Source organism: Streptomyces sp. NPDC021020, assembly GCF_044333285.1.
Classification (GTDB): domain Bacteria; phylum Actinomycetota; class Actinomycetes; order Streptomycetales; family Streptomycetaceae; genus Actinacidiphila.
This window is the reverse complement of sequence record NZ_JBIRQQ010000013.1, coordinates 57197-111885: the sequence shown is the minus strand read 5'-3', so window position 1 is coordinate 111885 and position 54689 is coordinate 57197. Positions and strand designations below refer to the sequence as shown.

At 75.4% G+C, this 54689-nt stretch carries 53 protein-coding genes (2 of these 53 running past the window's edge); 33 read left to right on the top strand and 20 right to left on the bottom strand.

Annotation, left to right across the window (positions count from 1 at the left end; translation table 11 throughout):
• Window positions 1-4, bottom strand: the 5' end (the start) of a protein-coding gene (locus ACH4SL_RS32220) for a DUF5134 domain-containing protein (RefSeq protein WP_398452323.1). Its footprint begins 545 nt before the window's first position; the window shows 4 of its 549 coding nt (coding positions 1-4); the start codon lies at window positions 2-4; the stop codon falls past the left edge of the window.
• Between the two features lie 227 nt (window positions 5-231).
• Here ACH4SL_RS32220 and ACH4SL_RS32215 point away from each other — a divergent pair, with 227 nt between their 5' ends.
• Window positions 232-765, top strand: coding sequence for a GNAT family N-acetyltransferase (locus tag ACH4SL_RS32215; RefSeq protein ID WP_398452319.1), 534 nt, complete (start codon window positions 232-234; stop codon window positions 763-765).
• Between the two features lie 28 nt (window positions 766-793).
• On the opposite strand, the gene ACH4SL_RS32210 is transcribed toward ACH4SL_RS32215, so the two are convergent.
• The gene (locus tag ACH4SL_RS32210; protein WP_398452316.1) at window positions 794-1471 is read right to left on the bottom strand and encodes a glycerophosphodiester phosphodiesterase; all 678 of its coding nucleotides are present in this window, start codon (window positions 1469-1471) and stop codon (window positions 794-796) included.
• Between the two features lie 224 nt (window positions 1472-1695).
• On the opposite strand from ACH4SL_RS32210, the gene ACH4SL_RS32205 reads away from it, so the two are divergent.
• The 8 genes from ACH4SL_RS32205 (at window position 1696) to ACH4SL_RS32170 (ending at window position 9476) form a co-directional block, all read left to right on the top strand.
• On the top strand, window positions 1696-3093 hold the full coding sequence (locus tag ACH4SL_RS32205; RefSeq protein WP_398452313.1) for a DUF6421 family protein: 1398 nt from the start codon (window positions 1696-1698) through the stop codon (window positions 3091-3093).
• Between the two features lie 23 nt (window positions 3094-3116).
• A complete protein-coding gene (locus ACH4SL_RS32200; RefSeq protein WP_398452310.1) occupies window positions 3117-3875 on the top strand; it encodes an SDR family NAD(P)-dependent oxidoreductase in 759 nt (252 codons plus the stop codon).
• Complete coding sequence (locus ACH4SL_RS32195; protein WP_398452307.1) at window positions 3854-4972, top strand: threonine aldolase family protein; 1119 nt, start codon at window positions 3854-3856, stop codon at window positions 4970-4972. The genes ACH4SL_RS32200 and ACH4SL_RS32195 overlap by 22 nt, the downstream gene beginning before the upstream one ends.
• 62 nt (window positions 4973-5034) lie before the next feature.
• A complete protein-coding gene (locus ACH4SL_RS32190; RefSeq protein ID WP_398452304.1) occupies window positions 5035-5631 on the top strand; it encodes a transglutaminase family protein in 597 nt (198 codons plus the stop codon).
• Between the two features lie 26 nt (window positions 5632-5657).
• Window positions 5658-5984 (top strand): thioredoxin family protein, encoded by a 327-nt coding sequence (locus tag ACH4SL_RS32185; RefSeq protein ID WP_398452301.1) that lies wholly within the window; start codon window positions 5658-5660, stop codon window positions 5982-5984.
• A 244-nt stretch (window positions 5985-6228) separates the two neighbouring features.
• Entirely contained in the window at window positions 6229-7014 is a 786-nt protein-coding gene (locus ACH4SL_RS32180; protein ID WP_398452299.1) for an electron transfer flavoprotein subunit beta/FixA family protein, read from the top strand.
• Window positions 7015-7083: 69 nt separating this feature from the next.
• Complete coding sequence (locus tag ACH4SL_RS32175; RefSeq protein WP_398452296.1) at window positions 7084-8046, top strand: electron transfer flavoprotein subunit alpha/FixB family protein; 963 nt, start codon at window positions 7084-7086, stop codon at window positions 8044-8046.
• Between the two features lie 161 nt (window positions 8047-8207).
• Window positions 8208-9476 carry a DUF6986 family protein gene (locus tag ACH4SL_RS32170; protein ID WP_398452293.1) on the top strand — a complete coding sequence of 423 codons (1269 nt, stop codon included), beginning with the start codon at window positions 8208-8210 and terminating at the stop codon, window positions 9474-9476.
• 13 nt (window positions 9477-9489) lie between these two features.
• Here ACH4SL_RS32170 and ACH4SL_RS32165 read toward each other — a convergent pair whose 3' ends face one another.
• Entirely contained in the window at window positions 9490-10476 is a 987-nt protein-coding gene (locus ACH4SL_RS32165) for a LacI family DNA-binding transcriptional regulator (RefSeq protein WP_398452290.1), read from the bottom strand.
• 249 nt (window positions 10477-10725) lie between these two features.
• Between ACH4SL_RS32165 and ACH4SL_RS32160 the strand changes: the two genes are divergently transcribed.
• On the top strand, window positions 10726-11694 hold the full coding sequence (locus tag ACH4SL_RS32160; RefSeq protein ID WP_398452288.1) for an ROK family protein: 969 nt from the start codon (window positions 10726-10728) through the stop codon (window positions 11692-11694).
• 81 nt (window positions 11695-11775) lie between these two features.
• Here ACH4SL_RS32160 and ACH4SL_RS32155 read toward each other — a convergent pair whose 3' ends face one another.
• A complete protein-coding gene (locus ACH4SL_RS32155) occupies window positions 11776-13215 on the bottom strand; it encodes an MFS transporter (RefSeq protein WP_398452286.1) in 1440 nt (479 codons plus the stop codon).
• Between the two features lie 140 nt (window positions 13216-13355).
• Here ACH4SL_RS32155 and ACH4SL_RS32150 point away from each other — a divergent pair, with 140 nt between their 5' ends.
• Window positions 13356-13931, top strand: a complete 576-nt coding sequence (locus tag ACH4SL_RS32150; RefSeq protein WP_398452284.1) for a winged helix-turn-helix transcriptional regulator — start codon at window positions 13356-13358, stop codon at window positions 13929-13931.
• Between the two features lie 23 nt (window positions 13932-13954).
• Entirely contained in the window at window positions 13955-15052 is a 1098-nt protein-coding gene (locus tag ACH4SL_RS32145) for an NUDIX domain-containing protein (RefSeq protein ID WP_398452281.1), read from the top strand.
• Window positions 15053-15120: 68 nt separating this feature from the next.
• Here the strand turns inward: ACH4SL_RS32145 and ACH4SL_RS32140 are convergent, their stop codons facing one another.
• Window positions 15121-16482 (bottom strand): dipeptidase, encoded by a 1362-nt coding sequence (locus ACH4SL_RS32140; protein ID WP_398452278.1) that lies wholly within the window; start codon window positions 16480-16482, stop codon window positions 15121-15123.
• A gap of 154 nt (window positions 16483-16636) precedes the next feature.
• Between ACH4SL_RS32140 and ACH4SL_RS32135 the strand changes: the two genes are divergently transcribed.
• Complete coding sequence (locus ACH4SL_RS32135; RefSeq protein ID WP_398452275.1) at window positions 16637-17896, top strand: geranylgeranyl reductase family protein; 1260 nt, start codon at window positions 16637-16639, stop codon at window positions 17894-17896.
• A gap of 100 nt (window positions 17897-17996) precedes the next feature.
• On the opposite strand, the gene ACH4SL_RS32130 is transcribed toward ACH4SL_RS32135, so the two are convergent.
• On the bottom strand, window positions 17997-18488 hold the full coding sequence (locus tag ACH4SL_RS32130) for a nitroreductase/quinone reductase family protein (protein WP_398452270.1): 492 nt from the start codon (window positions 18486-18488) through the stop codon (window positions 17997-17999).
• A gap of 175 nt (window positions 18489-18663) precedes the next feature.
• Between ACH4SL_RS32130 and ACH4SL_RS32125 the strand changes: the two genes are divergently transcribed.
• The 3 genes from ACH4SL_RS32125 to ACH4SL_RS32115 are packed head-to-tail and all read left to right on the top strand — an operon-like array spanning window position 18664 to window position 21513.
• Window positions 18664-19476, top strand: coding sequence for a TetR/AcrR family transcriptional regulator (locus tag ACH4SL_RS32125; RefSeq protein ID WP_398452266.1), 813 nt, complete (start codon window positions 18664-18666; stop codon window positions 19474-19476).
• Window positions 19477-19534: 58 nt separating this feature from the next.
• Window positions 19535-20851, top strand: coding sequence for a sensor histidine kinase (locus ACH4SL_RS32120; protein WP_398452262.1), 1317 nt, complete (start codon window positions 19535-19537; stop codon window positions 20849-20851).
• On the top strand, window positions 20848-21513 hold the full coding sequence (locus tag ACH4SL_RS32115; protein ID WP_398452259.1) for a response regulator: 666 nt from the start codon (window positions 20848-20850) through the stop codon (window positions 21511-21513). Before ACH4SL_RS32120 ends, ACH4SL_RS32115 begins: the two co-directional genes overlap by 4 nt.
• A gap of 278 nt (window positions 21514-21791) precedes the next feature.
• Here ACH4SL_RS32115 and ACH4SL_RS32110 read toward each other — a convergent pair whose 3' ends face one another.
• Window positions 21792-23369, bottom strand: a complete 1578-nt coding sequence (locus tag ACH4SL_RS32110; RefSeq protein WP_398452256.1) for an MFS transporter — start codon at window positions 23367-23369, stop codon at window positions 21792-21794.
• An 85-nt stretch (window positions 23370-23454) separates the two neighbouring features.
• Between ACH4SL_RS32110 and ACH4SL_RS32105 the strand changes: the two genes are divergently transcribed.
• Window positions 23455-23856 carry a MarR family winged helix-turn-helix transcriptional regulator gene (locus tag ACH4SL_RS32105; protein ID WP_398452254.1) on the top strand — a complete coding sequence of 134 codons (402 nt, stop codon included), beginning with the start codon at window positions 23455-23457 and terminating at the stop codon, window positions 23854-23856.
• 84 nt (window positions 23857-23940) lie between these two features.
• On the opposite strand, the gene ACH4SL_RS32100 is transcribed toward ACH4SL_RS32105, so the two are convergent.
• Entirely contained in the window at window positions 23941-25299 is a 1359-nt protein-coding gene (locus tag ACH4SL_RS32100) for an MFS transporter (RefSeq protein WP_398452251.1), read from the bottom strand.
• Between the two features lie 17 nt (window positions 25300-25316).
• Here ACH4SL_RS32100 and ACH4SL_RS32095 point away from each other — a divergent pair, with 17 nt between their 5' ends.
• Window positions 25317-26540: an ROK family protein gene (locus ACH4SL_RS32095; RefSeq protein WP_398452248.1), complete on the top strand. Its 1224-nt coding sequence runs from the start codon at window positions 25317-25319 to the stop codon at window positions 26538-26540.
• Window positions 26541-26714: 174 nt separating this feature from the next.
• Window positions 26715-27029: an SHOCT domain-containing protein gene (locus tag ACH4SL_RS32090; RefSeq protein ID WP_398452245.1), complete on the top strand. Its 315-nt coding sequence runs from the start codon at window positions 26715-26717 to the stop codon at window positions 27027-27029.
• A 234-nt stretch (window positions 27030-27263) separates the two neighbouring features.
• Here ACH4SL_RS32090 and ACH4SL_RS32085 read toward each other — a convergent pair whose 3' ends face one another.
• Window positions 27264-27839: an ATP-binding protein gene (locus tag ACH4SL_RS32085; protein WP_398452632.1), complete on the bottom strand. Its 576-nt coding sequence runs from the start codon at window positions 27837-27839 to the stop codon at window positions 27264-27266.
• A 251-nt stretch (window positions 27840-28090) separates the two neighbouring features.
• Window positions 28091-29434, bottom strand: a complete 1344-nt coding sequence (locus tag ACH4SL_RS32080; protein ID WP_398452241.1) for a PLP-dependent aminotransferase family protein — start codon at window positions 29432-29434, stop codon at window positions 28091-28093.
• 133 nt (window positions 29435-29567) lie between these two features.
• On the opposite strand from ACH4SL_RS32080, the gene ACH4SL_RS32075 reads away from it, so the two are divergent.
• The 5 genes from ACH4SL_RS32075 (at window position 29568) to ACH4SL_RS32055 (ending at window position 33957) form a co-directional block, all read left to right on the top strand.
• On the top strand, window positions 29568-30386 hold the full coding sequence (locus tag ACH4SL_RS32075; RefSeq protein ID WP_398452239.1) for an alpha/beta fold hydrolase: 819 nt from the start codon (window positions 29568-29570) through the stop codon (window positions 30384-30386).
• 63 nt (window positions 30387-30449) lie between these two features.
• Window positions 30450-31208 (top strand): molybdopterin-dependent oxidoreductase, encoded by a 759-nt coding sequence (locus ACH4SL_RS32070; RefSeq protein ID WP_398452237.1) that lies wholly within the window; start codon window positions 30450-30452, stop codon window positions 31206-31208.
• Window positions 31205-31876 (top strand): cytochrome b/b6 domain-containing protein, encoded by a 672-nt coding sequence (locus tag ACH4SL_RS32065; RefSeq protein ID WP_398452234.1) that lies wholly within the window; start codon window positions 31205-31207, stop codon window positions 31874-31876. Before ACH4SL_RS32070 ends, ACH4SL_RS32065 begins: the two co-directional genes overlap by 4 nt.
• A gap of 126 nt (window positions 31877-32002) precedes the next feature.
• The gene (locus ACH4SL_RS32060; RefSeq protein WP_398452231.1) at window positions 32003-33421 is read left to right on the top strand and encodes a hypothetical protein; all 1419 of its coding nucleotides are present in this window, start codon (window positions 32003-32005) and stop codon (window positions 33419-33421) included.
• 152 nt (window positions 33422-33573) lie between these two features.
• Window positions 33574-33957: a hypothetical protein gene (locus tag ACH4SL_RS32055; protein WP_398452223.1), complete on the top strand. Its 384-nt coding sequence runs from the start codon at window positions 33574-33576 to the stop codon at window positions 33955-33957.
• Between the two features lie 30 nt (window positions 33958-33987).
• On the opposite strand, the gene ACH4SL_RS32050 is transcribed toward ACH4SL_RS32055, so the two are convergent.
• From ACH4SL_RS32050 to ACH4SL_RS32030, 5 genes are all read right to left on the bottom strand, one after another.
• Window positions 33988-34815, bottom strand: a complete 828-nt coding sequence (locus ACH4SL_RS32050; protein WP_398452221.1) for a DeoR/GlpR family DNA-binding transcription regulator — start codon at window positions 34813-34815, stop codon at window positions 33988-33990.
• Window positions 34816-34990: 175 nt separating this feature from the next.
• Window positions 34991-37405: a right-handed parallel beta-helix repeat-containing protein gene (locus ACH4SL_RS32045; protein WP_398452218.1), complete on the bottom strand. Its 2415-nt coding sequence runs from the start codon at window positions 37403-37405 to the stop codon at window positions 34991-34993.
• Between the two features lie 160 nt (window positions 37406-37565).
• Window positions 37566-38189 carry a hypothetical protein gene (locus tag ACH4SL_RS32040; protein WP_398452215.1) on the bottom strand — a complete coding sequence of 208 codons (624 nt, stop codon included), beginning with the start codon at window positions 38187-38189 and terminating at the stop codon, window positions 37566-37568.
• 102 nt (window positions 38190-38291) lie between these two features.
• On the bottom strand, window positions 38292-39119 hold the full coding sequence (locus tag ACH4SL_RS32035; protein ID WP_398452212.1) for an MOSC domain-containing protein: 828 nt from the start codon (window positions 39117-39119) through the stop codon (window positions 38292-38294).
• A gap of 32 nt (window positions 39120-39151) precedes the next feature.
• Complete coding sequence (locus ACH4SL_RS32030; RefSeq protein WP_398452209.1) at window positions 39152-39787, bottom strand: DUF6643 family protein; 636 nt, start codon at window positions 39785-39787, stop codon at window positions 39152-39154.
• Window positions 39788-39875: 88 nt separating this feature from the next.
• Here ACH4SL_RS32030 and ACH4SL_RS32025 point away from each other — a divergent pair, with 88 nt between their 5' ends.
• Window positions 39876-41066: a TerD family protein gene (locus tag ACH4SL_RS32025; protein ID WP_398452206.1), complete on the top strand. Its 1191-nt coding sequence runs from the start codon at window positions 39876-39878 to the stop codon at window positions 41064-41066.
• A 393-nt stretch (window positions 41067-41459) separates the two neighbouring features.
• Here the strand turns inward: ACH4SL_RS32025 and ACH4SL_RS32020 are convergent, their stop codons facing one another.
• Window positions 41460-42647: a glycosyltransferase gene (locus ACH4SL_RS32020; protein ID WP_398452203.1), complete on the bottom strand. Its 1188-nt coding sequence runs from the start codon at window positions 42645-42647 to the stop codon at window positions 41460-41462.
• 49 nt (window positions 42648-42696) lie between these two features.
• Between ACH4SL_RS32020 and ACH4SL_RS32015 the strand changes: the two genes are divergently transcribed.
• Together ACH4SL_RS32015 and ACH4SL_RS32010 are read left to right on the top strand one after the other, a co-directional pair.
• Window positions 42697-43464: a glutamate racemase gene (locus ACH4SL_RS32015; protein WP_398452200.1), complete on the top strand. Its 768-nt coding sequence runs from the start codon at window positions 42697-42699 to the stop codon at window positions 43462-43464.
• 45 nt (window positions 43465-43509) lie between these two features.
• Window positions 43510-44055 (top strand): hypothetical protein, encoded by a 546-nt coding sequence (locus ACH4SL_RS32010; protein ID WP_398452197.1) that lies wholly within the window; start codon window positions 43510-43512, stop codon window positions 44053-44055.
• A gap of 263 nt (window positions 44056-44318) precedes the next feature.
• Here ACH4SL_RS32010 and ACH4SL_RS32005 read toward each other — a convergent pair whose 3' ends face one another.
• On the bottom strand, window positions 44319-45437 hold the full coding sequence (locus tag ACH4SL_RS32005) for an O-antigen ligase family protein (RefSeq protein ID WP_398452194.1): 1119 nt from the start codon (window positions 45435-45437) through the stop codon (window positions 44319-44321).
• 190 nt (window positions 45438-45627) lie between these two features.
• Here ACH4SL_RS32005 and ACH4SL_RS32000 point away from each other — a divergent pair, with 190 nt between their 5' ends.
• The 3 genes from ACH4SL_RS32000 (at window position 45628) to ACH4SL_RS31990 (ending at window position 48440) form a co-directional block, all read left to right on the top strand.
• The gene (locus tag ACH4SL_RS32000) at window positions 45628-46128 is read left to right on the top strand and encodes an NUDIX hydrolase (RefSeq protein WP_398452190.1); all 501 of its coding nucleotides are present in this window, start codon (window positions 45628-45630) and stop codon (window positions 46126-46128) included.
• A 242-nt stretch (window positions 46129-46370) separates the two neighbouring features.
• Window positions 46371-48002: a DHA2 family efflux MFS transporter permease subunit gene (locus ACH4SL_RS31995; protein ID WP_398452629.1), complete on the top strand. Its 1632-nt coding sequence runs from the start codon at window positions 46371-46373 to the stop codon at window positions 48000-48002.
• Between the two features lie 159 nt (window positions 48003-48161).
• Window positions 48162-48440, top strand: coding sequence for a hypothetical protein (locus ACH4SL_RS31990; RefSeq protein ID WP_398452187.1), 279 nt, complete (start codon window positions 48162-48164; stop codon window positions 48438-48440).
• Window positions 48441-48513: 73 nt separating this feature from the next.
• On the opposite strand, the gene ACH4SL_RS31985 is transcribed toward ACH4SL_RS31990, so the two are convergent.
• The 3 genes from ACH4SL_RS31985 to dhaK form a co-directional block, all read right to left on the bottom strand.
• Entirely contained in the window at window positions 48514-48918 is a 405-nt protein-coding gene (locus ACH4SL_RS31985; protein WP_398452184.1) for a PTS-dependent dihydroxyacetone kinase phosphotransferase subunit DhaM, read from the bottom strand.
• A complete protein-coding gene (gene dhaL, locus ACH4SL_RS31980) occupies window positions 48915-49577 on the bottom strand; it encodes a dihydroxyacetone kinase subunit DhaL (protein WP_398452181.1) in 663 nt (220 codons plus the stop codon). The genes ACH4SL_RS31985 and dhaL overlap by 4 nt, the downstream gene beginning before the upstream one ends.
• A gap of 89 nt (window positions 49578-49666) precedes the next feature.
• Window positions 49667-50659 carry a dihydroxyacetone kinase subunit DhaK gene (gene dhaK / locus ACH4SL_RS31975; protein WP_398452178.1) on the bottom strand — a complete coding sequence of 331 codons (993 nt, stop codon included), beginning with the start codon at window positions 50657-50659 and terminating at the stop codon, window positions 49667-49669.
• Window positions 50660-50818: 159 nt separating this feature from the next.
• Here dhaK and ACH4SL_RS31970 point away from each other — a divergent pair, with 159 nt between their 5' ends.
• The 3 genes from ACH4SL_RS31970 to ACH4SL_RS31960 form a co-directional block, all read left to right on the top strand.
• Window positions 50819-51694 carry an oxygenase MpaB family protein gene (locus tag ACH4SL_RS31970; protein ID WP_398452176.1) on the top strand — a complete coding sequence of 292 codons (876 nt, stop codon included), beginning with the start codon at window positions 50819-50821 and terminating at the stop codon, window positions 51692-51694.
• A gap of 92 nt (window positions 51695-51786) precedes the next feature.
• Window positions 51787-54030 carry a tetratricopeptide repeat protein gene (locus ACH4SL_RS31965; protein ID WP_398452173.1) on the top strand — a complete coding sequence of 748 codons (2244 nt, stop codon included), beginning with the start codon at window positions 51787-51789 and terminating at the stop codon, window positions 54028-54030.
• A 154-nt stretch (window positions 54031-54184) separates the two neighbouring features.
• Window positions 54185-54689: the 5' portion of an alpha/beta fold hydrolase gene (locus tag ACH4SL_RS31960; protein ID WP_398452170.1), read on the top strand. The gene runs 200 nt beyond the window's last position; only the first 505 of its 705 coding nucleotides appear in the window; its start codon is at window positions 54185-54187; the stop codon falls past the right edge of the window.

Here is a 54689-nt window from a genome sequence, read left to right as displayed (position 1 = left end):
GCACCGCGTCCACCCCCCTCGGGCTCCCGCTCCCGCCCGACCCGGCGGCCCACCACGAGCCTGCCCGCGCCCGGCAGCGCACACCCGAGCGCACGGAGGCGTCCGACGGCGTGCGCCCACCTCCTTCGCGCCGGAGCGCGAGCCCTCCGCGGAGGGGCCGCGCCCCGGCGGTCGCCTGCGGACAGAGGCCGCTCCCCGCACGGGGGGAGCGGCCGGATAGGCTGCGGGGTCATGGACACCGCCGCTTCGCCGACATTTCGCGCCGCGACCGCGGCAGACGTTCCCGCGCTGGTCGCGCTGATCGAGTCCGCCTACCGCGGCGATGCCAGCCGGGCGGGGTGGACGACCGAGGCGGACATCCTCGGCGGCCGGCGCACCGACCCCGAGGGCGTGCTCGCGGTGGTCGAGAACACGAGCAGCCGGCTGGTCGCGGTGGAGCGCGACGGGGAGCTGGTGGCCTGCTGCCAGCTGGAGCACCGCGGGGCGCACGCGTACTTCGGGATGTTCGCCGTGCGGCCGACGCTGCAGGGCGGCGGGCTCGGCAAGGTCGTCATCGCGGAGGCGGAACGGTTCGCCCGCGACGAGTGGGGCGTCGCCGAGATGCACATGACGGTGATCTCGGTCCGGGAGGACCTGATCGCCTGGTACGAGCGGCGCGGCTACGAGCGCACCGGGCAGACGAGCCCGTTCCCGTACGGCGACGAGCGGTTCGGCCTGCCCAGGCGCGACGACCTCGAGTTCGAGCTGCTCACCAAGAAGCTCTGAGCATTCCCTGAAGCCCCGGGTCCGGCCGTCAGGGCGCGGACCCGGCGGGCTCGGCCGGGAGGTCGGTCACGGCGCCGTCCAGGCCCAGGGCGCGGGCGAGCGCCCAGTCCTGCGCGGTGTTCACCGTCCAGGCGATGACCTGGATGCCCGCGGCGTGGCAGCGGCGGACGGTGTCCAGGGCCAGCAGCGTGAGGTCCAGGCTGACCAGGCGCGCCCCGACCGCCTGGGCGCGGGGCACGATGTCCGGCCCCGACCCGCCGGCCACCAGCACCGTCGCCACCTCGGGCAGCAGCGTGCGGATCTCGGCGAGGGCCTCGTCGTGGAAGGACAGCACGCTGACCCGGCCGGTGGCGCCGCGCTCGCGCAGGGCGCCGGCGAGCGCCCGCGCCGCCGCCGCGTCCTTGATCTCGGCCTGGATCGGGCCGCGCACCGCGTCGAGCACCTCCTCGAAGACCGGCACCCGCTCGCCGAGCCCGGCGTCCAGTGCGCGGATCTCGTCGAGGGTGAGGTCCCGGACGAGCCCGCTGCCGTCCGTGGTGCGGTCCACCTCGGCGTCGTGCATCACCACCAGCGCGCCGTCCTTGCTCAGGTGCAGGTCGAGTTCGACCTGGTCCAGCCCGGCCTGCTCGGCACGGCGGAAGGACCGCAGCGTGTTCTCCGGCTCGACGCCCATGACCCCGCGGTGACCGACGGTGAGGAAGCTCATGCCCGCAGCCTAGGGCGCCCGGACGACGGGGGGTCGAACACGCCGTGACGACTCGGCGGTGCCGGAGGGAATCCGGACGGTTCGGGGACGAATAGGGTCATCGGCCGCAGGAAAGGCGATCCAGTAGCCGTATCACCGGAGGATCTCCTCCTCGCCCGCTTGAAGCGGGAACATGGTCGCGGATACGGTGTCGGTACGGCAATTTTTCCTGTGAAGGAGCGGTCATGGCAGACATTCTTTCGTCGAGGGCGGCACCTGCTCAGGGGATATCCGGCGACGACGTCGTCGGACACCCGGTGTGGACCGAGCTCAAGGAAGCCGTCGAGGCCGTCCGGCCCTGGCAGCTGAAGGACGGGTCGATCGACTTCGAGGCCGAGGACGCGCCCTCGCGCGCGGACGCGGCGCAGGCCGTGGACCGGGTCGTCGCGGCCGTGGACCGGCTCCCCGACCTGCTCCCGCACGACGCGGCCTACCACCGGGCGCTCGCCGCCGATCTGCGCCGCTGGGCCGGCGAGGGCTTCGGCGTGCCGGACTTCCTGGACTCGCTGCTGGCCTTCCAGCCCGCCGCCGACCGCACCGACGGCCGCCGCCATGTCGTCGTCTTCCCGATGTACACCCAGAACGGCAACCCGGACCGCAACCTGGAGGCCGTCGCCCTGCGCGTGATGTGGCCGGAGTGGATCGCCGAGCTGGAGCGCACCCGCTTCGACAACCCGCAGTTCGTACCGATCGTCTTCGAGGACTTCACGCCCGGCTACGACACCAACTCCGCGGTGCTCTTCCCGGAGACCGTCGCCGTGCGCAAGCCCCCGGCCCGCTGGAGCTGGGGCGCGATCTTCTGCGACCGCGAGGCCGCGCGCTTCCGGGTGGTGACCGAGGCCGCCGTGGACATCCTGGGCCTGGACCTGCCGCCCGAGGCGGCCCGGCTGGTGTCCGACCAGGAGCTGGCGCAGCAGACGTACATGCTCTGGGACATGATCCACGACCGCACCCACAGCCATGGCGACCTGCCCTTCGACCCGTTCATGATCAAGCAGCGGGCGCCGTTCTGGATGTACGGCCTGGAGGAGCTGCGCTGCGACCTGACCACCTTCCGGGCCGCCGTCGAGCTGCAGGCCGAGGGGCACCCGATGGGCCTCGGCGTGCAGTACGCGATCCTCTTCGACCGGCTCTTCCGCTTCCCGGTCACCGGCGCGCGGGTCCGCAACTACGACGGACTCGGCGGACAGCTGCTGTTCTCCTACCTGCACAAGCACGACGCCGTACGCTGGACGGACAACACCCTGCACATCGACTGGGAGCGTGCACCGCAGGTCACCAACCAGCTCTGCGAGGAGATCGAGACGCTGTACCGGGACGGCATCGACCGCCCCAAGCTCGTGCACTGGTTCGCCGCGTACGACCTGGTCGCGAGCTACCTCTCGCCGCACCCCGGCTCGGTCTGGGCCAAGGGACCCGACGCCCTCGACCTGTCTCTTCCTCCGCGCAAGCTGGTGGACGACGTGCTGGCGGACGAATTTCCGCTCAGCATGTTCTACGAGGCCCTGTCCAGGAAGCTCCGTGACACGATCTCCTCGACCAAGGGGATCACCGGTGCCGCCCTGGTGCGGAGCGCCGCGTGACCGGTGCGGCCGAGGAGGCGGAGATGACGACGGACACGTATTCCGGTGGTCTTGACGGAGCGGTGATCGCCGTGGCGGGCGCCGGCGGGCCCGCGGGCCGCGCCGTGCTGCAGCGGCTCGCCCGCGCGGGCGGCCACGTCGTCGCGGTGGACCACGACCCCGAGCGGCTCGCCGAGGCCGTCGACGCGGCGCGCTACGACGCGGGCGGCGCCGACATCACCGGCGAGATCGTCGACCTGCTCGACCTGGAGGCCACCCAGGACTGGGCGGCCCGGATCGAGAAGGACCACGGCAGGGTCGACGGCCTGGTGCACCTGGTGGGCGGCTGGCGCGGTTCGGCGTCCTTCCCGGAGACCGAGCTGGCCGACTGGGACGTGCTGCACCAGCTGCTCATCCGCACCGTCCAGAACACCTCGCTGGGCTTCCACGACGGGCTCATGCGCAGCCCCGGCGGCCGCTACGTGCTGATCAGCGCGGCGGGCGCGAGCCGCCCGACCGCGGGCAACGCCGCCTACGCCGCGGCGAAGGCCGCCGCGGAGGCCTGGACGCTCGCGCTCGGCGACTCCTTCCGCCGGCTCGGCGGCGACGGCGGGCCCACCGCGGCGGCCACCGTCCTGGTGATCAAGGCGCTGGTGCACGACGGCCTGCGGGCCGAGCGCCCGCAGTCGACCTTCCCCGGCTTCACCGACGTGACCGACCTCGCCGAGGCGATCGCGACCCAGTGGAACCGCAACGCAGCAGAAGTGAACGGGACCCGCCAGTGGCTGACGCCTCAACCGTGACCGACCCCGCCGACGACACGCACGGCCTCGGCCGCACCGACGCCGTACGGCGGCACGACCCGGCCGTCCGCGGCTTCGCCAGCGACAACTACGCCGGCGTCCACCCCGAGGTGCTCGCCGCCCTCGCGCTCGCCAACGGCGGCCACCAGGTCGCCTACGGCGAGGACGCCTACACCGCCGCGCTCCAGGAGGTCTTCCGGCGGCACTTCGGCCCGGCCGCCGAGGTCTTCCCGGTCTTCAACGGCACGGGCGCCAACGTGACGGCCCTGCAGGCGGTGACCGAGCGCTGGGGCGCGGTGATCTGCGCCGAGAGCGCGCACATCCACGTCGACGAGTGCGGCGCGCCCGAGCGCGTGGGCGGCCTGAAACTGCTCACCGTGCCCACCCCGGACGGCAAGCTCACCCCCGAGCTGATCGACCGGCAGGCGTACGGCCTCGACGACGAGCACCGCGCGCAGCCGCAGGTCGTGTCGATCACCCAGACCACCGAGCTGGGCACCTGCTACACCCCGCAGGAGGTCGCGGCGATCTGCGACCACGCCCACCAGTTGGGCCTCACGGTGCACATGGACGGCGCGCGGCTCGCCAACGCCGCCGCGACCCTCGGGGTGCCGCTCGCCCGCTTCACCACCGAGGCGGGCGTCGACATCCTGTCCTTCGGCGGTACCAAGAACGGACTGCTGCTCGGCGAGTGCGTCGTCGTCCTGGACCCGCAGCGGGTGCGCGGGCTGCGGTATCTGCGCAAGCTGTCGATGCAGCTGGCGTCCAAGATGCGCTTCGTGTCCGTGCAGTTCGAGGCGCTGCTGGCCGGCGACCTGTGGCTGCGCAGCGCCGGGCACGCCAACGCGATGGCCCGCCGGCTGGAGGCGGCCGTGCGCGGTATCGAGGGTGTCCGGGTGACCCAGCCCGTACAGTCCAACGCGATCTTCGCGGTCCTGCCGCGCGAGGTCGGCGAGCGGTTGCAGAAGCGCTTCCGCTTCTACTTCTGGGACGAGTCGACCGGCGAGGTGCGCTGGATGTGCGCCTTCGACACCACGGAGGCGGACGTGGACGCCTTCGCCGCGGCCGTCGCGGAGGAGCTCGCGGACGCCGTCTGAATAGATATACGACAGTTGGTAAATTGATTGATCTGCGGTCGGCAGCTCTCTAGGGTCTGCCCATGGAACCGATCCCGGAGACCGCCGACCTTTCTGCCTTCCTCGCGGCCGACGACGTTCTCGACCACCACGACCCGGTGGTGGTCGAGACGGCCGCGCTGCTCGCCGAGGACGCCGACAATCTGCATGAGTATGCGCACACGGCCTACGAATACGTCCGCGACATGATCCCGCACTCCTTCGACTCGGGAGACCCGCGCGTCACCTGGCGGGCCTCCGACGTGCTGGCCCAGCGCAACGGCATCTGCTACGCCAAGTCGCACGCCCTCGCCGCCCTGCTGCGCGCCCGCGGCATCCCGGCGGGCCTGTGCTACCAGCGGCTGACGGAGGACGACGGGTCCGACCCCGTCGTGCACGGCCTGGTCGCTCTGCGGCTGCCGGGTACGGACCGCTGGTGCCGGGTGGACGCGCGCGGGAACAAACCCGGGGTGGACGCCGCTTTCACCCTCGATGTGGAGCAGCTCGCCTTCCCCGTCCGGCCGGAGCTGGGGGAGTGCGACTATCCGACGGTGTACGCGGCGCCGCCGCGGCAGGTGGTGGACTGCCTGCGGGCGGCGCCGAGCAGCACGCGGATCGTGCTGCCGACCGAACTGCCCTGAACCGAACTGCCTTGAGGAGGACGTGCATGGGTGCCGCGGACGGGTCCGGGCGGCTGACCGCCGCCGAGCTCGGCGGGCCGCTGGGGGAGCGGGCCACCCTCGTGCAGTTCTCCAGCGCGTTCTGCGCGCCCTGCCGGGCGACCCGGCGCGTGCTGGCCGAGGTGTCCGGGATGATCGAGGGGGTAGGGCATCTGGAGATCGACGCCGAGGCGCACCTCGGCCTGGTCCGGCGGCTGCGGATCGAGCAGACGCCGACCGTGCTGGTGCTGGACGCCGGCGGCGCGGTGGTGCGCCGCGCGGTCGGACAGCCGCGCAAGGCCGACGTGATCGCGGCGCTCGGAGCCGCGGTCTGAGCGGCCGTCCCCGGTCGGCCGGGCCGCGGACGTCGGGCAGGTCACAGCCGCGGACCTTGCGAAGGGGCGGCGCGGTCTGTGTACTGGCGAGTAATATAACCGCAGGGGACTCGCCGCGACGCGTGCCGCCCGCGGCGGGGAGCCGATGCCACTGGCGCCTATGCTGCCAGTTCCGGGGCACTTGCCAGGGCGCTGCCGGGGCAGTTGACGAAGACGTGCAGGACGAAGCAGTAGGAGAGCAGGCGTGAGCTTGAGGATCGTAGTCGCTGTGAAGTACGTGCCCGACGCCACCGGCGACCGTCACTTCGCCGATGACCTGACCACCGACCGCGACGCGGTCGACGGACTGCTGTCGGAGCTGGACGAATACGCCGTCGAGCAGGCGCTGCAGATCGCGGACGCCGCGGACGACGCCGAGATCACCGTGCTGACCGTGGGCCCCGAGGACGCCAAGGACGCGCTGCGCAAGGCGCTGTCGATGGGCGCCGACAAGGCCGTCCACGTCGAGGACGACGAGCTGCACGGCACGGACGTCATCGGCACCTCGCTGGTGCTGGCCAAGGCCGTCGAGCACATCGGCTACGACCTGGTCGTGACGGGCATGGCCTCCACCGACGGCACCGCGGGCGTGGTGCCCGCGCTGCTCGCCGAGCGGCTCGGGATCCCGCAGGTCACGCTGCTGTCCGAGGTCGCGGTGGCCGACGGCAAGGTGACCGGGCGGCGCGACGGGGACGCGGCGAGCGAGCAGCTGGAGGCGTCGCTGCCCGCGCTGGTGTCGGTGACCGACCAGTCCGGCGAGGCCCGCTACCCGTCCTTCAAGGGCATCATGGCCGCCAAGAAGAAGCCGGTGGAGTCGCTGGACCTGTCGGACCTGGGCATCGACGCGGCCGAGGTCGGCCTGGCCGGCGCCTGGACCGCGGTGCAGGACGCGGCCAAGCGCCCGGAGCGCACCGCCGGCACCATCGTCAAGGACGAGGGCGAGGGCGGCAAGCAGCTCGCCGCCTACCTCGCGGAGCAGAAGTTCATCTGACGGACGGCCCCGCCCGGCCGCCGGCTCCCGCCCGCCCCCGACTCCCTTCTTCCGCAGGAGAACGTACCCATGGCTGAAGTCCTCGTCCTCGTCGACCACGTGGACGGCGCCGTCCGCAAGCCCACCCTCGAACTGCTCACCCTGGCCCGCCGGATCGGCGACCCGGTCGCCGTCCACCTCGGCGCCGGCGCCGACTCCGCCGCCCCGGTGCTCGCCGAGCACGGCGCCGTCAAGGTGCTGGCCGCCGACGCCCCGGAATTCGCCGACTACCTCGTCGTGCCCAAGGTGGACGCGCTGCAGGCCGCCGCCGCTGCCGTCTCGCCGGTCGCCGTCCTCGTCCCGTCCTCGGCCGAGGGCAAGGAGATCGCCGCGCGGCTCGCACTGCGGCTCGGCTCCGGCATCATCACCGACGCCGTCGACGTGGCGGCGGGCGACGAGGGCCCGGTCGCGACCCAGTCGGTCTTCGCCGCCGCCTTCACGACCCGCTCGCGCGTCACCCGCGGCATCCCGGTCATCACCGTCAAGCCCAACTCCGCGCCCGTCGAGGCCGCCCCCGCGGCCGGCACCGTCGAGCCGCTGGAGGTCGCCTTCGGCGAGCTGGCCACCGGCACCAAGGTCGTCTCCCGCACCCCGCGCCAGTCCACCGGGCGGCCGGAGCTGACCGAGGCCGCGATCGTGGTCTCCGGCGGCCGCGGTGTCAACGGCGCCGAGAACTTCTCCCTCATCGAGGAGCTGGCCGACTCGCTCGGTGCCGCGGTCGGCGCCTCGCGCGCCGCCGTGGACGCCGGCTGGTACCCGCACAGCAACCAGGTCGGCCAGACCGGCAAGTCGGTCTCGCCGCAGCTCTACATCGCCAACGGCATCTCCGGCGCCATCCAGCACCGGGCCGGTATGCAGACCTCCAAGACGATCGTCGCCGTCAACAAGGACGCCGAGGCCCCGATCTTCGACCTCGTCGACTACGGCGTGGTCGGCGACCTCTTCCAGGTCGTCCCGCAGCTCACCGCGGAGGTCAAGGCCCGCAAGGGCTGAACCGCCGACACCTCTGGGCTCCGCCCGCCGGCCCCCGTACGCCCCCCGCGCACGGGGGCCGCGGTGTGCCCGGGGGAGGGTGTTGACCGGCCCGTGCACCCCGGCTAGCGTCGCTTCGTCGATCTACCGACACATCGGCCGGTACGGGGAAGGCGGCGCCTGTGACGTGGGCGGACGGCAGGACGCTCACCAGCGCGGACGTGGCCCGCGTCGGGGCCTCGCTCGCGGCCACCGACGCCGAACTCGCCCGCCGCTACCCCGGCGACCCGGGTACCCGGCAGCCCGTGCACACCGTCTATGTGCCCGCCGACACGGCGGGCCCCGGCACCCCGCGGGAGTGGGGCGACCGGGCGCTGGCCGCGCTGGACGCGCACGCCCCGGACGCCGCCGCCTTCGGCGGGCTGCTCGGGCTGCCCGCCGGGCTCGCCGCCGAGGTGCACGACCGGGTCCGCGCCAAGCTGCGCCGGGAGCCGGTGGAGGATCTGCGCATCGATTTCGAGGACGGCTACGGCCCGCGGCCCGACGCCGAGGAGGACGCGGCGGCCCGCACCGCCGCCCGTACCGTCGCGGAGATGGCCGGGCGGGAGGGGGCGCCGCCGTGGGCCGGGATCCGGATGAAGTGCCTGGAGGCCGCCGTCCGCGAGCGCGGCATCCGCACCCTGGACGTCTTCCTGACCGCGCTGCTGGACGCGGGCGGGCTGCCGGACGGGCTGGTGGTCACGCTGCCCAAGGTGACCTTCGCCGCGCAGGTGGCCGCCATGGCCGAACTGTGCGGGCAGTTCGAGCGGGCCGCGGGGCTGCCGCAGGGCCGGATCCGCTTCGAGGTCCAGATCGAGACCACCCAGGCCGTGCTGGGCCCGGACGGCACCGCGACGGTCTCCCGGCTCGTCGACGCGGCCGCGGGCCGCCTCACCGCGCTGCACTACGGCACCTTCGACTACAGCGCCGCCTGCGGTGTCGGCCCCTCCCACCAGGCCCCCGACCACCCCGCCGCCGACTACGCCAAGGCCGTCATGCAGGTCGCCGCCGCGGGCACCGGCGTACGGCTCTCCGACGGCTCCACCAACGTCCTGCCGGTCGGCTCCACGCAGGACGTGCACGCCGCCTGGCGGCTGCACTACGGGCTGGTGCGGCGCTCGCTGGCCCGCGCCTACCACCAGGGCTGGGACATGCACCCGGCGCACCTGCCCACCCGCTACGCCGCCGTCTACGCCTTCTGCCGGGAGGACCTGGACGCCGCCGCGGCCCGGCTCGCGGCCTACGCCGGCAGACGCGCGGGGGGCGGCGCGGTGCTGGACGAGCCGGCGACGGCCCGCGCGCTGTGCGGCCACCTGCTGCGCGGCCTGGACTGCGGCGCCCTCGACCCGGCCGAGGTCGCATCCCGCACCGGGCTGACCCGCGGCGAGATCGACGCGCTGGCCGGGCGCTGAGCCGTCGCCCCGGTCAGAAGGACGGCGGGATCTCGCCGGAGCCGCGCGGGACGAGCCGGGCGGGCAGCTCGACGCGGCTGGTCCCCGACACCGCGCCGTCCAGCCGCCGGAAGAGCAGCTGCGCGGCGGTCCGCCCCAGGCCCGGGGCGTCCTGGGCCACGACCGTGACCGGAGGGTCGAGCAGATCGGCCAGCTCGAAGTCGTCGAAGCCGACCAGGGCGATGCGCTCGGGGCGGCCGGACAGCACGCGGACCGCGCTCACGGTGACCCGGTTGTTTCCCGCGAAGAGCGCCGTGACCGGCTCGGGCCCGGACAGCATCACCGCCAGCGCGGCCTGCACGCGCTCGGGCGTGGTGGGACCCATCGCGTACCACTCGGGGCGGACGGTCAGCCCGGCGTCGGCCATCGCCTCGCGGTAGCCGCGCAGCCGTTCGGCGGCGGTGTGGATGCCGGGCTGGTCGCCGATGAAGCCGATCCTGCGGTGGCCGTGCGCGATGAGGTGGGCGATGCCGGTACGGGTGCCGCCCGCGTTGTCGGTGAGGACGACGTCGGCGTCTATCCGGCCGGCGGGCCGGTCGACGAACACGGTGGCCACGCCCGCGTCGATCTCCGGGCTCAGGTAGCGGTGGTCGTCACCGGCCGGGACCACGACCAGGCCGTCGACCCGGCGGGCGCAGAAGGCGAGCACCAGCTCCTGCTCGCGGCGCGGGTTCTCGGTGCTCGACCCGGTGAACAGCAGCGCCCCGTGCGCGCTCGCCACGTCCTCGACGGCCCTGCTGAGGGCGGCGTAGAAGGGGTCGGCGAGGTCTTCGAGGACCAGGCCCACGCTGGCGGTGCGGCGGGTGCGGAGCAGCCGCGCACTGTCGTTGCGCCGGAAGCCGAGGGCGTCGATGGCGGCCTGGACGCGGGCCATCGTGTCGGGCGTGACGCCCGGTTCCTCGTTCACCACCCGGGACACCGTCTTGAGCCCGACGCCCGCGCGGGCGGCGACATCCTTCATGGTGGGCCGGGGGACTCGTCCAGGAGTATGGGTCACGGTCGTAGTATTCCCTGCGGCAAGAGATGGACAACGTTGTCACGATCAGGCGAGACTACCCCCGGGGCCGCCGTTGCGGAACCCTGGCGGGCGGTCCGGCACGATCCGTCGTACCGGACCCGCGCCGCCCCGCACGGCACCCGCACAACCGCGGCGCCACCTCGCACGAGACCCTGTGCGACCCCGCACCACACCGAAGGAGACCCCGAAGCGATGCACCTGCACGGCGTGACCGGTCCACTCGTGGCCGCACTGGACATCGGCGGTACGAAAATCGCCGGGGCGCTCGTCGACACCGACGGCCGCCTGGTCACGCGGTCGCTGCGGCCGACGCCCCCCGGGGGCGACGGCGAGACGGTCATGCGGGCCGTCGCCGAGGTGGTCGGCGAGCTGCGCGCCGCCCCGCAGTGGGACGCGGCCGTCGCCGTCGGCATAGGCAGCGCGGGCCCGGTGGACGCCGTGCACGGCACCGTCAGCCCGGTCAACGTGCCCGGCTGGCGGGACTTCCCGCTCGTCCCCCGGGTCGCCGAGGCGGCCGGCGGGCTGCCGGTGGTGCTGGCCGGCGACGGGGTCGCGATGACCGCCGCCGAGCACTGGCAGGGCGCGGCACGCGGCTACGACAACGCGTTGTGCATGGTGGTGTCCACCGGGGTCGGCGGCGGGCTGGTGCTCGGCGGCACGCTGCTGCCCGGCCCGACCGGCAATGCCGGGCACATCGGGCACATCAGCGTCGACCTCGACGGCGACGCGTGCCCGTGCGGCTCGCGCGGCTGCGTCGAACGGCTGGCCAGCGGCCCCAACATCGCCCGCCGCGCGGTGGAGTCCGGCTGGACCCCGCCCGCGGGCGCCGCGCCGACGGCGGCGGCCGTCGGCGAGTCCGCGCGGGCCGGTGACCCGCTCGCGCTGGCGTCCTTCGACCGCGCCGCGCAGGCGCTCGCGGCCGGCATCGCCGCGACCGCGACGCTGGTGGAGATCCACGTCGCCGTCATCGGCGGCGGGGTGGCCGGTGCGGGCCCGGTGCTCTTCGACCCGCTGCGCGAGCACCTCGCGCGCTACGCGACGCTGTCCTTCGCCGCGGGTGTCGACGTCGTCCCGGCCAAGCTGGGCACGGACGCGGGCCTGGTCGGTGCGGCCGCCGCGGCGGCCCAGGGGCTGGGGCTGGCGGGCTTCGTCGGGGGCTGAGGCGTACGGCCGCCGCCGGGCCGGCGCCCCGCGCGGTATGCGGGGTGCCTGAGCCCGGCGCGCGCGGTGCGGCGGCCCGCCTCAGCCCGCGGCGCGGTCCGCGCGGCGGGCCAGCAGCAGGACGGCGGCGGCACCGGCCAGGCACGCGGCGGCGCTGAGCAGGAAGGCGTGGTTGCCGCCCGCGGCCAGTGCGGCGGCGGGGGAGGAGCCGTGCGCGGCGGCCACCACCGAGACGGTGAGCGCGACGCCGAGTGCGGAACCGACGTAGCGGGCCGTGTTGTTGGCGCCCGAGCCCATGGCGCTGCGGTCGGCCGGCACGCTGGAGACGGCGAGCCGGGCCAGCGCGGCGTTGAGGATGCCGCTGCCGATGCCCCCCACCGCCAGGGCCGGGAAGAGCCTGCCGTACGAGCCGCCGGTGTGCAGGCCGTACAGGCCCGCCTGGCCTGCCGCGGCGACGGTCAGCCCGAGCGCGGCCTGCGCGCCCGCGCTGAGGTACGGGGCAAGGCGGCGGGCGAGCAGGGCGGCCACCGCCGACAGGCCCGACCAGACCAGGAAGAGCATGCTGGTGGCGACCGCTCCGGTGCCGAGCACGCCCTCCACGATGGTCGGCAGATAGCTGAACACCCCGACCAGGGCGAGGCCGTTGACCAGTGCGGCGATGCCGGACGCGAGGAAGGCGGGGCTGCGCCACAGCGCCGGGTCCAGCATCGGTTCGGCCACCCGGCGCTCGACCGCGGCGAAGGCGGCGAGTGCCGCGGCGGCCACGGCGACCAGCACCAGTACCGCCGGGTGCAGCCAGCCGCCGCGGCTCTCGCCGAAGCCGGCCACGAGCGCGCCGACGCCCGCGCCGAGGGTGACCGCGCCCGCCGGGTCGAGTCGCCGGGGGCGGGCGGCGCGGGATTCGGGGACGGCGGCGGTGAGCGCCGCGACCGGCACCGACAGCAGTGCCAGGCCCCAGTAGAGCGAGCGCCATCCCCAGGCCTGCGTCAGCACCGCGGCGTAGACCGGGCCGACGGCCACCCCGGCGCCGATCATCGCGCCCCACAGGCCGAGCGCCCGTATCCGCCGGTGGCCCGCCGGGTGGGTGGCGGCGATCAGGCCGAGGCCCGAGGCCAGCACGGCGGCGCTGGCGGCGCCCTGGAGGATGCGGCCGGCCAGGAAGACGGCGGTGGTGGGTGCCGCGGCCGCCAGCACGGTGGCCAGCAGGAGCAGGACGGCCCCCGCGGCGAAGGTGCGCCGCCGGCCGCGCGCGTCGGCGGTGCTGCCCATCGTCAGCAGCAGGGCGGCGAGGCCGACGGGGGTGCCGGTGAGCATCCAGGTCTGGGCGACGGGACCGGAGTGCAGGCCCTGGGCGGTGGCGGCGAGCGTGGTGGCGGGGGCGGTGAAGGCCATCAGCGTCACGAGGGTGCCGAGGTTGACGGTCAGCAGGGTCAGCCCGGCGCCGGGGGCGTCGGCGGCGCCGTCCGGGCCGTGCGGCGCGTACGGGGAGGTGGGAGCGGCGGGTGCGGCCTGGGCGTTCATGGGGTTCCTCCGCGGGTGCGGTCGGTCCGTGGGGTGCCGTTGCAGGGTGAGTTTCGTCATTGAACTCACCGTCGGGCGGCAGCCTAGCACGTGAGTCTGTTCACTGAACCTTTGATGGCGGACGGCGGTAGGCTGGCCCCATGGCACTCGGTACGGACTACGCCAAGCAGGACTGCTCCCTCGCCCGCGCCCTGGAGATCGTCGGGGAGCGCTGGAGCCTGCTGATCCTGCGGGACGCCTTCTACGGCGTGCGGCGGTTCAACGACTTCCTGGTCCACCTGGACATCCCGCGGGCCGTGCTCACCGCGCGGCTGGCGGCGCTGACGGACGCCGGGGTGCTGCGCAAGGTCGCCTACCAGCAGGCGCCGCCGCGCTACGACTACGTCCTGACCGACGCCGGGATCCGCCTGTGGCCGCCGCTGCACGCGCTGATCCGGTGGGGCGGCGAGTACGCGACCGACGGGGCGCCGTCCCGGACCTTCCACCACGCCGCCTGCGGCACCCGGCTCGACATGACCGGCGGCTGCCCGCACTGCGGGCTCGCCCAGGTGGCCCCGGGCGACGTCGAGATGCGCACGCCCGCCCCCGACGGCCGCCCGCGCCGCTCCGACCCGGTCGCCGCCGCGATGGCCGCCCCCCACCGGCTGCTGCGCCCGCTGCGCGGGGCAGCGGGTGCGGACGCGTTTGCCGGTGCCGATGATCCGGGCAATTCGTAGGGGTCGACGGAGAAGGGGGCACCGTGATCATCTGGGTGAACGGGGCGTTCGGCGCGGGCAAGAGCGCCGCCGCGCGCGAACTGCTCGACCTCATACCGGAAAGCACCCTGTACGACCCCGACGTCCTCGCGGGCTGCCTGCGGCAACTGCTGCCCGAGAAGCGGCTCCAGGAGGTCACCGACTACCAGGAACTCACTCTCTGGCGGCGGCTGGTGACGGAGGCGGCGGCCGGGCTGCTCGCCGAGGTCGGCGGGGTGCTCGTGGTGCCGATGGCGCTGCTGAGGCAGGAGTACCGGGACGAGATCTTCGGCCGTCTGGCGGCGCGCGGGATCGAGGTCAGACATTTCGTGCTGGATCCCGGAGAAACGATCCTGCGTCATCGCATCGCCGCCCGTACCGGGCACCGGGACCCTACCGGCACCGCGGACCGCGCGGACGACCCGCACGGCCCGGACGACCCGCGTGCGGCGGACCCTTCACCGGCCGACGAGGCGGCCTGCCGCTGGGCGCTGGAACGCGTGCCCGACTACCTCGACGCGCTGCCCTGGCTCACCCGGGACGCGCACGTGCTGGCCACCGCCGGCCTGACGCCGCGGCAGACCGCGCTGCGGATCGCCGAAGCGCTCGCCCGGGGCGAGGGCGCGTGCGGGATCGTCCAGACACCCGAGCCGCGGGCCGAGACGGTCGCCGCCGGAGTGCTCCTCTTCGACGACGCCGACCGGGTGCTGCTGGTCGACCCCACCTACAAATCGGGCTGGGAATTCCCCGGCGGGATCGTCGAGCGCGGCGAGTCACCGGCCGCAGCCGGGCACCGCGAGGTCGCCGAGGAACTCGGCATCGAGCTGACCGGCAGCCTGGAACTCCTCGTCGTCGACTGGGAACCCCCGCACCCCGCCGGGCACGGCGGGCTGCGGCTGATCTTCGACGGCGGACGCATGCCCACCGCCGACATCGGCCGGCTGCTGCTGCCCCCGGCCGAGCTGCGCGACTGGCGCTTCGTCACCGAGGACGAGGCCGCGGGCCTGCTGCCGCCCGTCCGGCTCGACCGGCTGCGCTGGGCCCTGCGCGCCCGCGAACAGGGCCGCCCGCTCAACCTCGAAGCCGGCCACCCCGCGCAGTGACCCCGCGGTGTCACCGGCCCCCCTGCCCCAGCGTCCGCAGGAGGCAAGGGGGCCGGGGCCCGCTGCGGCTACGACGCCTTCGAGGCCGCGTAGCGCTGCAGGAAGACCGCCTCGGTGAGCGACAGCCGCTCCAGCTCCTGCGGCGACACGCTCTCGTTGACCGCGTGGATTTGGGCCTCCGGCTCGCTCAGCCCAATCAGCAGGATCTCCGCCTGCGGATAGAGCGTCGCGAGCGTGTTGCACAGCGGGATCGAACCGCCCTGCCCCGCAATGGCCATCTCCTGCCCGTACGCCTCGCGCATCGCCTCGGCCATCGCCGTGTACGCCGGGCTGCTCGTGTCGGCCTGGAAGGGCTGGCCGCTGCCGCAGTGCTTCACCTCGACCTGGGCTCCCCACGGGGCGGCCGCCCGCAGGTGCTCCTCCAGCGCCGTCGCGGCGTGCTCCGCCGTCATGCCGGGGGGCACCCGCACGCTCACCCGGGCACCGGCGGTGGCCTGCACCGACGGGGTCGCGCCGACGACCGCGGGGGCGTCGATGCCCATCACCGTCACCGAGGGCCGGGCCCAGAGCCGGTCGGCGACCGTGCCCGTACCGACCAGCCCGACGCCGTCGAGCACCTTGGCGTCCCGCCGGAAGTCCTCCTCCGGGTATTCCAGGCCCGCCCAGGTGCCCGAGCCGTCCAGGCCGGCGACCGTGGTCGCGCCGGACGCGTCGCGCAGCGAGTCGAGCATGCGGATCAGCGCCGCCAGCGCGTCCGGCGCCGCGCCGCCGAACTGGCCCGAGTGCAGGTTGCCTTCGAGCGTGGCCACCCGGACCTCCAGCTGCGCCATGCCGCGCAGCACCGAGGTGACCGTCGGCAGCCCGACCCGGAAGTTGCCCGCGTCGCCGATCACGATCGCGTCCGCGGTCAGCAGCTCCGGGTGCGCCTCGGCGTAGCGCTCCAGCCCGCCGGTGCCCTGCTCCTCCGAACCCTCCGCGATCACCTTGACGGTGACCGGCACCCCGCCCTGCGCGGCGAGCGCCCGCAGCGCCGTCAGATGCATGAGCACCCCGCCCTTGCAGTCGGCGGCGCCCCGGCCGTACCACCGCCCGTCGCGCTCGGTCAGCTCGAACGGCGGTGTCAGCCACGCCGATTCGTCCAGCGGCGGCTGCACGTCGTAATGCGCGTAGAGCAGCACCGTGGGGGCGCCCTCCGGGCCGGGCAGCAGGCCGTAGACCGACTGCGTGCCGTCCGGGGTGTCCAGCAGCGCCACGTCCTGGAAGCCCTCGCCGCGCAGTGCCGCCGCCACCCAGGCCGCCGCCTTCTCGCTCTCGCTGCGCGGGTACTGGCGCTCGTCGGCCACCGAGGCGAAGGACACCAGCTCCGCCAGCTCGGTACGCGCGCGGGGCATCAGCGAGGCCACGGTCTCGGACAGCGGAACGGACGGCATGGGCTGCTCCTCGTAGGAATCGGCGGGTCGCGGCGCTCGGTGGTGCACACGACGGTCGCTGCCGATGGTGCCACAGCAAGTCCGGTCCGGCGGGCGCAATAGGATGCCCTGAGCAGGGGTGACGACGGACGGGCCGAGCGGGAGCGGATCAGACGTGAGCGGTGAGCAGGCGGCGCAGGACAGCGCAGCGCAGGACGGGGAGACGCCGGGGGTCTGGGACGTCGTGGTGATCGGCGCGGGCCCCGCCGGAGCGTCGGCGGCGCACGCGGCGGCGGTCACCGGGCGGCGCGTCCTGCTGCTGGAGAAAGCCGAACTCCCCAGGTACAAGACCTGCGGCGGCGGCCTCATCGGCCCCTCGCGGGACGCACTGCCGCCCGGCTTCGATCTCCCGCTGCGCGAGCGGGTGCACGCGGTCACCTTCAGCCTCAACGGCCGCCGGACCAGGACCAAGCGCTCACGGCAGATGCTCTTCGGCCTCGTCAACCGCCCGGAGTTCGACGCCGCGCTCGTCGACGCCGCCCGCGAGGCGGGCGCCGAGGTGCGCACCGGGGTGACCGTCTCCCGGGTCGAGCAGCACGGCCCCGGGGTGCCGGACCGGCGCACGGTCGCGGTCGTCGTGAGCGCGAGCGGCAGCGGCGGTGCCTCCGGCAAGCGGGACGAGGAGATCGTCTACGCCCGCGCGGTCATCGGCGCCGACGGCAGCGCCAGCCGGATAGGAGCACACGTCGGCGTCAAGCTCGACCAGGTCGACCTCGGCCTGGAGGCGGAGATCCCCGTCCCGCCCGCCGTGGCGGAGGACTGGGCCGGCCGGGTGCTGATCGACTGGGGCCCGCTGCCCGGCAGTTACGGCTGGGTCTTCCCCAAGGGGGACTCCCTCACCGTCGGAGTGATCTCGGCCCGCGGCGACGGCGGTGCCACCAAGCGCTACCTGGACGACTTCATCGCCCGGCTCGGGCTCGCCGGATTCGAGCCCAGCGTCTCCACCGGGCACCTCACCCGCTGCCGCGCCGACGACTCACCGCTCTCCCGCGGCCGGGTGCTGGTCTGCGGTGACGCGGCCGGGCTGCTGGAGCCCTGGACGCGCGAGGGCATCTCCTACGCGCTGCGCTCCGGCCGGCTCGCGGGGGAGTGGGCCGTACGCATCGCCGAGGCGCACGACGCGGTGGACGCCCGGCGGCAGGCGCTCAACTACGCCTTCGCCGTCAAGGCGGGCCTCGGCGTCGAGATGGGCGTCGGACGCCGGCTGCTCGGCGTCTTCGAGCAGCGGCCGGGGCTCTTCCACACGGCGCTGACCACCTTCCCGCCGGCCTGGCGGGCGTTCGCGGGCATCACCAGCGGCAAGCGGTCGCTCGCCGAGATCGTCCGCACCCACCCCGTCGCCCGGCGCGCGCTGGACAGCCTCGGCCGCGCCTGACCGCCGGCCGCGGGCGGCCGCTCCCCTGGGACGGCCGCCCGGACGGCGGCGCGGGCCACCCCGCCGCACCCTTTCCGCGCGCTCCCGCACTTCCGCGCCCTCACGCGCCGGCACCCGCACCCGCGCCCGTACGCTCACCCGGTTCGGTGACGCGGAACACCGGGTGCCTGGGGGCTATCGCGCGCAGCTGCTCGTCCGTCGAATCCGGGCCGACGCCGTCGAAGAAGACCCCGACCTCCGCCTTCCAGCGCTTGAGGTAGGCGCGCAGCACCGGCACCTTCTCGTCGTCACCGATCTCCACCGCGCCGAACGCCTCCGCCTTCCTGCCGAGGCGCAGCTCGCCGCCGTCCGCCGCCCGCATGTTGTGCGTCCACTGCACATGCCCGCGCGGGGCGACCAGATAGCGCTTGCCCTCCAGCGTCAGCACGTTGACCGGGGTCGTCCGCCACTCGCCGCTCTTGCGGCCCTTGACTGCCAGGACCCGTGAGCCCCAGACGCTCAGCCCGCGGCGGGTCAGGAACGCGACCGCGCGGTTGACGACGTTCACGGTGATCCAGCCGGGCTTGCGGACGTGCAGGGCCTGCTCGGACATGTCGGCCACTCCTTCTGCTCTGTCGTTCCTGTCGCCCGCTCCCCATGTGTGAGCGGTGCTCTCGCTTGAGAACAGTGTGCTCCCCGGCCGCCCCGGAAAGCAAGAGCACCGCTCTCGTTTCTTTTCGGCGGTCGCGTTTGTGGTCATCGCTCTCGCTTGATGGCACACTGGGGGGATGAGTGCCATCAAGGGAGCCAGGGAAAGGGCCAGGGCCGAGATCACCGAGGCGATCAAGGAGGAGGCGAGCAGCCAGCTCGCCGCCCACGGGTCGTCCGGGCTTTCGCTGCGTGCCGTCGCGCGGGAGCTGGGGATGGCGTCCTCCGCCCTCTACCGCTACTTCCCCTCCCGGGACGACCTGCTCACCGCTCTCATCATCGACGCGTACGACGCGGTCGGCGAGGCGGCGGAGCGGGCGCTCGCCCGGGCCGACGCGGACGCCCGGGACCGCGCCGCCGCGGCGGTGGTCGCCGGGGTGAAGGCGCAGGGCGCCGGACCGGCCGACCGCTGGCAGGCGGTCTGCTGCGCGGTCCGCGACTGGGCGGTCGCGCATCCGCAGGAGTACGCCCTGATCTACGGCTCGCCGGTGCCCGGGTACGCCGCGCCGCAGACCACCGTGGGCCCCGCCTCCCGGGTGCCGCTCGCCCTCGTCTCCGTCGTGCGCGACGCCCACGCCGCCGGGCTGCTCGGCGAGCCCGTCGGCCGCCCGCTCGCCGGACCCGTGGCGGCCGACGCCCGCCGGCTCGCCGCGGAACTCGCGCCCGAGCTGCCGACAGCCGTGGTGGCCGCGTTGGTCGCCGTCTGGGCCCAGCTCTTCGGGATCGTCAGTTTCGAGCTGTTCGGGCAGTTCAACCGGGTGGTCGAGGCGCGCGGCCCGTTCTTCGAGCAGGCCGCCGCCGCGCTCGGCGCCCAGGTCGGGCTGGCGCCCGCCGCCGCTTCCGGCGAGCCGGCCCTCGCCGCGGCGGCCCGAGACGTACTCCCCGGGGAGTAGCCGCACCGCCCCCGCGCAGCGGACGCCGCCCCCGGTCCCCGCGGTCTAGCGTGGTCGCATGACGTACGAGGTGCACCCGGGGCCGCCGCGCGGCGGGCACGGGCCCGCGTCCGCTCGGGAGCGCCGCCGCGGTGCGCTGTCGCTGTGGCTCCCGGTCGTGCTGCTGGCCTTTCTCCAGACCGCCGGTTCCGGCGCGGCCGGGCGGCACCAGTCCGTACGCGTCGACCTCGACCGGCTCGGCTACCTGCTGCTGCTGGCGGGCCCCGCGCTGCTGCTGCTGCGTCGCCGCGCGCCCGTCCCCGTCGCCGCGGGCGTCGCCGTGGTCACGCTGCTCTACGTCGTGCTCGGCTATCCGTACGGGCCGGTCTTCGCGAGCCTCGTCGTGGCGTTCTTCAGCGCGGTGGCCGCCGGGCACCGCAAGGGCGTGCTGGTCGTGGCGGGTAGCGCTTTCGCCGCCCACGCGCTCGTCGTGCTGTGGCTCTACCGCTGGCTGCCGCCCTCCGGCGACACCCGGGCGTCGTGGACGGAGGTCTCGGGTGTCGCCGCCTGGCTGGCGGCGGTGCTGGCCGCGGCCGAGCTCTTCCGGGTGCGGCGCGAGCGGATCGCCCGCGAGCGGCGGGAGCGGGCCGAGGCCGAGCGGCGCCGGGCGGACGAGGAGCGGCTGCGGATCGCGCAGGAGCTGCACGACGTGCTGGCGCACAGCATCTCGCTGATCAACGTCCAGGCCGGTGTCGCCCTGGCGCTCATGGACGAGCGGCCCGAGCAGGCGCGTACCGCGCTGACCACCATCAAGGCGGCGAGCAAGGAGGCCCTGGGGGAGGTGCGCCAGGTGCTGGGCGCGCTGCGCACCCCGGGCAGCGAGGCGCCGCGCGCGCCCGCCCCCGGGCTGGACCGGCTGCCCGAACTGGTCGAGCAGGCCACCGCGGCCGGGCTGCGGGCCGAGGTGTCCGTCGAGGGGGAGCGGGTCGGGCTGCCGCCCGGCGCCGACCTCGCCGCCTTCCGTATCGTCCAGGAGGCGCTGACCAACGTGGTGCGGCACTCCGGTGCGCGCACCGCCCGGGTCCACCTCGCCTACCGGCCCGGCCTGCTGCAGGTCCAGGTGGACGACGACGGCCCCGCCTCCGCGGGCGGCGGAGCGGGCGGTGGGACAGGCGGAGAGACCGGTGGCGGCAACGGCCTGGTCGGCATGCGCGAGCGTGCCGCCGCGCTGGGCGGCACGGTCGAGACGGGCCCGCGCCCCGACGGCGGCTTCCGGGTCCGCGCCCGCCTCCCGCTCGGCGGCCAAGCCGTGGCCGGGGAGCCTGCCGGCCCTGGCGGCCCGGCCGAGGACGCCACCGACCGCGCGGCCGGGCCGGCCGCCGAGGAGCGTTCATGATCCGCGTCGTGCTGGCCGACGACCAGATGCTGGTGCGGGCCGGTTTCCGGGCGCTGCTCGACGCCCAGGCCGACATCGAGGTGGTGGGGGAGGCCGCGGACGGCCGGGAGGCGCTGCACGTCGTGCGCGAACTGCGGCCCGACGCCGTTCTGATGGACATCCGCATGCCGCTGATGGACGGCCTCGCGGCGACCCGCGACATCACCGGCGACGCGGCGCTGGCGGACGTGAAGGTCGTCGTCCTGACCACCTTCGAGCTGGACGAATACGTCTTCGAGGCGATCCGCTCGGGCGCGTCGGGCTTCCTGGTCAAGGACACCGAGCCGGCCGAACTGCTGCGCGCCGTGCGCGCGGTGGTGGCCGGTGACGCGCTGCTCTCGCCGGGTGTGACGCGGCGCCTGATCGCCGAATTCGCCGCCCGGTCGAAGGAGCCCGCGGCCGCGGGCGCGCTCGACGGGCTCACCGACCGCGAGCGCGAGGTCATGGCGCTGGTCGGCATCGGCCTGTCCAACGAGGAGATCGCGCGCCGCCTGGTCGTCAGCCCGCTCACGGCGAAGACGCACGTCAGCCGGGCCATGGTCAAGCTCGGCGCCCGCGACCGCGCCCAACTGGTCGTCCTGGCCTACGAATCCGGCCTGGTCCGCCCCGGCTGGCTCGGCTGATCCCGCCCCACGAGCCCCGCGAGCCCGCGGGCCCTTCCGCGCAGAGGCCGCGAGCCCCGGCGTCCGTGCCGCCGCGGAGCCCGGCCCGCGCGTCCGGCCCGCAAGCCCGGGGCGCGATGCCCCCCGCGTCCTCGCCGCCACGAAGCCCAGCCCCCGAATCAGTTCGCAAGCCCGGCCCGCGAACCCCGCACCGGAGCGCGCCACCGGCCCCGCGCGCCTTCGCGCGCGGGGCCGGTGGCCGGTCGCGTGCCCGCCCCCGTACCGCGGGCACGCCGCGTTCAGGCGCGGACGGGGCCGTCGCCGTCGGTGCGGGACGCGCCCGCGGACGCCACCGCGTCGTGCTCGGTGGCCTCCCGCTCCGCGGCGGCCTGCCGTGCCCGTTCGTCGCCCTCGGACGAGGCGACGAGGATGCCGTACGACGGGCGCCGCCTGCGCAGACCGGTCAGGGTGAGCAGCAGGCCGACGAAGCCGATGACGGTGACGACCCACAGCGCGGGGCGGTAGCTGTCCAGCACCGCCTGCTTGCTGCCGGCCGCGGCGCCGGAGGTGTCGGTGTTGGCGGTGACCACCGCCGTCACCACAGCGAGGAAGATCGCACCGCCGACCTGGAAGGACGTGTTGAGCAGGCCGGAGACCATGCCCTGCTCGTGGTCCTTGACGCCGTTGGTGGCCTGGATGTTGAGCGCGGGGAAGGCCGTGGCGAAGGCCCCGCCGAGCAGCAGCATCGAGGGCAGGATGACGGCGGCGTAGCTCGGGTGCAGGTCGATGCGCAGGAAGAGCACGTAGCCGATGACGAGCGACACGAAGCCGAACGCGGTCACCCTCGGGGTGCCGAACCGGTCGACGACCGGGCCCATCCGGGTGGAGAGGATCGCCACCAGCGAGCCGGCGGGCAGGAAGGCCAGCGCGGTCTGCATGGCGCTGTAGCCGAGCACGTTCTGCAGGTATTGGGTGACCAGGAACTGGAAGCCGACGTAGGAGCCGAAGAAGGTCGCGGCCCCCAGGTTGGCCCGCACCTGCGTGGACGAGCGGAGCACGGCGAGCCGGATCAGCGGTGAGGAGGAGCGGTTCTCGATGGCGGTGAAGGCCGCGAGCAGCACCGCGACGACGGCGAAGGAGCCCAGGGTGCGGGCCGACGTCCAGCCGGCGCTGGAGGCGGAGACGACGGTGAAGACCAGCAGCAGCATCGACGCGGTGCCGGTCACCGCGCCCGGCAGGTCGTAGCCGCGGCCCTGCGTGCTCTCCCGCGGGGTGCGCGGGATCAGCTTGAGGCCGGCGATCAGGGCGATCACCGCGACCGGTGCGGGCAGCAGCATCGTCCAGCGCCAGCCGGCCTCGGTGAGGAAGCCGGAGAGCACCAGGCCCATGGAGAAGCCGGTCGCGCCGCAGCTGGAGTAGATCGTCAGGGCGCGGTTGCGGATGGGGCCCTCGGCGAAGCTGGTGGTGATGATCGACAGGCCCGCGGGAGCGGTGAAGGCGGCGCTCAGGCCCTTCACGAAGCGGGTGGCGATGAGCAGCGAGCCGGAGTCGACGAGGCCGCCGAGCAGTGAGGCGACGGCGAAGACGCCGAGCGCGACCAGGAAGACCCGGCGCCTGCCGAGCAGGTCGGCCGCGCGGCCACCGAGCAGCAGCAGGCCGCCGTATCCGAGGATGTAGCCGCTGACGACCCACTGCAGCGAGGTGGTCGACAGGTTCAGTTCCGAGCCGATGGAGGGGAGGGCCACGCCGACCATCGAGACGTCGAGGGCGTCGAGGAAGAGCGCGGCGCACAGCACGAGGAGCGTGCCCCATTGGAGGGCGCTCCATCTGTCCTGCGCGCGGGGGACGGTGGTGGACGTGGCGGACGGAGAGGTCATGATCGGTAGATTACATGCAAGCGCATGAGATGCAAGCGCATTTAATTACCGTGCATCGGGGTCCGTTTCCTGCTACCCTGCGGGCATGGCAGTGGACAAGGACGAGCGTGCGCTGGAGCGCGAATGGCGGGAGATCCTCGCCATCCACGCCCGCACGGCCTGCGAACTGGACCGCGAACTGACCCAGTACGGTCTGTGCGCGAGCGACTTCGAGGTGCTCGACGTGCTCTCCGGAGGCCCGGAGGACGGCGGCTGCACCTTCCGCGTGCAGGAGCTGGCCGACCGCGTCCACCTCAGTCAGAGCGCGCTGTCCCGGCTGGTGGCCAGGCTGGAGAAGGAAGGCCTGGTCGACCGCGGCATCTGCTCGGAGGACCGCCGCGGCGTCTACGTCGCGATCACCGACAGCGGCCGCGCGCGCCACGCCCAGGCCCGCCCCGGCCATCGCGCCGTCCTGGAGCGGATGCTCCCGAAGCACGCCGAGGCGTAAGGCCCCCCGTTCCGCGTCCCCGCCGTACGCGTACGAGCCCCGCAGGCCGCCGGCCCGCGGGGCTCATGCATGCGCCCGGAGCCGTCAGGCCTCCGTACGGCCCAGGTTGCGCACCGAGTACGCCAGCACGGCCGCGACTGCGCCCAGCGCCGACACGGTCGTGAGGGCGACCGGCAGCCCCACCGCGTCGGTGAGGAAGCCGATGGTCGGCGGGCCCAGCAGCAGCCCGCCGTAGCCGAAGGTGGACGCGGCGGCGACGCCGCCCGGGCCGGTCAGGGCGCCCGCGCGGGCGATCGTGGTCGGGAAGGTGTTGGAGAGCCCGAGCCCGGTGAGCGCGAAGCCGAGGACGACCAGCGGCAGCAGCGGGGCCAGCGCGGCGAGCAGCATGCCGCCCGCGGCGAGCAGCCCGCCCAGCACCAGCACCCGGGTCTGGCCGAACCGCAGCAGCAGGGTCGTGCCGGACAGCCGGCCGAGGGTCATCGCCAGGGTCACCGCGGCGTATCCGGCGGCGGCCACGCCGGGGCCGCGGTGCAGGTCCTGCTGGACGTGCAGCGGGCCCCACTCGGCGAGCGCCCCCTCGCCGTAGGACGAGCAGGCCGCGATCAGGCCGAAGAGCGCGACCAGCAGCCCCGGATGGCGTGCGGTGACGGACGCGGGGGTCCCGCCGCCCGGCATCGTTTCCGGCGAGGTCGGCCGGGGGGCCTGCGCGGCCTGCGCCGGGATCTGCTCGGCCGCCGTGGTCGGTGCGGTCGGTGCGGCCGCCGTGGAGGCCCGAGCCGCCTGCGGCGGGATCCGCTCGGGCGGCGGCTGGAGCCTGGTGCCCAGCAGGATGCGGCCGGTCAGCAGCGCGGTGACCAGGCCGAGTGGGGTGAGCAGTGCCAGGTGGACGGCCGGTGACAGATGCGGCGCCAGCAGCCCGCCGAGGCCCGCGCCGACGAGCCCGCCGCAGCTGTAGGCGGCGTGGAAGGACGACATGACCGGGCGGCGCAGTGCGGTCACGAGGTCCACGGCGAGGCTGTTCATGGCGACGTTCAGACCGCCGTACGCTATGCCGAACACCAGCAGGACCAGGCCGAGGGTCAGTGCCGAGTGGGTCTGCGGCGGCAGGGCGATGCTCAGCGACAGCATGATCGCGGTGCCGACGGTGACGCGGTCGCTGCCGAAGCGGCGGCAGAGCCGTCCGGTGAGCACCATGGTGGCCACCGCGCCCGCCGACACGCCGAGCAGCGCCAGCCCGAGCTGGCTCGCGGAGGCGCCGGTCTGGGCTTTGATGGCGGGAATGCGGACGACCCAGCCCGCGAAGAGGAAGCCGTCGACCGCGAAGAAGACGGTCAGGGCGATGCGCAGCCGGCGCAGGGCGGGATCGGTGGTCGGGGTACGGGGAGGTCGGGACGGTCGGGAAGATCGACTCAGGGCCGTCCCTATTTTGTTCAGTGTCGGCACAAAGTGAGAATAGGGGGGTGACACAGATTCGGACAAGGCTGGAGCGGGGCCGTGGAGCACTCGGCCCCGCGCTCGCGCTCGTGCACACCGGCCGCGCGGCGACCCGCGCACTGCTCACCGCGGAGCTGGGGGTGACCAGGGCCACGGCGGGAGCGGTCGCCGCCGAACTGGAAGCGCTGGGGCTGATCCGGGTGGACACCCGGCCCAACGGCCCGGCGGGCGCGCAGGGCCGCCCCTCGCACCGGCTGGACGTCGCGCCCGGTGGGCCGGTCGCGCTCGCCGCGCAGGTGCACGCCGACGGCTTCCGCGCCGCCCTCGTGGGGCTCGGCGGCGAGATCGTGGCGACGGCGCCGGGCTCCATGACCGTGCCGGCCGACGCCGCACACGTGCTGGGCGCGGTCGTCGAGGCGGGCGCCGGACTGCTGCGGGAGTCCGGACGGGTGTGCGTCGGGGCGGGCCTCGCGGTGCCGTCCGCGATCGCCGAGCCCGAAGGCCTCGCGCTCAACCCGCTGCATCTGTCCTGGCCCGCCGGTACGCAGGTCGCCGAGGTCTTCGCCGGGCAGATCGCCGAGGTGGGCATCCTGGGCCCGGACGGCGGGCCGGTCCCGTCCTTCATCGGCAACGACGTCAACGTCGCCGCGCTCGCCGAGCACCGGCACGGCGCCGGACGCGGCGCCCAGCACCTGCTGGTGGTCGCCTCCGGACACCGCGGCGTCGGCGGCGCGCTGGTGCTGGACGGCCGCCTGCACACCGGGAGTTCGGGCCTCGCGCTGGAGGTCGGCCACCTCACGGTGCGGCCCGACGGGCGGCCCTGCTACTGCGGCAGCCGCGGCTGCCTGGACGTCGAGGCCGATCCGCTGGCCTTCCTGGAGGCCGCCGGGCGGACCCCGGGCCCCGAGGTGTCGCTGCTCGACCAGAGCGCGGCCCTGCTCCGTACGGAGTACGCCGACCCCGCCGTCAGGGCCGCCGCGCTGCTGATGATCGACCGGCTCGGGCGCGGTCTCGCCGGGCTCGTCAACGTCCTCAACCCGGACCGCATCCTGCTCGGCGGGCTGCACCGCCACCTGCTGGACGCCGCCCCGGAGGCGCTGCGCGCGGTCGTCGCCGACCACAGCCTGTGGGGCCGCAGCGGCAGCGTGCCCGTGCTGGCCTGCGCGCTGGACCACAACAGCCTGGTCGGCGCCGCCGAACTGGCCTGGCAGCCGGTGCTGGACGACCCGCTGGCCGTCCTCGGCGGCTGACCCCGGCGCGGGGGGCGGGGGTCCCGCCCCCCCCCGCGCGGGTGCCGGGCGCTTCGCGGCGTACTCCCCGCGGAGCAGCCGCGGTGCCGCCGGCCGTACGACGATTTCCGCGGCCGGAGAAGCGAGCCTCGGTGGTGTCGGGAGAACCCGGCAGGACAGAGGAGCTGACAGACGATGGACACCCTGGCGTGGCACGACGGCGGGCCCGGCCCGTGGATCCTCTTCTTCCCCCTGATCTGGGTGTTCGCGGTGGCCGCCGTGGTCACCGTGCTGCGCCGCACGGCGTGGCGCGGACGTGGCGCCCCGTGGCGGCAGTTCGGGCCGCCCTCGGTGGGCGGCGGCAGCGAGCACAGCCCGCTGGCGGTGCTCGGCCGGCGCTTCGCCTCCGGCGAGATCGACGAGGAGGAGTACTGGCGCCGCATGTCGGTGCTGGAAGAGCACTTCGCCCGCGGCCCGCGTGACCGGAGCAGCGGTAAGGACGGTGCCTGACGGCCGGCACGGCCACCGCTCACCTCGGGTGCCGCCTCCACCGGCGGCGCCGGGCTCAGTCCCCGGCTCGCCCCGGCAGCGGCGGGGCTGCCCGAGGTCGGGGACGGGGCTGGACAACCTGCGGGCCGTCGGGGCCGCGTGGCGGGCGTGGACGTCGGGCGCCGCCTCCCCATGCGCGGGGGAGGCGGCGCCCGGTGCGCGGGGGCCGGCGCCCACACCGGCGGCCCCGCGCGGTCAGGCCGCCGCAGCGACAGCGGCCGGTTCGGGGACGGTGCCGGTGACGGGCACGGTGACGGGTTCCAGGGCCGGCTCCGGAAGCGGCTCGGCCATGGCGCGCTCGAACGGTACGGAGTTGCGGACCGGCAGCATCGTCGGCACCGCGACCGGGGTGCGCAGCACGAACCACACGACCTTGCCCGCGTCCCCCGGCAGCAGATCGGTGCCCCACGTGTCGCTCAGCGCCTCGACCATGGTCAGGCCGCGCCCGGTGGTGGCCATCGGCTCCACGGGCCGCAGCTGCGGCAGCCGCGGGTCGCTGTCGGTGACGGCCACGGTCAGCCGGTCGTCGGCGAGGGTCAGCCGGACGCCGCACTTCTTGTCGGGCCGGGCGTGCCGGTGCACATTGGCCAGCAGTTCGCTGGTGGCGCTCGCGGCGGGCTGGATCAGCGGATCGAGCCGCCAGTAGCGCAGCTGCGCGGCCACGATGCGGCGGATCTGCTGGATCCGGTACGGGTGCGCGTCCAGTTCGAGGACGCACTCGCGGGGTGTTCGGTGGGTCGGGTCGGTCCGGTCGGTCTGGTCCGCTTGCATGATCACGGCTGCGACTCCCTCCGCGGCTGGGACGGTCCCGCACATGCGGGCGCCGGCCGTACGCCGCTCCGATGGGAACAGTTGAGCGGAACTGCGTAGAGTGACTGCTTCAGCACTCCGTGATGCGATATCAGCGTCACCCGATGTGGGGAATCTCGCAACTTGTCGCGCGTCGCGTCGCTGACCTGCCGGTTCGGCGGGCGGGCGGACGCCGGTGGGGGCTCAGGTGCCGCCGACCGGCGGGGGAGCGCTCACTCCGGCCCGAGGTCGTCCGGGCCGGTCCGCACCAGCTCGGCCAGCGTGTCGAGGGCCCGGCGCAGCACCGGCGGCGGGGGAGAGGCCAGCCCGACGCGCACCGCGGCCGGCGTGCTGTGCGAGCCCACCACGAAGGAGGCCGCGGGCGTCACCGCGATGCCGCGCCGGGCGGCGGCGGCCACGTAGGTGTCGGCCCGCCACGGCGGCGGCAGCTCCAGCCAGCAGAAGTACGAGCACGGGCCGGACCGGACCGCGAGCCCCGCCAGCGCCTCCGCTGCCAGCTCGCCGCGCAGCGCCGCGTCCTCCCGCTTGGCCGCGCTCAGGGCCGCGGCGGTGCCGTCGCCGATCCACCCGGTCGCCGCGGCCAGCGCGTACCCGGCGCTCGTCCAGCCGCCGGAGCGCAGCGCGGCCGACACCCGAGCGGTGAGCGCCGCCGGGGTCGCCGCGAAGCCGACCGTCAGACCCGGCGCGAGGCGTTTGGAGAGGCTGTCGACCAGCACGACCCGCTCCGGCGCGTACGCGGCCAGCGGCGGGGCCGCATCCGGCCGCAGGAAGGCCCAGATCGCGTCCTCCACGGCGGGCAGCCCCGACTCCCGCAGCGCCGCCGCCAGTTCGGCCCGCCGCCCGGCCCCCATGGTGGTGCCCAGCGGGTTGTGCAGCGTCGGCTGGACGTAGAGCCCGCCGAGCGGCGCGGCCCGGTGCGCGGCGAGCAGCGCGCCGGGCAGCAGCCCCTCCGCGTCGCACTCCAGCGGCACCAGGGTCACTCCGAGCCGCGCCGCGACGGCCTTGACCACCGGATACGTCAGCGCCTCGACGCCCAGCCGCCCGCCGGGGCGCACCAGCGCGGCCACGCACGCGGCGATCGCCTGCCGCCCGTTGCCGGCGAAGAGGATGCCCGCCGGGTCCGGCGCCCAGCCCGGCCGGGCGAGCAGCTCCGCCGCCGCGGCGCGCGCCGCGGCCGTACCGCCCGCCCCGGACGGACCCAGCGCGGCGCCCAGCACGTCGGGCCTCGCCAGCCGGGCGAGCCCGGCCGCCAGCAGCTCCGGCTGGCCGCGCGTGACGGGGTAGTTGAGCTCCAGGTCGACGCGGGCGGTGCCCGGCTCGGCGAGCGCCGGGTCGGCCGCGGGCGGCGCGGCCCGCACGAAGGTGCCGCGCCCCACCTCGCCGACGACCAGGCCCCGCCGTGTCAGCTCGGCGTACACCCGGCTCGCCGTCGACTCGGCGACGCCGTACCGCCGGGCGAACGCCCGCTGCGTCGGCAGCCGGTCGCCGGGGCGCAGCCGCCCCGCCGCGATCCGAGCCGCGACCGTGTCGGCCACCTGCCGGAAATCCCGCGCCATGCCCGCTCCCCGCCCGCCCGTGCCACCCGTCGGGGCACCGGCACATTGCTCCGACATCAAAGCCGGTCATTGCTCCGCTGATTGCCCTCTGCCTAGCATCGGACCAGCAACCACCACAAGGGGGAAACCGCAGGTGAACACGGCTTTCGTCAACGGCATCAGCATGACCTACGGCGACACGGGCGGCGACGGCTGCGCCCTGCTGCTGATCCACGGACACCCCTTCGACCGCACCATGTGGGCACCGCAGCAGGACGCCGCCCCCGGCCACCGGGTCGTCACCCCCGACCTGCGCGGCTACGGCGGCAGCCAGGTCGTCCCCGGCAGCACCCCGCTCGGCACCTTCGCCCGTGACCTCGCGGCACTGCTCGACCACCTCGAAATCCACGAAGCGGTGGTGTGCGGGCTGTCGATGGGAGGTCAGATCGCCCTGGAATTCCACCGGCGCTTCCCGCGACGCGTCGCCGGACTCGTCCTCGCCGACACCTTCGCGCAGGCCGACACCGAGGAGGGCCGGCAGGAGCGGTACGCCCGCGCCGACCGGCTGGAGCGCGAGGGGACGGCCCCGTACGCCCGCGAGGTGCTCGGCTCGATGGTCTGCCCCGGGACGCTCGCGCGGCGGCCGGAAGTCGCGGACCACGTGCTCGGCATGATGCTCGCCGCCCCGCCGCAGGGCGCCGCCGCCGCGCTGCGCGGCCGGGCCGAACGCCCCGACTACACCGCCTCCCTCGCCGGGATCGCGGTGCCCGCCCTGGTCGTCGTCGGCCGCGAGGACGTCTTCACCCCCGTCCGCGACGCGGAGTTCCTGCACCGGCACATCCCCGGCGCGACCCTCACCGTCGTCGAGGACGCGGGCCACATGCCCAACCTGGAGCGCCCCGACGCCTTCAACGAAGCCCTCGTCCGGCTGCTGGCCCGGGTGCCGCAGGCCCGGCGGCCCGCCCGGAGATGACGGAAGTCTGACGGCCCGCCGGGGGCCCTGGCCAGACGGCCGCCGGCGTGCTCGAATCGACCCATGGACGACCGCACGCCGCCACCGGACACACCTCCCGGCCCCGGAGCCGAGGAGGGCCGCGGCAGCCCCGTGGGGCGGCGCACGGTGTTCGGCATGCTCGGGCTCGGCGTCGCCGGGGTCGCCGTCGGCGGCGCGGTGCAGGACCGGCTCGACTCGGTCCTGGCGTCGGTGAGCGCCAAGGACCCCACCGGGGTGACCTCGCTGCTGCCCGGCGGCGGCGGATTCCGCTTCTACTCGGTCTCCAACTCCGTGCCGCACCGCGGCGAGAGCGACTACCGCCTCACCCTCGGCGGCCTGGTCGACCGCCCCGCCCAATTCCGGCTCGCCGACCTGCGCGCCCTGCCGCAGACCCGGCTGGTGCGCGACGTGCAGTGCGTCACCGGCTGGCGGGTGCCGCACACCGCCTTCTCCGGGGTGCGGCTGTCGACCCTGCTGGACGCCGCCGGGGTGCGCTCCGGCGGCACAGCCGTCCGCTTCACCTGCTTCGACGGCGTCTACACCGAGAGCCTGACGCTGGAGCAGGCCCGCCGCGCCGACGTGCTGGTGGCGCTGACCATGGACGACAAGCCCGTCAGCGCCGCCCACGGCGGCCCGGTCCGGCTCTACGTGGCGCCGATGTACTTCTACAAGTCCGCGAAGTGGCTGTCCGGCATCACCGTCACCAAGGACGTCCGGCCCGGCTACTGGGAGCACTACGGCTACGACGTCGACGGCTGGGTGGGCAAGTCCAACGGCCGCCGCGACGACCCCACCTCATGACCGCCGTGACCCCGCGCCCGAAGCCCGCCCGCGCCACCGGGCTGCGCCGCTTCACCCGCGCCGAGACCTGGGTGCACCGCTCGGTCACCTGGCTGATGGGCGTGTGCGTCGCCACCGGCGCGTGCCTGTACCTGCCGCAGCTCGCCGAGATCGTCGGGCGCCGCCGGCTCCTGGTCACCGTGCACGAGTACTCCGGGATCGCCGTGCCGCTGCCCGTGCTGCTGGGCCTGGCCTCGCGCGCCTTCCGCGCCGACACCGGCCGCCTCGGCCGCTTCTTCCCGCACGACTGGCGCTGGCTGCGCGTCGCACTGCGCCACCGCAGGCGCGAGCCCAGCCTCGCGGGCAAGTTCAACGCGGGCCAGAAGCTCTACGCGGCCTTCGCGACCGGGGCGCTGCTGGTCATGGCGGGCACGGGGGTGGTCATGTGGTTCCCGCGGCTGGCCCCGCTGGTCTGGCGCACCGGCTCCACCTTCGTGCACGACTGGCTCGCGCTGGCCTTCGCCGCCGTCATCGCCGGGCACGTGTGGTTCGCGCTGCAGGACCCGGAGGCCCGCCGGGGCCTGCGCACCGGATACGTACCGCGCTGGTGGGCGCGCGAGGAGCACCCGCTGTGGCGGCCTCCCGACGAGCAGGAGCCCACCGGGCAGGAGCCCGCGGACGCCCCCTGACCGCCCGCACCGAGCCGCCGCGGACATCAACTCCCCGTATTTTCGCGGCAGTTCTGTTACGTCCAGGACACCCCTCGGTCGCCCGCAGGCCACCGCCCTTTCCCGCCCCGCGCCTAGCGTCACGGCATGACGATGTCCCAGGCGTCGGCTCGGACGGCCCCGCCGGCCCAGGAGGCCCCCGACACCGAAGAGCCCGCCGCGCAGCCGGCGAGCCCGGCGGAGACCTACCGGGCGCGCCGCAGGCCGCGGCCGACCCGCGGCGGGTCGCGGCGGCTCGCCGCCCGTACCGTCGCCGTCCTGGTGGCGCTGGGCGTGCTGTGCGCGGTCGCGGTCGCCGGCGCGATCTCCGTACGGCACGCCACCGCCCGCTTCGGCAGCACCGTGACCGACCGCGCCTCGGCGGCCGCGCAGCTGCGCTCCGCGCTCGCCGACCTCGACGCGCAGCGCGCCGACACCCTCGCCCCCGGCCGCTCCGCGGACGACCCGGACGTGATCGTCGGCAACCAGCTCAACGCCCTGATCACCGCGCAGCGGGACCGCGCCCTGGTGAGCGAACTGCTCCGCGAGCTCGGCGGCGACCCCGGCCAGGGCACGCGGGTGGCGCAGCTGCTCGACGGCCTCGGGCAGTACGACGACCTCAGCGGGCGCGCCCGCTACGTCGCCGAGCAGCAGCCCGACCAGACCGTCGGCCACCCGCCGCGCTTCGCCGTCGCCATGAACGTCTCGGCGGGCAGCATCATGCACACCCGGCTGCTGCCGCTCGCCGACGCCCTGTCGGCGGACTACCAGCAGCAGGCCGACCGGCAGCGCGACACCGCGCGGCACGCCGCCGTGCGCTGGGGCGCGGCGGTCGGGGTGCTGGGCGCGCTCGCCGTCCTGCTGCTGCTGTGGTGGCAGTGGGAGCTGGCCCGCGACTACCGCAGGCGCTTCAACCCGGCGCTGCTCGTCGCGACCGCCGCGACACTCGCCGTCACCCTGGCCGGGGCGCTGGCCATGAACGCCGCCGCCGACGCGGTGGACACCGCGAGCAGCCAAGGGCTGCGGCCCTGGACGGACCTCGCCGAGGCCGGCGCCGTCGCCTCGCAGGCCGCGGCGACCGAGAGCCGCTGGTTCGTGCACGACAGCGCCTTCGGCGAGGCCGACGAGGCGCAGTTCGACACCCTCACCGAGCGGCTCGACGGGCTCCTGACCCCGGACGGCCACGCGACCGCGCAGGAGCGCCCCGCCTACCAGGACATGCTCGGCCGCTACGCGAACTTCCGCGCCGACGACGACAGGCTGCGCTCGCTCAAGAAGCAGGGCGACACCGAGGAGGGCGCGGTGGTGCTCACCGAGGTCGGCCGCGGCAACGTCGCCTTCGACTTCTGGGACTTCTCCACCACCCTGGAGCGCCTCGCCGACCGGCAGCTGGCCGACTTCACGCAGCACGCCGACGACGCCCACGGCGCCCTCGACGGCTGGCCCGCGGTGCCCGCGGGGGCGCTCGGCCTCGCTGCGGCACTGGTCCTGCTCGGAATCCGCCCCAGATTCGCGGAATACCGCTGACCTGCGGCGGAGCCGCCCACTGCCGGAGGCCCACGCCGCGCACGGTGTCCGGCGTGGTACAAGTGGCAGGGGAAGTATCGATTCGCCGGTGGGGGGAAAGCGTGCCGCGTGCCGCCGCCCCGGCCATGCCTGGACGAGACGAGAGCGCAGAAGTGACCACCGAACCACCACCCGCGGCCGACGAGCCGTCGCTGCCCGACGACGTGTGGGAGCAGTTCGCCAACGACTCCGAGCGGGCGATACGCGCCACCGCGCCGAAGGAGCCCTCGGCGCGGGCCAGGATCGTCGCCCGCCGGCTGCGCGAGGACGACGAGCAGGGCGTCGACGCCGGGCCGCACCGCTTCGGACGGCGCCGCGGCCGGCCGCACACCCCCTCGCAGCACGCCGCCGCGTGGCGGCCCGACAACCGGCCGCCCCGGCGCCCCCCGACGCCCGGCGTGCGGCGGCTGCGCGCCTTCGCCGGCATCGTCCTGGTCGCCGCGGTCGCGCTCTTCCTGCTGGCGCCCAGCAGCGCGTGGTCCTGGATCGGCGGCTGAGCCCCGGGGCGGACCCCGGCGGCCCGCCGCTCAGCCCTCCGCGGGCTCGCCCGCCACGATGAGGTCCGACAGGTGCTCGGCGATCTCGGCCCGCAGCACCTCGGGGATCCCCGCGTCCGTCACCAGCGTGTCCACGTCCTCCAGCGACGCGAACGAGCTGAGGCCCACCGTGCCCCACTTGGTGTGGTCGGCGATCACCACGACCCGGCGGGCCGAGCGGACGAAATGCCGGTTGGTCTCGGCCTCCGCCAGGTTCGGCGTCGACAGGCCCGCCTCCACCGAGATGCCGTGCACGCCCAGGAAGAGCAGGTCGAAGTGCAGGGCCTGGATCGCCCGGTCGGCCACCGGCCCGACAAGGGTCTCCGAGGGCGTCCGCACCCCGCCGGTGATCACCACCGTCGCCGACCCCTCACCGGGGGCGGCGCCGGGCCGCCGCTGGTTGTTCTGGAAGACGTCGGCGACGCGCACGGAGTTGGTCACCACCGTCAGGTCCGGTACGTCCAGCAGGTGGTGCGCGAGGGCGTAGGCGGTCGTGCCGCCGGCCAGGGCGATCGCGCTGCCGGGCGGCACCAGGGCCGCGGCGGCCGTCGCGATGGCCTCCTTGGCGCCCAGCTCCAGGCCCGACTTCGCCTCGAAGCCCGGCTCGTGGCTGCTGGCCTCGACGACCGGCACCGCGCCGCCGTGCACCTTCTCCACCACGCCTTGGCGGGCGAGCGCGTCCAGATCCCGGCGGACGGTCATGTCCGAGACGTTGAGCCGGCGCGTCAGCTCGTTGACCCGCACACCACCGCGGCGCCGCACCTCGTCCAGGATCAGTGCCCGGCGCTGCTCGGCGAGGAGGTTCTGGTTGTCGCCCACCCGTGACCTCGTCTTCTGCGATTTCTGCGTCTTGTGCGTTCTGGGTTGTACCCGGCGTGACCGGCCGCCGCGGTGCGCCGGGGGCGCATCCGCCCATCTTTCCACGTGCCCCCCGCCGCGCGCCCGGCGGCCGCCCCCTTCCGCCCCGTCGGGGCGCGGGCGCGGCGCGCGCGGCTCAGGGCAGCTCGGGCAGATCCTCCGGGTAGAGCAGCTGGAGTTCGTCGTGGGTGGGCTCGTCGACGTGCGCCAGGCGCACCGCGTGCCGCTCCACCATCGCCTCGAACGCCTGCCGCGCCGCCCGGCCGTTGCCGAACGCGGGGCCCTTGGGGAGGGCGGAGAAATACTTCAGCAGCGCCTCGCCCGCGTCGTCGCCGAGCCGGTACTCCTGCTCGGCGGCCTGCGACTCCACGATCCGCAGCAGCTCCGCGGCGGAGTAGTCGCCGAAGGTGATCGTCCGGGAGAAGCGGGACGCCACACCGGGATTCGAGGCGAGGAAGCGCTCCATCTCGGCGGTGTACCCGGCGACGATCACCACCACCGCGTCCCGGTGGTCCTCCATCAGCTTGACCAGGGTGTCGATCGCCTCGCGGCCGAAGTCCCGGCCGCCGTCCTCCGGCGCGAGCGAGTAGGCCTCGTCGATGAACAGCACGCCGCCGCGGGCCCGTTCGAAGGCCTCCTGGGTGCGGATCGCGGTCGAGCCGATGTGCTCGCCGACCAGGTCGACCCGGGCCACCTCCACCAGGTGGCCGCGCTCCAGCACGTCGAGCGAGGCCAGGATCTCCCCGTACAGCCGCGCCACGGTGGTCTTGCCGGTGCCGGGGGAGCCGGTGAAGACCAGATGGCGGCGCGGGGAGGGCGCCTTGAGGCCGGCCTCCCTGCGGCGGCGGCCCACCGCGATCATGTCGATGAGGGTGCGCACCTCGCGCTTGACGCCGTCCAGGCCGACGAGCGCGTCCAGTTCGGCCAGCACCTCGGTGCTCTCGCGCCCGGCGGCCGGGGCGGGCGCCGGCTGCGCCGCGGGCTCGGCGGGCTGCTGCCGCGGGACCTCGCCGAGCAGCCCGTACGACCGGCCCGCCGACTGCCGCTCGGGCACCGGCGGCACGGTGACGGGGGCCGGCTCGGGCGTCGCGGCCCGGTCGCTCGTGCACTCCTCCGTCACCGGGCCCGGCTCGGCGAACTCGTAGCCGCCGCGGGCGCAGCGCTCGGTACGGCAGCGGGTCAGCGTGGAGCGGCAGCCGTCGATGATGTGGAAGCCGTAGCCCTTGCTGCCGGTCACCTTGCAGGAGGTGAAGGTGCCGCGGCCCTCCGCCGAGACGTAGATGCCGGACTCGGTCGTGTTGGTCACCGTGCAGCGCTCCAGCGCCGGGTCCGCGCCCTTGGTGACGATCACGCCGGTCGCCGCGGAGTCGATGGTGACCTGGGCGAAGGTGCCGCCGCTGCCGTGGTCGCGGAACCACGCGCCGGTCGCCGCCTCGCGGATCCGGCAGTCGTCCAGCTGGACGTTGGCGCCGTCGCTCACCGACACCGCGGTGTTGCGGATCCGCGTGAAGTCGCTGTCCACCACGTCCGCGCGCGAGCCGCGGTCCAACACGAACAGCGCGTCCGGCACGTCGTGCACACGGCAGGCGTCGATTATCGCCACCGCTCCGTCGCTGACCCACACCGCCGGGTAGTCGCCCGTACTGTCGTGGATCTCGCAGCCGTTGGCGTCGGCCCTCGTGCCCGGGTCCCACACCGACAGGCCGTTGCGGCCGAAGCGGCGGACCGTGCAGCGGGTCAGCGTGAGCACCGCGCGGGCCCGCAGGTCCACGGCGTTCTCCGGGATGTCGTGGACGTCGCAGTCGGACATCGACAGCACCGCGTCGGAATCCAGCGAGATCCCGTCGCCGGTGGTGCCGTGCACCCGGCAGTCGGTGAGCTGGCCCGAGGCGCGCTGCGACAGGTGCAGGCCCGTCCCGCGCACGTCGAAGACCTCGCAGTCGACCGCCTCCAGCGAGCTGTGCTCGCCGGTGACCGACAGGCCCGAGCCCGATACGTGGTGCACCCGGCAGCGCTCCAGCCGCGGGCTGCCGCCCGCGCGCACCGCCACGCCGGACTGGCCGGCCGCGAGCACCTCGCAGTCCTCGAACAGCCCGCCCGCCGCGTCCAGCACGCTGATGCCGACGCCCGCCGGGTTGTCCACCGTGCAACGCCGGGCCGTCGGCCGGGCGTTGTCGCGCACCTCGACACCGACCGCCGAGCGCGCGTTGACCCGCAGCCCCGTCAGCTCCGGCGAGCACGCCTCGACCAGCAGCGCGGCCGCCGTGCTGTCCTGGCCCTCGACCACCAGGTCGTGCACCGCGGCGGCCGCCCGCACGGTCACCGCCACGCCCGACGCGGGGGCGATCCGCACCGTGCCGGGGCCGTCCGCGCAGCGCAGCGTGACCGCGTGGTCTATCACCAGATTCTCGCGGTACGTGCCGGGACCCACCGTCAGCACGTCGCCGTCGGCGGCGGCGGCCAGCGCGTCGGACACCGTGGCGTACTCGCCCGTGCGGCGGCGCCACCGTGAACTGCTCGGGTTGGTGACCTGCACCACGCCATGTGCCATCGGGTTGCCCTGCCCCCACCTCTTGCGTCGGCCGACCGGGGATCAACCGTAGCGTGCGCGAAGGGGCGCTGTTGACGACGTCCCGTCAGGCGGGCGGCGCCGCCCGGCGCATCCGCCCGCGCACCGGGGCACCTCCGCGGCGAAGCCGTGCGCCGCCGCGTCAGCCCCCGGCGCCGGCCCGGCCCCAGTCCTGGCCGAACCGGGCCCACGCGCGGTCCCAGGAGGCCATCCTGCGCTGCGTCAGCCGCCACAGCAGCAACTGCCGGGCCAGCAGCAGCGCCCCGGCCGCCAGGCCCGCCGTCGTCACCCCGGCGAGCGCGGAGTGCGCGGTGGCCGTCGCGCGGTCCAGCGGCGGCGCGACCAGCTCGCCCCGGCGGTCCGTCCACAGCATCAGCTGGTTGCCGCGCCGCACCTCCAGCCCGAGCGGCACCTTCCCGGAGCGCGCCGTGCCGTCCGGCGCCGTCCAGCGCAGCACCTCCTCGCCCGCCGGATCCACCTGCCGGCCCACCGCCCGCTCCGCGCCCGGCGCGGTGGTGGCGCCGCGCGCCGCGGACGCGAGCACCGCGGTGGCGGGCACGAGGGTGCGCTCGCTCCGCTGGACGCGCGCGACCCGGGTCAGGGCGTGGTCCGCCGACCGGCCGGCCCACCAGCCGACGAGCGGCACCGTGCAGATCAGCAGCACGGTGACCAGCCCGATCCAGGCCTCGACGACATCGGAACGCCGGCGCAGCGGATTGCGCCGCCAACGCCACCCGAACCTGGTGGTCCTGCTCCGACGAGCCACGGCCGCACCCCCTTCACCCGTCCCTACCGCCCACGCATACCCCGGGATGCGGCGACCGACGCGCAAAGCCGTCCGCATCCGCCGGAAGAGCGGGACGGGCCGTCACTCCAGAACGGTGAACGGATCGCCGACGCGCAGGGTTCCGGTGCCCTCGGGGACGAGGTTCTGCCCGAAGAGCAGGCGGGAGCCGACGTTGCGGTGCCGCGCCAGCGTCCGCAGCGGCTCCTTGCCGCGGACGGCGGTGGACTGGTCGGTGGTGGTGACCACGCAGCGCCCGCAGGGCTTGGCGACCCGGAAGACCACCTCCCCGATCCGCACCCGCCGCCAGTCGTCCTCCGCCCAGGCGCCGGCGCCGTCGACCACCGCGTTGGGCCGGAAGCGGTTCATCGGCAGGGGCCCCTCCGCGGGGCGGTCCCCGGCGGCGATCAGCGCGTTGAGGGCGTCGAGCGAGGAGGACGAGGTGAGCAGCAGCGGATAGCCGTCGGCGAGGCTGACGGTCTCGCCGGGGCGCGCGTACGCCGGGTCGATCGGCCGCCGGACGGCGGGCTCGTCCAGATACACCAGGCGCACCGGCTCGCCGAGATACGCGCCGAACCACGCGTCGGCCGAGGCGTCGGCGGCGACCACGTCGACCTTGCCCGCGAAGATCCGCACGCCGCGCGACTCCGCCCCCGCGGGAGGCACGGCGACATCGAGGTCCGGCAGGCCGGGCGCGGACAGCCGCAGCCCGCCGCCGGGCAGCAGCAGCGCACCGACCAGCGCCAGCCGTGCGTGCTCGCGCTGCGTCACGGCCGCGTCGCCGGCGTCGACCAGCATCCAGCGGCGGTCCCCCGCGAGCCCCCATGGCTCGACAACCGCCTCGCGCACGCCGACGGCGCGCAGCGACTTGACCGGATGGACGTTCAGGGCGCTCAGCGTCAGCGGACTCATGACGCCATGGTGCCAGCGGGATGCCGCGCAGGTCAGCCCTGGTAGTAACCCCCGCCGCCGTTGCCGAGGTTGCGCCGCGGGTACTGCTCCTCGGGGTGCCCGCCGGGCACCTGGCGCGGCGGAACGGGACGCGGCGGCACCGGACGCGCGGCCTCGTAGCCGCCGGGCGGAGCCTGCTGCGGCATGCCGCCGCCATAGCTGCCCGGGTGGCCGCCCGGCTGGCCGTTCATGGGCTGGCCCATCGGCTGGCCCATGGGCGCGCCGCCGGGCGGGAAGCCGCCGTTGAAGCCGCTGTTGCCGTTGAAGCCGTTGTTGGCGTAGCCGCCGCGGGGCGGCTGCGCCTGCTGCGGGACGTACGGCGCGGGCTGCTGCGGGTAGCCGCCGCCCGGGTAGCCGCCGGGCGGCGGGGGCTGCGGCGGCTGGTAGGAGGGCGACGAGGGGCCGGCCGGCAGGGCGGGCAGCGCCGGCCGGGTGGCGGGCAGGTTGGCGCCGTAGCCGGTGGGCATCCCCGAGTCGAAACCGGAGTACGGCGTCGGTACGCGGATCGGGGCGATCTGCGGCGTGCCGCGCTCGGCGACGAGGCTGTCGTAGATCGGGGTGTCCGGGAAGGACGCAGACGAGGGGTAGCCGCCGTAGCCGCCACCGTACGAACCGCGGGGGGTGGTCATGGGCCATAAGTTAAGCCCACGATGTGGTCGTTGGGGAGACCGATTAGAGGGTTGTTTGACGGGTGTTTGACGGCTCCCGCGTGGCACGATGTCCCCAATACGAGCGAATCCCCGGAAACCGGTCAAGGAACAGCGCTGTGATCAGGTAAAAGGCGTGCGCCGGAGGGGCCGCCGGGGAGGCGCGACGCGCCGGGGGAGGATGGCAGTGCTGCTGCGCAGGGGGGAAAGCGTCCGGTTGCCGAGCGCGGAAGTCCGGTTGGAGTTCCGCCGCGGCGCGGGTCAGGGGACACCGCGGGCGGAGCTGTGCGCGCTCCTGCTCGCGGACGGAGCGGTGCGCGGCCCCGCGGACCTCGTCGCCGCCGCGGCGCCCGCGCACGCCTCGGGAGCCATCACCCACACGGGGGAGGGCGGCGCGGACGGCTCGGCCGTGGACACCCTCGTGCTCGACCTGGCGTCACTCGAAAGTGCGGTCACCGCGGTGCTCGTGGTGGTACGCGCCGAGGGCGGGCCCGACGCGCGGATCCCGGCGCCGCGGCTGAGCGCGCTCGCCGGCGGCGGACCCGTGCGGTTCGAGCTGCCCGGCGTCACCGGCGGGCCCGCGACCGCGGTCGGCGAGTGCTACCGGGAGGGCGGGGGGTGGCGGCTGCGCGCCCTGTCCCGCACCGCGCCGCCACTCCCGTCCGCCGCGCAGCGCTCCCGCGCCGGGGCGGGCCGACGGGAGGCAGCCGGTACGCGGCTGGGGCCCGGGCTGCTGCGGATCGCCTACGGCGGGTCGGGTGTTGAGGGCGCGGGGCGCGCGGAGGGTGGCGCCGAGCTGGGGGCGCTCTTCGAGCTCGCCGACGGCCGCAAGGGGGTCGTCCAGGCGCTCGGCGGCGCCACCGGGGCGCTGTGGCTGCCGCCGTACGTCCAGCTCGACGCGGGCGGCGGCCGGGCCGAACTGACCGTCAACCTCGACCAGGCGGTGCGTTTCCGCCGGGTGCTCGTCTTTCTCGCGCTGCGGGGCGGGAGCTTCGCGGATTCGGACTCCGGCGGCACGGTGGAGGTGCGGCCCGAGCACGGGCCGCCGGCGGATTTCGCGCTGCCGCCTCCCTCCGGGGGTGGGTCGGCGGTGTGTGCGCTCGTGCTGATCACGCGGGAGCGTGGGGGTGGGGGCTCGGGTGAGGTGCTGCGGCTGCGCCGCGAGGCCCGCTACCTCCCGGCGCGTCCGGGGCTCAGCCCCCAGCGGACGGTCGACTACGCGTACGGATGGGCTCTGCGGTGGGTGCCCGCGGACGCGTGAGCTTGCGCTGGCGCGCTGGGGTGGGGGTTCGGTTGGTTGCGCGACCTTCCGCCGGTGGGTGGTTGCTCGCGCCGTTCCCCGCGCCCCTTCGCGGCGGCCCGGCGGTGGGGTCGGGTGCCACTCCGGGGGTACCTCCTCGGAATGCGCGTCTGACCTCATACGCAATTGGTAGGACCTGCGTGCGCATTCCTCCGGGGGCACCCCCGGATCGTCCCCCTCCTGTCGTACGGCGGGTTCGCCGCCGATGGTGGTTGCGGCCCACAGGAAGACCGGCACTTTTCGCTCCTACCCGCACGGGTGGTGCGGGTGGGAGAACACCGCGCCGTCAGGCGCGGGAAACCCCCGCGGCGGGAAAGCCGGCGACGTACGTCGAGGGGGCGGGCCCCGGAGGGGCTATGTCGGGTCCGGGCGGGAATAGGTGCGGCCCTTCCAGGCCGCCCCGCGGCCGCGGTAGTGCTGGACCGCGGAGTCGACGGTCATGAGGAGGTAGAGGCCCGCCGTGTAGGGGAGGGTGAGGGCCAGCCACAGGGGCTGGGCGTAGTAGCGGAGCATCGGCAGGTACGTGAGGGTCATGACGGCCCACGCGGCGGCGCCCGCGGCGCACAGGGCCCAGGAGCCGGTGGCGGCACCGCCGATCGCCGCGGCCGGGGGGACGAGGTAGATGAGGGCGAGCCCGAGCACCGTACCGGCGAGGACCGCCGGATTGTGCCGGAGCTGCGCGTAGGCGCTGCGCGCAACCATCCGCCACAGTTCGGCCAGGCGCGGGTAGGGGCGCACGCTGTCGACGCGCTCGGCCAGGCCGAGCCAGATCCGCCCGCCGGACCGCTTGACCGCGCGGGCGAGCGCGACGTCGTCGATCACGGACTGCCGGATGCTGTCCGGCACCCCCGCGGCGTCGACCGCGGACGCGCGGATCAGTACGCAGCCGCCCGCGGCCGCCGCGGTGCGGGAGCGGTGCCGGTTGATCCAGCGGAAGGGGTAGAGCTGCGCGAAGAAGTACACGAACGCCGGCACGATCAGCCGCTCCCAGCCGGTCTCGACGCGCAGCCGGGCCATCAGCGACACCATGTCGAGGTCCGCGCCCGTGGCCGATGCGGCGAGCGCGCGCAGGCTGTCCGGGCGGTGCGCGATGTCGGCGTCGGTGAGCAGCAGGTACTCCGCGCCGGTGCGCTCGCGCGCGAGCGCGATGCCGTGCCGTACGGCCCACAGCTTGCCGGTCCAGCCGGCGGGCGGCTCGCCGGGGGAGGAGACGGTGAGCGGCAGCCCGCCGTGCTCGGCGGCGAGCTCGCGGGCGAGGTCCCCGGTGCCGTCGGTGCTGCCGTCGTCGACGAGGAAGACCTCGGCCCTGCCCGGGTACCGCTGCGCCAGCAGCGACGGCAGGCTCGTCCCGAGCACCTCCGCCTCGTCCCGCGCGGGCACCACGACGGCGACCGCGGGCCACCGCTCGGGGTCGCGGTCCGCGCGCGGCAGCCGTACGTCCGTCCGCCAGAAGAAGCCCTGCCCCGCCAGCAGCCACACCCACACGAGCAGGGACAGCCCTGCGATCACTGTCGTCACCGTCACCCGCGCAGTCTGCCGCACCGCGGGTGCCGCCCGGCGGCGCAGTCCCGGCGGCGCCTATTGTGAAGGCGTGAAGATCGCACTCGTGGACTCCGGAATCGGACTGCTGGCCGCCGCCGCGGCCGTGCGGAAGCTGCGGCCGGACGCCGACCTGGTGCTGTCGAGCGATCCGGCGGGCATGCCCTGGGGGCCGCGGACGGGGCAGGACGTCAGCGACCGCGCGCTGCGCTGCGCGCTGGACGCCGCCGAGCGCGGTCCCGACGCGCTGATCGTGGCCTGCAACACCGCGTCCGTGCACGCGCTCGCCGCGGTGCGGGCCGCACTGGAGCCGGGACTGCCGGTGGTGGGCACGGTGCCCGCGATCAAGCCCGCCGCGGCGGGCGGCGGCGCCGTCGCCGTGTGGGCCACCCCGGCGACCACGGGCAGCGCCTACCAGCGCGAGCTGATCGCCGAGTTCGGCGGCGCCGCCGAGGTGACCGAGGTGCCCTGCCCGGGCCTCGCCGCCGCCGTGGAGGCGGGCGACGAGGCGGCGGTACGGGCCGCAGTGGCCGCCGCCGCGGCGCTGACCCCGGCGGGGGCGCGCGCGGTCGTGCTGGGCTGCACGCACTACGAGCTGGTCGCCGACCGCATCGCGGCGGCCGTGCCCGGCGCCCGGCTGTTCGGCTCGGCGGGGGCGGTGGCCGCGCAGGCGCTGCGCCGGATCGCCGCCACGGGCGGCGTGCCGGAGGGCAGTGGCGGCCTGGAGGTGCTGCTCAACGGCGTGAGCGCGCCGCTGCAGCCCGTCGCGGCGGGCTACCCGCAGGGTGCGGCGCTCTGCGTGACACCCGCCACGGCCTGACGCGGCGGGGCTGCCCGAATCGTGCCGGGTGGGTACGCTTCGAGCATGACGCACGCTCCTCGCTCGGAGTCCGTCGCGCCTCAGGTGTGGACGGGCCGCGCCAGCAACCGCATGCAGTGGGTCCTCGCCGTCGTGGGTGCCGCCTGCCTCGCGCTCGGCATCGAGCTGGCCGTCGACCAGCCGGCCACGACCGATCTCGTACCCCTGGTGATGTCCGTCGTCGGCTGCCTGGCCGCCGGACTGCTGATCCTCTTCGGCACGGTCGCCTTCACCCATGTGAAGGTGCAGGTCGACCGGGAGTGCGTGGAGGTGCGGTGCGGCCACATCGGGCTGCCGCGCCGCCGGATCCCGCTCGCAGATGTCAGCGGCGCCCGGCTGGCCCCGCTGATCAGCCCGCGCACCTGGGGCGGCTGGGGCTACCGATGGCGCCCCGAGAAGGGCACGGCGGTCATCGTCCGGCGCGGCCCCGGCATCGTCATCGACCTCGGCGGAGACCGTCGCTTCACCGTCACGGTGGACGACCCCGAGGGCGCGGTGCAGGCCATCGCCGCATGGCTGCGCCTGCGCTCCCGCCCGCTGGCCAGCTCCTGACCCCGGCGCCGTCCGGCCCGGGGCGGGCCTGCCGCGTCCCGGCCCGCCCACCTGTCCCCGGCCGCCCGTGAACCGTGTTCCGGGCGCTGCCGCCGGACTCCGGGGCGAAGGCGCGTTCCGCAGGTGCTGTTCCGCGCGCGTACCGCCGGGGCTCGCGTCACCCGACCGCCGGCGCCACGCGTTGCGGCGCCGGCGCACTGACTCCGGGAGAGGCGTGCACCGGTTCGCGTTTGGCGGCGCGGGCGGGGCCTCACCCGGGTGGCTCAGGTTTCCGGTGGGAGCTGGTCGGGCGTGAGGGGGCGGGCCGTCGCGATGCCTGCGAGGAAGCCGGTGCCCGCGGTGACGGCGGCGTAGCTCAGCACGTGGTCGACGGCCGCGAGCATCGCCAGGCCGGTCAGGGTGGCGGCGGCGGTGAGGACGACGGGGGTGGGGCGCGGTGAGCGCCACAGGGCCGTGAGCAGCCAGCCGAAGGAGACGGCCAGCAGCACCACCCCGGGAATGCCCTGCTCCGCGGCGAGCTGGAGCGGCGCGGACTGCGGTGACGCCGACGCCGGGCCCTCGGCGAGGGTCACGTCCGGGTAGGCGTCCTCCCCCGCGGAGTCCACGGGCGCCGAGTCGGCGAAGCGCTCGGGGCCCACGCCGCGCAGCGGATGGCGTTCGGCGAGCGTGGCGGCCTCGTGCCACAGGTCCACGCGCGGCTGGGTGAGCTGGCCGGTGAGGGACGCCGACAGGCCCGCCGGCAGCGCGTCCACCGCGACCGCGCAGGTCGTGCCCACCGCGAGGGCGGCGACCAGGGCGAGCGCGGCCAGCGCGGGGAGCCGGCGGCGCAGGCGTGCGGCGGCCAGCGAGCACAGCACCACCGCCACGCCCGCCACGAAGCCCGCGGCCGAGCCCAGCGCCAGCGCGGCGGCGGCCGCGCCCAGCCCCGCCGCGCGCAGTGCGATCCGCCGCCGCCTGCCCCGTACGGTCCAGGCGGCGCAGCACGCGGCGCCGGTGGCCAGCACCAGCAGCGCGGCATCGGCGTTGGGGTAGCCCAGCGGCGGCGCGTCGGGGCGGGCGGTGAGCCGGCCGGCCGGCACGAGGACCAGGGCCAGGACGGCAGCGGCGGCAGCGGCGGGCGCGAGCGCGGGCAGCAGCGCGCCCAGGATGCGGCCGAGCGCGTATCCCGCGGAAACGGCGAGGACAGCCAGCAGCGTGCCCTCCGGCCGGGCGGGGCGTCCCGCGGCGGCGACGAGCGCCCAGACCGAGGCGCAGCCGAGCACCGCGATCCCGGCCGCGTCGGCGAGACCGCCGCCCTGGCGGCGCCCCCCGGCGTGCCTGTCAGGACCCTGCGCACGCCGCGCGCGTGCGGCGCCCGGCGGTTCGCCGGCCGTCGTGTCCATGCCCCCCGATACCCCCTGACCCCCGCGGGCGCGACGGCTGCCGTCGCGTCCGCGTTCCCCACGTGGGCGCTCTTTCCGGGTCACGGTAACGGCTGGGCGGGCCGCGGGGGGCGCTTGCGCGGCAACCTTGTCGTCCGTGGGAAACGTGGTGCGGATGTGGTGTTCACCCGGCGTCTCGTAGGCTCGGGTCATGGCGACTCCGCAATTCATCCTGGACATCCGTGCCAAGGCGGGCGACACGCTCCTCTTCCTGCCCGGCGTGGTGATGGTGGTGTTCGACGACCGCGGGCGGGTGCTGCTGAACCGGCGGACCGACACCGGGAGGTGGGCGCTGCTGAGCGGCATTCCCGACCCCGGCGAGCAGCCCGCGGAGGCGGCGGTGCGGGAGATCGAGGAGGAGACCGGCGTCCTGGCGATCGTGGAGCGGGTGCTGAGCGTCTTCACCAACGAGCCGGTGGTCTACCCCAACGGCGACCGGGCGCAGTACATCGACATCGTGCTGCGCTGCCGCGCGGTCGGCGGGGAGGCGCGGGTCAACGACGACGAGTCGCTGGACGTGCGCTGGTTCGCCGTGGACGAGCTGCCCGAACTCGGCCCGACCGCCCGCGGCCGGATCGAACTGGCCCTGCGCGACGACCCCACCTGGTTCGCGCCCGCCGCCCCCGCCGACCGCGGCCACCGGGCTCCCTGACCCCGCCGGGCGGGGCCGCCGCGCCCCGCCCGCCCCGCCGGACCGCCCCGGCGAACCGTCCCCGCCGCGATGTCACATCGCGCCGCGCGGCGCCCCTCTGACTGGCAGGAGCCGGGAGGGCGCGCCGAGCGCACCGGCTCGTCCGCGCACCGCGCCCGCCGTCCCGCACAGGACCGCGAGCGGTGCGACCACGAGGCCGCGAGCGCGCGCACGCACGCGGCGAGGAGGGAAAAGTGAGATCAATGCGGGGCAACCCGTGGGCGGTCCTTTCCGTGCTGTCCGTCGGGTTCTTCATGACGCTGCTCGACCTGACCATCGTCAACATCGCCATTCCCGACATGGTGGGCCGGCTGGGCGCCTCCCTCGACCAGATCCTGTGGATCACCAACGCCTACACGCTGGCGCTCGCCGTGCTGCTGATCACCGCGGGCCGGCTGGGCGACCTGAACGGCAAGAAGAACCTCTTCGTCGGCGGCGTCGCGCTGTTCACCGTCGCCAGCCTCGCGTGCGGGCTGGCGCAGGACCCGGCCCAGCTGATCACCTTCCGGGCGGTGCAGGGCGTGGGCGCGGCGATGCTGCTGCCGCAGACGCTGTCGCTCATCGTGGACGTCTTCCCGCCGGGCAAGCGCGGCGCCGCGCTGGGCGTGTGGGGCGTCGTGGCCGGGGTGTCGGGCGCGGCCGGGCCGACCGTGGGCGGCCTGCTGGTCACCCGGCTGGACTGGCGCTGGATCTTCTTCGTCAACGTCCCGCTCGGGGTGCTGTGCATCATCGGCGCCCTCGCGTGGTTCCCGGCGCCCGCGCGCACCGTGCGGCACCGCTTCGACGTGCCGGGCACGCTGCTGTCCACGGTCGCGCTGTTCCTGCTGACCTTCGGCCTGACGGAGGGCCAGCGCTACGACTGGAACGGCTGGATCATCGCGTGCCTGGCCGCCGCCGCGGTGGTCGGGGCGGGCTTCCTGCTGCACCAGCGGGGCCGTCAGGACGGCGAACCGCTGGTGCCCTTCGCGCTCTTCCGGGACCGCAACTTCACCCTCATGAACATCGTCGGCGTCGCCATCTCGTTCGGTATCGTCGGCCTCTTCCTGCCGCTCACCGTCTATCTCCAGTCGGTCCTGGGCTACAGCGCCCTCAAGGCCGGCCTGGTGCTGCTGCCGCTGTCGGTCGGCACCTTCGTGACGGCCGGGCCCGCCTCGGTCCTCGCCGACAAGCTGGGCGCCAAGTACATCCTGCTGGCCGGGCTGCTGATGTTCGGCGGCGGCCTGGCGTGGATCGCGCTGGCCGCGGACGCGGGCGGCAGCTGGACCGGCGTCGTGACACCGCTGTTCGTGATGGGCCTGGGCACGGGATGCACCTTCTCGCCGATGGCGGGCGAGGCGATGCGCAACGTGCCGCCGCAGCAGACCGGTGCCGCCTCGGGCGTCAACAACGCGGTGCGGCAGATGGGTTCGGTGCTCGCCGGGGCCGTCGTCGGGGCGGTGCTGCAGGGGCGGTTCGCGGCCGGGCTGAAGGACCAGGCCGCGCGGCACGCGGGCGAGGTGCCGGCCGGATACCGCACCGCCTTCGTGCACGGCTTCGACGCGGCCGGGCGGCGGCTGGACGTCGCGTCCGGGACGGCGGGGCCGGCGCTGCCGAAGGGCGTATCCGCGGACACCGCCGCGCGCGTCAGGGAGGCCGCGGCCACGGTCTTCGGGCACGGCTTCGTCGACGCCATGGGGCCGACACTGCTGGTCTCCGTCGGCGTGCTCGCGGTGGGCGCGCTGAGCTGCCTGTTCGTCAAGCCGCACGCGGGCGCGTCCGGCAATCCGCACGGGTTGCCGATGACGGAGGAGGAGATCGCGGCCGCGCAGGCGGGCACCGCCGCCGCGGCGGGCTGACGGAGGCCCCGTCATGCCGCCGTGACAGGGACTCGGCATCGCGGTCAAACGGTCGTACAAACATTCGTCATATGGTGTCTGGCCAGCGGACTTTGTCAGTGGTGGGCAGTAAAATAGTCAGTGTTCGAGAGGTTCGGCCGACGCCGCAGGAGGTTGCCGATGCCCGCTGCCGTACTGTCCCCGCCGAAGAATGTGCCGCACAAGAGTCCGCTGCCGAAGCGGGCGCTGCCCGCCGGTCGTCCGCGTGCGTGGTACATCGCGCACAACCGGCGGCTGAAGTCCATGCGCCTGGTGATCGCCCTGCTCGACGCGGGCGTGTACGAACCGGCCCAGGCCGGCAACGGGCGGATACGCGACGCCGCCGAGCGGATCGGCGTCCACGAGCCGTCCGACACCACCTGCCGCATGGTCCGCACCCTGCTGGTCCACGGCCGCTGAGCCGCCCGTCCGGCACGCGCGGCCCGCGGTCCCTCCCCGCTCCGGACGGGGGAGGGGCCGCGGGCCTCCGCGCTCAGACCTTGCGGTAGGCGTACGCGTCCGCCGCGGCGGCGGCCACCGCGCCCAGGTCCGCGCCGGTCGAGGCGGTGACCACGGCGGCGACCGCGCCCTCCAGGAAGGGGGCGTCCACCAGCCGCGTCCCCGCGGGCAGTTCCTCGTCCGCGAGCAGCGCCTTGACGGTGAGCACCGCGCTGCCCAGGTCGGCGAGCACCGCCACGCCAGCGCCCTGGTCCACCGCGCTCGCCGCGGCCGTTATCAGGTCCGAGCTGGTGCCGAAACCGCCGTCCGGCGCGCCGCCCGCGGGCGCGACCGGCACCGTGGCACCCGCGCCGCTCAGCCCGGCGGCGAGGTCCGCGACCGCCTGGGCGGCCTGCGCGCTGTGCGAGACCAGCACTATTCCGACCAGCGGGGTGCTCATGCGTCCTCCCGTGCTGCCTCGGCGAAGGCCTCGACCAGCAGCGCCGAGGACGTCGCGCCCGGGTCCTGGTGGCCGACGCTGCGCTCGCCCAGATAGCTGGCCCGGCCCTTGCGGGCCCGCATCGGCGTGGTCGCCTCCGCCCCCGCCCCGGCCGCCCGCGCGGCCGCCGCGAACGCCCCGGCCGCGCCGTCGCCCGCCTCCAGCGCGCCGCCCAGCGCGTCGAGGGCCGGCAGCAGCGCGTCCAGCATCGTCTTGTCGCCCGGCACCGCGCCGCCCAGCTGCGCGACCCCGTCGATCCCGGCCCCCAGCGCGTCCCGCAGCCGCGCGGCCGGCACCGCAGGCTCCTCGCCCAGCTCCTTGCCCGCCCGGCGCAGCAGCGTCCCGTACAGCGGGCCGGAGGCGCCCCCGACGGTGCTGATCAGCGTGCGGCCCACCAGCACCAGCACCCCGCCCGGGGTCTGCGGCGCCTCCTGCTCGACGGCGGTCCGCGCGGCCAGGAAGCCGCGCCGCATGTTCGCGCCGTGGTCGGCGTCGCCGATGGGGGAGTCCAGCTCGGTCAGTCGCGCGGCCTCGCGTTCGACGGCGGCGGTCGCCGCCGCGAGCCAGCGGCGGGCGAAGGCCGCGTCGACCGGCGCCTCGGGATCGGGGGTTGCGTTCATCGGGTTCGCGCGGTCCTTTCGCCGGTGGTGCGGGAGGGGGTGCGGGAGTACGTGCCGGGGCGGTGCGCCGGGCGCGGGCGGGGCAGGGGTCAGCAGCCCCAGCGCAGGCCCGGGGTGGCGACCGGGGCGTCGTACAGCCGCAGCAGCTCCTCGTCGGCCCTGCATATCGTCACCGAGGCCCCCGCCATGTCGAGGGACGTCACATAGTTGCCGACCAGGGTGCGGGCGACCGGGATCTTGCGCTCGGACAGCGCGCGCTGCACCTCGGCGTTGAAGCCGTACAGCTCCAGCAGCGGGGTGCCGCCCATCCCGTTGACCAGCAGCAGCACCGGACCGTCCGGCTGGAGGTCGGACACCACCGCCTCCACCGCGGCGTCCGCGATCTCGCCGGAGGTCATCATGGCGCGCCGCTCCCGGCCCGGCTCGCCGTGGATGCCGACGCCCAGCTCCAGCTCGCCGTCGGGCAGGTCGAAGGTCGGCCCGCCCTTGGCCGGGGTGCTGCACGCGGAGAGCGCCACGCCGAAGGACCGCGCGGACGCGTTGACCTGCCGGGCGAGCGAGGCGACCCGGTCCAGCGCCGCGCCCTCCTCGGCCGCCGCGCCGGCGATCTTCTCGACGAAGAGCGTCGCGCCCGTGCCGCGCCGCCCCGCCGTGTACGTGCTGTCGGTCACCGCCACGTCGTCGTCGACCAGCACGGTGGCGACCTGCACGCCCTCGTCCTCGGCCAGCTCGGCGGCCATCTGGAAGTTCAGCACGTCACCGGTGTAGTTCTTCACGATGAAGAGCACCCCGGCGCCGCTGTCCACGGCCGCCGCGGCGCGCACCATCTGGTCCGGCACCGGGGAGGTGAAGACCTCGCCCGGGCAGGCCGCGTCCAGCATGCCGCGGCCGACGAAGCCGCCGTGCAGCGGCTCGTGCCCCGACCCGCCGCCGGAGACCAGGCCGACCTTGCCCTCGTAGGGCGCGCCGCGCCGTACGATCACCCGCCTGTCCACGTCCACGGTCAGCTCGGGATGCGCGGCGGCGATACCCCGCAGCGCATCGGCGACCACGTTCTCGGCGACGTTGATCAGCATCTTCATCGGCTACTCCGTCCGCACGGGCCACGGGATCTCCAGCGTACGGTTCCGCCGCCCGCGGGGCACCACGTACGGCGGGGCCCGCGGGCCCTGCGGTATCCTCCCGGCCCCTCCCCGGCGGGCCGCGGACGCGGTTACCGTGGGCCGGTGAAGGAGGCCGTCATGAGCGACGCCGACCCCGGGATCTTCGGACCCGACTCGGTGACCTGGCAGCTGCACGCCGACCCGGTCATGTGGGTGGCCGGCATCCGGGCGCTCTACCTCCAGGCGCTGCACCCGAGGGCGGTGCGCGGCGTCGTGCAGAATTCCGACGTCCGGCACGACTCGTGGGGGCGGCTGCTGCGCACCGCGTCCTTCGTCGGCGAGATCACCTACGGCACCGCGCCCGCCGCCGAGCGCGCCGGCGCCCGTATCCGCGGCATCCACCGCAGGCTCTCGGCGACCGACCCGGACACCGGCGAGCGCTACCGCGTCGACGACCCCGAGCTGCTGCTGTGGGTGCACTGCGCCGAGATCGACTCCTACCTCGGGGTCGCCCGCCGCTCGGGCTACCCGCTGACCGCCGCCCAGGCCGACGCGTACGTGGCCGAGCAGCGCGAGGCCGCCCGCCTGGTCGGCCTCGACCCCGCCGGCGTGCCGGGGAGCACCGCCCAGCTCGCCGGGTACTTCGACGCCGTACGCCCGCGGCTCGCCGCCACGCCCGAGTCCGGCGACATCGCGGGCTTCCTCGCCGCGCCGCCCGTGCCCTGGCCCCTGCTGCCGCTGCGGCTCGCGGTGTGGCGCGCGGTGTCCGGCACCGCCTACGCGGCGCTGCCGCCCTGGGCGCAGGAGCTGTACGGGCGGCCGGGGCCCGCGCCGGCCGCCGCCGACCGGCGGCTGCGCACCGCCGGACGGCTGCTGCGGGCTGTTCCGGCGCGGGTGCGGTGGCAGCTGCCGCCCGGCCACATCCTGCGGGCCGTCGCCCGGCTCGGCCCCGGCACGCGCCCCTCGCCCGGCAGGCTGCCGGCCGCCGCGGGCGCGGGCGCCGGTGGGCCTTGAGCGGATATGCCCTGATGCGAGGTGACGTGTTCGGCGCGGCCCGGCCATACTGAGTGCGGGGAAGCACCGAGGACCACGGGGGCGGGTACGCGATGGCGGCGGGACATCACGGGGACCACCACGGGCACAGCGGCGGGGCGGAGCAGGCCGCGGTCATCCAGGGGCGCTACCGGCTGCACGAGCTGATCGGGCGCGGCGGCATGGGCGAGGTGTGGCTCGCGCTCGACGAGTCGCTGGGCCGCAAGGTCGCCGTGAAGTGCCTCAAGCCCCTGGGCCAGGCCAGGGACGCCGGGTTCACCCGGATCCTCCAGGAGCGCTTCCGCCGCGAGGCGCGGGTCGCGGCCGCCCTCCAGCACCGCGGGATCACCGTCGTCCACGACTTCGGCGAGCACGACGGCCTGCTCTTCCTGGTGATGGAGCTGCTCGACGGGCGCAACCTCCTCCAGGTCCTCGACGACGCCCAGCGCCACCCGCTGCCCGTCCCCGACGTCATCGACATCGCCGAGCAGGTCGCCGACGCGCTCGCCTACACCCATTCGCAGGGCATCGTCCACCGGGATCTGAAACCGGCCAACATCATGCGGCTCGCCGACGGCGGTGTGAAGATCTGCGACTTCGGCATCGCCCGGCTCGGCCACGACATCGGCTTCACCTCCCGCCTCACCGGCACCGGCGTGGCCATGGGCACCCCGCACTACATGTCGCCCGAGCAGATCGGCGCCTCCGGCGAGGTCGACCACCGCAGCGACCTGTATTCGCTGGGCTGCGTGCTGTACGAACTGGCCACCGGCGCACCGCCGTTCGACCTCGGCGACACCTGGGCGATCCTGGTCGGCCACCGCGACACCGTCCCCGACCCGCCGCGCGCCCGCCGCCCCGAACTGCCCGCGGAAATCGACCGGCTCATCCTCGACCTGCTCGCCAAGGCCCCCGACGACCGCCCGCAGGACGCCGCCGACGTCTGCGGCCGGCTCAAGGCGCTGCGCGGCGGCGGGCTCCCGCACCCGCCGCCGGCGCTCTCCGGCGGCACCGCGCCGACCGCCGCGCTGCCCGGGTGGGCGCAGCACCTGACCACCGGCACCGCCGCCGCCTCCGTCCGGCCGGTGCCCGCCCCGCACCACGAGCTGACCGGCGCGTGGTCCACCCGCGGGGCGCGCCCGCCTTTCCCCGGCCCGCCGCCCGGCCCCGCCGCCGGCGTACAGGCGGAGCTGGCCGGGCGGCACGCCGAGGCCATCGACCTGGCCAGGACCGGCAAGTGGCGGCAGGCGTACGACCTGCACACCGCTGTGGCCGCCGCTCGCGAGAGCACGCTGGGCGCCGAGCACCCCGACACCCTCGGCAGCCGCTACGAGACGGCCTACTGCCTCACCGGCCTCGGCCGCACCGAGGAGGCGCTCCGGCTGTACGCGTACGTCGGCGAGGCGCGCGGCCGCGTCCTCGGGCCCGACCACCACGACACGCTCGCCGCGCGCCACGAGGCCGCGTACGCGCTCGGGGTGCTCGGACGCCACGAGGAGGCGCACCGCGAATACACCGACGTGCTCGCCGCCCGGCTGCGCGCCTCGGGGCCCGACGACCCCGACACGCTGCAGTGCCGGCACAACCTCGCCTACAACCTCGGGTGCCTCGGCCGCACCGAGGAGGCGCACGCGCTGGCCGCCGAGGTGGCCGAGGCGCGCCACCGGGTGCTCGGCGCGGACCACCCGCAGACGTTGATAACCCTCTTCGAGGTCGGCCACATGCTCGGCAAGGCCCGCCGCTGGCCGGAGGCGCTCGACGTCTACCAGGACGTCGCCGCCGCGCGCGGCCGCGTCCTCGGCGCCGACCACCCGGACACCCTCGCCGCCCGCTACGAGACCGGCATCTGCCTCGGGCGGCTCGGCCGCAGCGCGGAGGCCCGCGCCCTGTACGAATCCCTCGTCGAGGCCCGGACCAGGACCGCGGGCTCCACCGACCCCGAGACGCTGCGCGCCCGGCACGCGCTCGGCGTCAACCTCGGCCGGCTCGGCGACTGGGAGCGCGCGCTCGTCGAGGCCCGCGACGTCGCCGCCGTCCGCGCCCGCGTTCTGGGGCCTTTCCACCCCGACACGCTGGTCAGCAAGCGGGAGATCGCCGTCGCCCTGGGCTGGCTCGGCCGCTGGGCCAGCGCGCTCGCCGTCTACCACGAGGTGGCCGACGCCCGCGAGGAGGTACTCGGCGCCGCCCACCCCGACACCCTCGCCAGCCGCAGCGACGAGGCGCAGTGCCTGCGCCGCCTCGGCCGCGCCGCGGAGGCCCAGGCCCTCCACGAGCGCGTCGCCGCCCGCCGCGACACCCCGCCGCCTTCCGGCAGTTGAGCCCGCCGCACGCGGGAGGCCGTACGGCGCCGGATCCGCGGGCCGGCGAGCTGCCGGGCGGGGCCGCCGAACGGTGCCGGGTACGCGCCCGGTGGTTGTGCCCGCCGCGAACGGGGCGGCGGGAGCCGCGGGGCCGGAATTAGGGTCCGGGAGCATGAACGCGATGCGCACCTTCCGCTCCGGCGGTGTCCGGCTGGCCTACGAGCAGGACGGCCCCGCCGGCGGACCCCCGCTGCTGCTCCTGCACGCGCTCGGCGAGAACCGCGGCTCCTGGGCCGAGGTCGCCCCCGCGCTCGCCGCGGACGGCTGGCGCACCACCGCGCTCGACCTGCGCGGCCACGGCGACAGCGACCGCGCCGACGACTACACCTTCGAGGCGATGCGGGACGACGTCTTCGCGCTGCTGGACGAGTTGCGGATCGACGGGGCCGCCGTCGTCGCGCACTCCCTCGGCACGATGGTGGCCTCGCTCGTCGCCATGGACCGGCCCGCGGCCGTCCGCCGCCTGGTCCTGGAGGACGGCCCGCTGCCCTTCCCCGCCGACCCGCCCCGTCCGGTGCCCGCGGGCCCGGGGCCCGGCCCCGAACCCACCGGCTACGACTGGCGGGTCGTCGCCGCGGTCGCCCGCCAGCGCAACGCGCCCGCGGCGCGGCATCGTG

Bases quoted from the DNA above. Each gene is read 5' to 3' on its own strand.
- ACH4SL_RS32005 (WP_398452194.1), bottom strand. From the start codon at position 45,437: ATGGACACGACGGCCGGCGAACCGCCGGGCGCCGCACGCGCGCGGCGT.
- ACH4SL_RS31995 (WP_398452629.1), top strand. From the start codon at position 46,371: ATGCGGGGCAACCCGTGGGCGGTCCTTTCCGTGCTGTCCGTCGGGTTC.
- ACH4SL_RS31990 (WP_398452187.1), top strand. From the start codon at position 48,162: ATGCCCGCTGCCGTACTGTCCCCGCCGAAGAATGTGCCGCACAAGAGT.
- ACH4SL_RS32215 (WP_398452319.1), top strand. From the start codon at position 232: ATGGACACCGCCGCTTCGCCGACATTTCGCGCCGCGACCGCGGCAGAC.
- ACH4SL_RS32035 (WP_398452212.1), bottom strand. From the start codon at position 39,119: ATGAGTCCGCTGACGCTGAGCGCCCTGAACGTCCATCCGGTCAAGTCG.
- ACH4SL_RS32200 (WP_398452310.1), top strand. From the start codon at position 3,117: ATGACGACGGACACGTATTCCGGTGGTCTTGACGGAGCGGTGATCGCC.
- ACH4SL_RS32110 (WP_398452256.1), bottom strand. From the start codon at position 23,369: ATGACCTCTCCGTCCGCCACGTCCACCACCGTCCCCCGCGCGCAGGAC.
- ACH4SL_RS32085 (WP_398452632.1), bottom strand. From the start codon at position 27,839: ATGCAAGCGGACCAGACCGACCGGACCGACCCGACCCACCGAACACCC.
- ACH4SL_RS32000 (WP_398452190.1), top strand. From the start codon at position 45,628: ATGGCGACTCCGCAATTCATCCTGGACATCCGTGCCAAGGCGGGCGAC.
- ACH4SL_RS32105 (WP_398452254.1), top strand. From the start codon at position 23,455: ATGGCAGTGGACAAGGACGAGCGTGCGCTGGAGCGCGAATGGCGGGAG.
- ACH4SL_RS32130 (WP_398452270.1), bottom strand. From the start codon at position 18,488: ATGTCCGAGCAGGCCCTGCACGTCCGCAAGCCCGGCTGGATCACCGTG.
- ACH4SL_RS32080 (WP_398452241.1), bottom strand. From the start codon at position 29,434: ATGGCGCGGGATTTCCGGCAGGTGGCCGACACGGTCGCGGCTCGGATC.
- ACH4SL_RS32160 (WP_398452288.1), top strand. From the start codon at position 10,726: ATGCACCTGCACGGCGTGACCGGTCCACTCGTGGCCGCACTGGACATC.
- ACH4SL_RS32120 (WP_398452262.1), top strand. From the start codon at position 19,535: ATGACGTACGAGGTGCACCCGGGGCCGCCGCGCGGCGGGCACGGGCCC.
- ACH4SL_RS32155 (WP_398452286.1), bottom strand. From the start codon at position 13,215: ATGAACGCCCAGGCCGCACCCGCCGCTCCCACCTCCCCGTACGCGCCG.
- ACH4SL_RS32205 (WP_398452313.1), top strand. From the start codon at position 1,696: ATGGCAGACATTCTTTCGTCGAGGGCGGCACCTGCTCAGGGGATATCC.
- dhaL (WP_398452181.1), bottom strand. From the start codon at position 49,577: ATGAACGCAACCCCCGATCCCGAGGCGCCGGTCGACGCGGCCTTCGCC.
- ACH4SL_RS32190 (WP_398452304.1), top strand. From the start codon at position 5,035: ATGGAACCGATCCCGGAGACCGCCGACCTTTCTGCCTTCCTCGCGGCC.
- ACH4SL_RS32150 (WP_398452284.1), top strand. From the start codon at position 13,356: ATGGCACTCGGTACGGACTACGCCAAGCAGGACTGCTCCCTCGCCCGC.
- ACH4SL_RS32010 (WP_398452197.1), top strand. From the start codon at position 43,510: ATGACGCACGCTCCTCGCTCGGAGTCCGTCGCGCCTCAGGTGTGGACG.
- ACH4SL_RS32060 (WP_398452231.1), top strand. From the start codon at position 32,003: ATGACGATGTCCCAGGCGTCGGCTCGGACGGCCCCGCCGGCCCAGGAG.
- ACH4SL_RS32045 (WP_398452218.1), bottom strand. From the start codon at position 37,405: ATGGCACATGGCGTGGTGCAGGTCACCAACCCGAGCAGTTCACGGTGG.
- ACH4SL_RS31985 (WP_398452184.1), bottom strand. From the start codon at position 48,918: ATGAGCACCCCGCTGGTCGGAATAGTGCTGGTCTCGCACAGCGCGCAG.
- ACH4SL_RS32175 (WP_398452296.1), top strand. From the start codon at position 7,084: ATGGCTGAAGTCCTCGTCCTCGTCGACCACGTGGACGGCGCCGTCCGC.
- ACH4SL_RS31965 (WP_398452173.1), top strand. From the start codon at position 51,787: ATGGCGGCGGGACATCACGGGGACCACCACGGGCACAGCGGCGGGGCG.
- ACH4SL_RS32125 (WP_398452266.1), top strand. From the start codon at position 18,664: ATGAGTGCCATCAAGGGAGCCAGGGAAAGGGCCAGGGCCGAGATCACC.
- ACH4SL_RS32090 (WP_398452245.1), top strand. From the start codon at position 26,715: ATGGACACCCTGGCGTGGCACGACGGCGGGCCCGGCCCGTGGATCCTC.
- ACH4SL_RS32065 (WP_398452234.1), top strand. From the start codon at position 31,205: ATGACCGCCGTGACCCCGCGCCCGAAGCCCGCCCGCGCCACCGGGCTG.
- ACH4SL_RS32030 (WP_398452209.1), bottom strand. From the start codon at position 39,787: ATGACCACCCCCCGCGGTTCGTACGGTGGCGGCTACGGCGGCTACCCC.
- ACH4SL_RS32210 (WP_398452316.1), bottom strand. From the start codon at position 1,471: ATGAGCTTCCTCACCGTCGGTCACCGCGGGGTCATGGGCGTCGAGCCG.
- ACH4SL_RS32185 (WP_398452301.1), top strand. From the start codon at position 5,658: ATGGGTGCCGCGGACGGGTCCGGGCGGCTGACCGCCGCCGAGCTCGGC.
- ACH4SL_RS31970 (WP_398452176.1), top strand. From the start codon at position 50,819: ATGAGCGACGCCGACCCCGGGATCTTCGGACCCGACTCGGTGACCTGG.
- ACH4SL_RS32025 (WP_398452206.1), top strand. From the start codon at position 39,876: ATGTCCCCAATACGAGCGAATCCCCGGAAACCGGTCAAGGAACAGCGC.
- ACH4SL_RS32165 (WP_398452290.1), bottom strand. From the start codon at position 10,476: ATGAAGGATGTCGCCGCCCGCGCGGGCGTCGGGCTCAAGACGGTGTCC.
- dhaK (WP_398452178.1), bottom strand. From the start codon at position 50,659: ATGAAGATGCTGATCAACGTCGCCGAGAACGTGGTCGCCGATGCGCTG.
- ACH4SL_RS32070 (WP_398452237.1), top strand. From the start codon at position 30,450: ATGGACGACCGCACGCCGCCACCGGACACACCTCCCGGCCCCGGAGCC.
- ACH4SL_RS32115 (WP_398452259.1), top strand. From the start codon at position 20,848: ATGATCCGCGTCGTGCTGGCCGACGACCAGATGCTGGTGCGGGCCGGT.
- ACH4SL_RS32140 (WP_398452278.1), bottom strand. From the start codon at position 16,482: ATGCCGTCCGTTCCGCTGTCCGAGACCGTGGCCTCGCTGATGCCCCGC.